The 42,694-nt window shown below is 65.9% G+C and carries 31 protein-coding genes (1 of these 31 running past the window's edge); 13 read left to right on the forward strand and 18 right to left on the reverse strand.

Translation table 11 applies throughout. The features are described 5' to 3' along the window. Together ACIQ7H_RS01025 and ACIQ7H_RS01030 are read right to left on the reverse strand one after the other, a co-directional pair. Positions 1-549 carry the 5' end (the start) of a S46 family peptidase gene (locus ACIQ7H_RS01025; RefSeq protein ID WP_395787451.1) on the reverse strand. The gene continues 1,512 nt to the left of window position 1, outside the view, so the window shows 549 of its 2,061 coding nt (coding positions 1-549); its start codon is at positions 547-549; the stop codon falls past the left edge of the window. A gap of 89 nt (positions 550-638) precedes the next feature. Further along, a complete protein-coding gene (locus tag ACIQ7H_RS01030) occupies positions 639-1,982 on the reverse strand; it encodes an NTP/NDP exchange transporter (RefSeq protein WP_395787453.1) in 1,344 nt (447 codons plus the stop codon). Positions 1,983-2,179: 197 nt separating this feature from the next. Between ACIQ7H_RS01030 and ACIQ7H_RS01035 the strand changes: the two genes are divergently transcribed. Then, positions 2,180-3,760 carry a GMC family oxidoreductase gene (locus tag ACIQ7H_RS01035; protein ID WP_395787455.1) on the forward strand — a complete coding sequence of 527 codons (1,581 nt, stop codon included), beginning with the start codon at positions 2,180-2,182 and terminating at the stop codon, positions 3,758-3,760. 152 nt (positions 3,761-3,912) lie between these two features. On the opposite strand, the gene ACIQ7H_RS01040 is transcribed toward ACIQ7H_RS01035, so the two are convergent. Continuing rightward, positions 3,913-5,847 carry a M48 family metallopeptidase gene (locus tag ACIQ7H_RS01040; protein ID WP_395787457.1) on the reverse strand — a complete coding sequence of 645 codons (1,935 nt, stop codon included), beginning with the start codon at positions 5,845-5,847 and terminating at the stop codon, positions 3,913-3,915. 82 nt (positions 5,848-5,929) lie between these two features. Further along, on the reverse strand, positions 5,930-6,535 hold the full coding sequence (locus tag ACIQ7H_RS01045; RefSeq protein WP_395787459.1) for a LemA family protein: 606 nt from the start codon (positions 6,533-6,535) through the stop codon (positions 5,930-5,932). Between the two features lie 161 nt (positions 6,536-6,696). Here ACIQ7H_RS01045 and ACIQ7H_RS01050 point away from each other — a divergent pair, with 161 nt between their 5' ends. Next, positions 6,697-7,929: a serine hydrolase domain-containing protein gene (locus tag ACIQ7H_RS01050; RefSeq protein ID WP_395787461.1), complete on the forward strand. Its 1,233-nt coding sequence runs from the start codon at positions 6,697-6,699 to the stop codon at positions 7,927-7,929. Between the two features lie 169 nt (positions 7,930-8,098). Here the strand turns inward: ACIQ7H_RS01050 and ACIQ7H_RS01055 are convergent, their stop codons facing one another. From ACIQ7H_RS01055 to gcvT, 3 genes are all read right to left on the reverse strand, one after another. Next, on the reverse strand, positions 8,099-8,605 hold the full coding sequence (locus ACIQ7H_RS01055; protein WP_395787463.1) for a hypothetical protein: 507 nt from the start codon (positions 8,603-8,605) through the stop codon (positions 8,099-8,101). Positions 8,606-9,597: 992 nt separating this feature from the next. Then, positions 9,598-9,984 carry a glycine cleavage system protein GcvH gene (gene gcvH / locus ACIQ7H_RS01060; protein WP_395787464.1) on the reverse strand — a complete coding sequence of 129 codons (387 nt, stop codon included), beginning with the start codon at positions 9,982-9,984 and terminating at the stop codon, positions 9,598-9,600. Between the two features lie 127 nt (positions 9,985-10,111). Then, entirely contained in the window at positions 10,112-11,197 is a 1,086-nt protein-coding gene (gcvT, locus tag ACIQ7H_RS01065; RefSeq protein ID WP_395787466.1) for a glycine cleavage system aminomethyltransferase GcvT, read from the reverse strand. A gap of 104 nt (positions 11,198-11,301) precedes the next feature. Between gcvT and ACIQ7H_RS01070 the strand changes: the two genes are divergently transcribed. The 3 genes from ACIQ7H_RS01070 to ACIQ7H_RS01080 are packed head-to-tail and all read left to right on the forward strand — an operon-like array spanning position 11,302 to position 13,432. After that, complete coding sequence (locus tag ACIQ7H_RS01070) at positions 11,302-11,907, forward strand: RNA polymerase sigma factor (protein WP_395787468.1); 606 nt, start codon at positions 11,302-11,304, stop codon at positions 11,905-11,907. Continuing rightward, positions 11,894-12,469, forward strand: a complete 576-nt coding sequence (locus ACIQ7H_RS01075) for a hypothetical protein (RefSeq protein ID WP_395787470.1) — start codon at positions 11,894-11,896, stop codon at positions 12,467-12,469. Before ACIQ7H_RS01070 ends, ACIQ7H_RS01075 begins: the two co-directional genes overlap by 14 nt. Positions 12,470-12,514: 45 nt before the next feature. Continuing rightward, positions 12,515-13,432 (forward strand): DUF4097 family beta strand repeat-containing protein, encoded by a 918-nt coding sequence (locus tag ACIQ7H_RS01080; RefSeq protein ID WP_395787472.1) that lies wholly within the window; start codon positions 12,515-12,517, stop codon positions 13,430-13,432. A 39-nt stretch (positions 13,433-13,471) separates the two neighbouring features. Here the strand turns inward: ACIQ7H_RS01080 and ACIQ7H_RS01085 are convergent, their stop codons facing one another. The 3 genes from ACIQ7H_RS01085 to ACIQ7H_RS01095 form a co-directional block, all read right to left on the reverse strand. Then, positions 13,472-13,729 (reverse strand): hypothetical protein, encoded by a 258-nt coding sequence (locus ACIQ7H_RS01085; RefSeq protein WP_395787474.1) that lies wholly within the window; start codon positions 13,727-13,729, stop codon positions 13,472-13,474. Positions 13,730-13,809: 80 nt separating this feature from the next. Then, entirely contained in the window at positions 13,810-14,754 is a 945-nt protein-coding gene (locus ACIQ7H_RS01090) for a patatin-like phospholipase family protein (protein WP_395787476.1), read from the reverse strand. Then, positions 14,744-15,715: a helix-turn-helix transcriptional regulator gene (locus ACIQ7H_RS01095; protein ID WP_395787478.1), complete on the reverse strand. Its 972-nt coding sequence runs from the start codon at positions 15,713-15,715 to the stop codon at positions 14,744-14,746. Before ACIQ7H_RS01095 ends, ACIQ7H_RS01090 begins: the two co-directional genes overlap by 11 nt. 125 nt (positions 15,716-15,840) lie before the next feature. Between ACIQ7H_RS01095 and ACIQ7H_RS01100 the strand changes: the two genes are divergently transcribed. Together ACIQ7H_RS01100 and ACIQ7H_RS01105 are read left to right on the forward strand one after the other, a co-directional pair. After that, positions 15,841-17,277: a choice-of-anchor Q domain-containing protein gene (locus ACIQ7H_RS01100; RefSeq protein ID WP_395787480.1), complete on the forward strand. Its 1,437-nt coding sequence runs from the start codon at positions 15,841-15,843 to the stop codon at positions 17,275-17,277. Positions 17,278-17,557: 280 nt separating this feature from the next. Next, on the forward strand, positions 17,558-18,187 hold the full coding sequence (locus tag ACIQ7H_RS01105) for a hypothetical protein (protein WP_395787482.1): 630 nt from the start codon (positions 17,558-17,560) through the stop codon (positions 18,185-18,187). Positions 18,188-18,332: 145 nt separating this feature from the next. Here the strand turns inward: ACIQ7H_RS01105 and ACIQ7H_RS01110 are convergent, their stop codons facing one another. Together ACIQ7H_RS01110 and ACIQ7H_RS01115 are read right to left on the reverse strand one after the other, a co-directional pair. Further along, positions 18,333-22,133, reverse strand: a complete 3,801-nt coding sequence (locus ACIQ7H_RS01110) for a translocation/assembly module TamB domain-containing protein (protein WP_395787484.1) — start codon at positions 22,131-22,133, stop codon at positions 18,333-18,335. Positions 22,134-22,150: 17 nt separating this feature from the next. Further along, positions 22,151-24,280, reverse strand: coding sequence for an autotransporter assembly complex family protein (locus ACIQ7H_RS01115; protein WP_395787486.1), 2,130 nt, complete (start codon positions 24,278-24,280; stop codon positions 22,151-22,153). Between ACIQ7H_RS01115 and kbl the strand changes: the two genes are divergently transcribed. Beyond that, complete coding sequence (gene kbl, locus ACIQ7H_RS01120; RefSeq protein WP_395787524.1) at positions 24,251-25,459, forward strand: glycine C-acetyltransferase; 1,209 nt, start codon at positions 24,251-24,253, stop codon at positions 25,457-25,459. The genes ACIQ7H_RS01115 and kbl overlap by 30 nt on opposite strands. Positions 25,460-25,473: 14 nt before the next feature. Then, positions 25,474-25,848: an HNH endonuclease gene (locus ACIQ7H_RS01125; protein ID WP_395787488.1), complete on the forward strand. Its 375-nt coding sequence runs from the start codon at positions 25,474-25,476 to the stop codon at positions 25,846-25,848. Between the two features lie 60 nt (positions 25,849-25,908). On the opposite strand, the gene ACIQ7H_RS01130 is transcribed toward ACIQ7H_RS01125, so the two are convergent. The 5 genes from ACIQ7H_RS01130 to ACIQ7H_RS01150 form a co-directional block, all read right to left on the reverse strand. After that, entirely contained in the window at positions 25,909-26,226 is a 318-nt protein-coding gene (locus ACIQ7H_RS01130) for a non-heme iron oxygenase ferredoxin subunit (RefSeq protein WP_395787490.1), read from the reverse strand. A gap of 149 nt (positions 26,227-26,375) precedes the next feature. Then, positions 26,376-29,717, reverse strand: a complete 3,342-nt coding sequence (locus ACIQ7H_RS01135) for a TonB-dependent receptor domain-containing protein (RefSeq protein ID WP_395787492.1) — start codon at positions 29,715-29,717, stop codon at positions 26,376-26,378. A 217-nt stretch (positions 29,718-29,934) separates the two neighbouring features. Continuing rightward, positions 29,935-31,698, reverse strand: a complete 1,764-nt coding sequence (locus ACIQ7H_RS01140; protein WP_395787494.1) for a lysophospholipid acyltransferase family protein — start codon at positions 31,696-31,698, stop codon at positions 29,935-29,937. A 99-nt stretch (positions 31,699-31,797) separates the two neighbouring features. Next, the gene (locus tag ACIQ7H_RS01145) at positions 31,798-32,622 is read right to left on the reverse strand and encodes an HDOD domain-containing protein (protein ID WP_395787496.1); all 825 of its coding nucleotides are present in this window, start codon (positions 32,620-32,622) and stop codon (positions 31,798-31,800) included. Positions 32,623-32,751: 129 nt separating this feature from the next. Beyond that, a complete protein-coding gene (locus tag ACIQ7H_RS01150) occupies positions 32,752-33,834 on the reverse strand; it encodes an HD-GYP domain-containing protein (protein WP_395787498.1) in 1,083 nt (360 codons plus the stop codon). A 250-nt stretch (positions 33,835-34,084) separates the two neighbouring features. Here ACIQ7H_RS01150 and ACIQ7H_RS01155 point away from each other — a divergent pair, with 250 nt between their 5' ends. The 3 genes from ACIQ7H_RS01155 to ACIQ7H_RS01165 all read left to right on the forward strand — a co-directional run bounded on the left by ACIQ7H_RS01155 (position 34,085) and on the right by ACIQ7H_RS01165 (position 39,076). Beyond that, a complete protein-coding gene (locus ACIQ7H_RS01155) occupies positions 34,085-35,692 on the forward strand; it encodes a peptide chain release factor 3 (protein ID WP_395787500.1) in 1,608 nt (535 codons plus the stop codon). A 233-nt stretch (positions 35,693-35,925) separates the two neighbouring features. Beyond that, positions 35,926-36,492 (forward strand): ECF-type sigma factor, encoded by a 567-nt coding sequence (locus tag ACIQ7H_RS01160; protein WP_395787502.1) that lies wholly within the window; start codon positions 35,926-35,928, stop codon positions 36,490-36,492. Positions 36,493-36,529: 37 nt separating this feature from the next. Then, the gene (locus tag ACIQ7H_RS01165; RefSeq protein ID WP_395787504.1) at positions 36,530-39,076 is read left to right on the forward strand and encodes a protein kinase; all 2,547 of its coding nucleotides are present in this window, start codon (positions 36,530-36,532) and stop codon (positions 39,074-39,076) included. 702 nt (positions 39,077-39,778) lie between these two features. Here the strand turns inward: ACIQ7H_RS01165 and ACIQ7H_RS01170 are convergent. Then, entirely contained in the window at positions 39,779-39,967 is a 189-nt protein-coding gene (locus tag ACIQ7H_RS01170; RefSeq protein WP_395787506.1) for a hypothetical protein, read from the reverse strand. Between ACIQ7H_RS01170 and ACIQ7H_RS01175 the strand changes: the two genes are divergently transcribed. Next, entirely contained in the window at positions 39,966-42,527 is a 2,562-nt protein-coding gene (locus ACIQ7H_RS01175; protein WP_395787508.1) for a protein kinase, read from the forward strand. The two genes, ACIQ7H_RS01170 and ACIQ7H_RS01175, sit on opposite strands and share 2 nt — an antisense overlap. The last annotated feature ends 167 nt before the right edge of the window (positions 42,528-42,694 follow it).

The following is a 42,694-nucleotide window of genomic DNA, read 5'->3' on the forward strand; positions in this document are numbered from 1 at the left end:
GAAGCGGGTGTACTGGTACAGGTGCTGCACGCCGCCCTGGTACAGGTCGACAACATCGCAGCGGCGCTTGGCGCTGTCTTCGCCCACGCACTCGGCCTCGATCGCCGATTGGGTCGCCCGCTTGGCATCGGCGAATTCCTTGCCTGACAGGCCCTGGGTGGCCTCGCGCACGCGGCCGCTGACATCGCTGATCGACTCCAGCTGGTTCAGCTCGAAGTTCGGGCACTGCCGTTCCTGGCTGCGGTCGGCGGCGAGAAAACCATCGCGCATCAGGTCTTCGTTCTCGGTAGACAGGTCGCCGACGCAGCCGACGATGCAGTGGTGATTGGTCAGCACCAACCCGTCTTTGGAAATGAAACTGCCGGAGCAGCCGCCGGCAAGGCGCACCGAGGAGCGCATGACGTTCTGCACCCAGGCTTCATCGGGCGCGAAGCCGAACTCCGACTGCATGCCGGCCTTGGGCAGGTTATCAAGGGTCCACATGCCTTCGGCGGCGAGCGCCGGGGTGACGGTGGCTAAGGCGAGGCAGATCGCAAGCAGGGGGCGCATTCATGGCTCCGGGAACGGGTGTAGCCACGCAGTGTACGGGCTTCAAATCGCGGCGGATGTGCCGGAAGCTGCGGACGTCCCCGCGCGCCCTAGCTGCGCCCTGGAATCACTCGGGCGGATCCATCAGGCGGCGCTGCGCGTTCTTCAGGCAAAGGCTGACGCTGCAGGCGCACCAGCCAGAAGGCCGCTGCACCCAGCCCGACGGCCAGCGCCGCACCGGTCATGAAGACCGCGGTCGAACCCAGCATGGCTAGGCCCTTGTGCAGCCAGACGAAGGTGAGGTCGCCGGCGCGGTAGACCACAGTGTCAATCACCGCCTTGGCCTTGTAACGCGACTCGCGGTCAACCCGGGTGTAGACGGTCTCGCGCGCCGGCTTGGCCAGCGAGAACTCACCGGCACGAGTGGCCACCTGCACGATCGCCACGAACAGCGGAAGCGGGTTGGCGGCCAACAGGCAGTAGCCGAGGAAGATCGCGCCGGCCGGAATCAGCAGCAGCGGGCCGATGCCGTAGCGCACCAGCAGAAAGCGGGTCAGGAACACCTGCACCAGGATGGTGGTGAGGTTGATCGCGAGGTCCAGGGTCGCGAAATAGCTGGTGCGCGCTTCCGGTGTGGCGAAGAAAGTGCGCGCGATCGCCGCCTGCTCGTTGTACAGCAGGGTGCCGACGCCGACGCCGAAGAACAGCAGGGCCGCCATCGCGCGAAGTACGGGTCGCTCCCAGACCAGACGCAGGCCGGCGAGGATCGAGCCGCCCATGGCCTCCTCGCCCGAGCGCGTACCGTCCTCGATCTCGCGGCGGCGCGCATAGGGCGCGAGTCGCACGATGCAGTAGAGGCAGAGCCCAACAAGTGCGGCGGAAACCAGCAGCAGGTTGGCGACGCCGACGCTCTCGACCAGCGCTTTGGTGATGCTGGGGCCCGAGATCGCGCCCGCGGTACCGCCGACACCGATGTAGCCGTAGAGCCGGCGCGCCTCGATGTTTCGGAACACGTCCGCCATGTAGCTCCAGAACACGCTGACGGCGAACAGGTTGAACACCGCCACCCAGATGAAGAACACCGTGTTCTTCCAGGCGAAGTCCTGGTTGAACACCCACCAGAAACCCACCAGGCAGGCAATGAAAAACAGGTTGACCACGGGCAGGAACACGCGCCGCGCGTAGCGGCTGACGATGGCGCCATAGACTGGCTGCAGCAGCAGCATGCAGATGAAGGTCCCGGTGAACAGCAGCTGCAGGTTCTGGGTGCTGCCCATCGCGTCGCGCACCGGCCGCAGGATGTAGTAGCCGGTCAGCAGGAAGAAGAAGTACAGCGCCGCCCAGACCAGCGGCGGGAAGTCGCGCAGCGCATCGCGAAGGCCCGACAGCTTGCCGATGCTGGCGCCGGCGGCATCGGTGGTATCGCGATCAGTGGAGGGCGTGCGAGGGCTCAAGCGCGATCCGGTTGCAGGGGCGTGCGGCGCGCACGTTACTCCATCGCTTCGAGCACTGCGACAGCGGCCGATCATGACGGCAGCGTGGCGCACGGATCGAGCAAATGCTCTAGCCTCGCGGACTACGGTCCGGCCACACTCGAAAACCCCGCAAACCCGCGCTGCTGCTCGCTGCAGCGCACCAAATAGGTCACCTCGTGTACGACTACATCATCGTCGGCGCCGGTTCTGCCGGCTGCGTGCTGGCCAATCGTCTGAGCACCGATCCCGACTGCAAGGTGCTGCTGCTGGAGGCGGGCCCGCGTGATTGGCATCCCTTCATCCACATGCCCGCCGGCATCGCCAAACTGGTCGGCAAGAAGAACGCCAACTGGGACTATTCGACCGAACCGGAAGCCCAGCTCGGTGGTCGTCGACTGTGGTGGCCACGCGGCAAGGTGCTCGGCGGCAGCAGTTCGATCAATGCGATGTGCTACACCCGCGGCCATCATCGCGACTACGACGAATGGGAACAACAGGGCGCGCGCGGCTGGAACTGGGCCAGCGCCCTGCCCGCCTTTCGCCGCGCCGAAGGCAACGTGCGCGGCGCCAGCGCGTTTCACGGTGGCGACGGTCCGCTGTCGGTGTCCGACCACCTCTATACCAACCCGCTATCGCACGTGTTCGTCGAAGCGGCCCTGCAGGCTGGCCACACCGGCAGCGATGACTTCAACGGCGCGCTGCAGGAAGGCTTCGGCTTCTATCAGGTGACCCAGAAGCGCGGCGCGCGCTGCTCAACCGCCGTGGCCTATCTGAACCCGGCGCGTGATCGTCCCAACCTGACGATCCTTACCGGAGTGCTGGCCGACAAAGTGCTGTTCCAGAACGGCCGTGCGGTCGGCCTGCGCTACAGCCGCGGCGGTCGTCCGGTCGAAGCCCACGCGGCGCGCGAGGTGCTGCTCTGCGGTGGCGCGCTGAACTCACCGCAGCTGCTGATGCTGTCGGGCGTTGGCCCGGCCGATGCGCTGCGTCAGCACGGCATCGGCGTGCAGGTGGATGCGCCGGGCGTCGGTGCCAATCTGCAGGATCATCTCGATATCTGCACCCTGACCCAGGCCAGCAATCGGCTGAGCTACGACACCTTGAGCGACCTCGCCGTGGCCTGGCAGTACTACCTCTTTCGCAAAGGCCCGGGCACCTCCAACGTGGCCGAGGCCGGCGGCTTCCTGCGCTCGCGGCTGGCCGAGGACGAGCGCCCCGATCTGCAGTTCCATTTCGTGCCGGCGATGCTCGATGACCACGGCCGCAATCGCCTGCCCGGCAGCGGCTACACCCTGCATGCGTGTTTTCTGCGGCCGAAGAGCCGCGGCCATCTCGCGCTGGCCTCGACCGATCCGCGCGCCAAGATCCGCATTCATGCGAACTATCTCGGCGATGTCGAAGGCTTCGACCTCAAAGTGATGGTGGAAGCGGTGCGCATCTCACGCGAGATCCTCGCCCAGGCCGCGTTCACGCCCCATCGAAAGCACGAGCTGATGCCCGGCGAAGCGGTTCAGGACGAGGCCGGAATCGTCGATTTCATTCGCCGCAAGGCCGAGACCATCTACCACCCGGTCGGCACCTGCCGGATGGGCGAAGACTCAAGCGCTGTGGTCGACTCCGAACTCCGCGTGCGCGGCGTCGAGGGCCTGCGCGTGGTCGATGCCTCGGTGATGCCGAGCTTGATCGGCGGCAATACCAATGCGCCGACGGTGATGATTGCTGAGCGCGCCTATGAGCTTATCCGCGGCGTGGGTTGAGCTGTCTCATTCGCATCGTTGGAGGCGTGGGTGGCGCGCCGGGAATCGGGAGTGGGTAATCGGGAATCGGAAGAGCAGCAAGCGCCGCGAGATTGCAGTCTCGCGACAGCCCGGCTTCCAACCATTCCCGATTCCCCACTCCCGATTCCCGGCTACTCAAGCACCGGCGGCAATGGGCATCGCAGATACGCACACACTGTGCGCAGCAGTTCGCCTTCTTCAAGGCTGACGCGTTGGTCGTGGGTGATCGCGACCACCATCGCTTCCAGCAGCAGGCGCTTACCGGCGGGGTCGATACGGTCGAGTTTGGGCAGGGCCTGGTCGAGCCGGTGCTGCCAGTTCGCGGGCGTCATGTATGGCCTGGCTTGCTGTGGCAGCGCGGCATGCAGAGCTGACAGGTAGGCGCGACGGGCAGTGGCTTCACTGTCGTGGCCGTACCAGGCCAGCACCGCGAGCAGATCAGCGGCGGCGTCCGCGCAGTCGTTCAACTTCAGCAGACGCGCGCGAGCACGGGCCGAAGGGTGCAGGTTGTCTTCGATCTGGCGCGACAACAGCAGGCCGGTGGCGTACTCGAACAGCTCCAGCCGGCCGTCGACGTGGATCAGGGCCTCCACCGTCTCACCGAGTTTCTGCTGACCCGTACGCCCAAGATGCCGAATCGGCCCCAGCGCCAGCAGCAGCACCGGCAGTCGCAGTGCCGGATGCAGGCCGATCAGCAGCGCGGCCTCGACCGGCACCGTCTGCGCAGCTTCATTCCCCAACAGCTCGCGGACTGCGTGCAGCTGTTGCCCGCGCAGCTGTTCCTCTCGATCGAGCAGCAGCGCGAGCAGCAGAGCCTGCGCGCGTTCCGGCACCTGCAGGGCGGAGTTGATGGCCGCTGGAATCGCCGCGCGCAGGCTGCCGGCACGCTGGAAATCCTCACCGCTCGGAGTCGCCACCTGTTGCACCACCCGCTCGACCTGCAGCGGAATATCGGAGCTGCGCGCAGGCAGTGGCTCATGCGAAGGCGTGCTGAAGCCCAGCGCGATGTCTTCTTCCAGCCCGTGCGGCGGCTTCATCGCCCACTGCGCGCGCAGCCGATCCAGTTCCTGCGGGTTGAAGCCGGGCTCCAGCGCCTGGATACGCGCATGCAGCGGCGGATGGGTGGCGAACAGGCTGGAGAAGCCCATGCCGTCACCGAACAGCATGTGGGCGACTTCTTCGGTGTCGCCGGCCTGCAGCTTGGAGCCCGCCTGCAAGCCGCCGATCTTCTTCAGTGCACCGGCGATGCCTTGAGTCTGCCGGGTGAACTGCACCGCGGAAGCATCGGCCAGAAACTCGCGCTGTCGTGAAACCGCCGCCTTGATCAGGCGACCGAAGAACAGCCCGACATAGCCCACGATCATGAGCACCACCGAGATCGCGATGATCGGCGCTGCGTTCTTGCTGTCGCGACCGCCACGGGTCAGCTCGAGCACGCGCGCGCCGATCACACCCAAGGCGAGGATGCCGAACAGCAGACCCATCAGGCGGATGTTCAGACGCATATCACCGTTCAACACGTGGCTGAACTCGTGGGCGATCACGCCCTGCAGCTCGTCGCGATTCAGATGCAGCAGCGCCCCGCGGCTGACCGCAATAGCAGCATCACCGGGCGCATAGCCGGCGGCGAAGGCATTGATGCCGGGCTCTTCGTCAAGCACAAAGATCGCCGGTACCGGCACGCTGGAGGCGATCGCGATCTCCTCCACCACATTGCGCAGCCGACGCAGCTCCGGATCACGGGTGTCTTCAGAAACCTCGCGCCCACCCATTGAACGCGCCACCGCTGCACCCCCGCCACGCAAACTGGCAATACGGAACAGCGAGGCCGCGGCAATCACCGCCAAGGTGCCCACCGCAGCGACCAGCAGCAGCCCGGCCCGATCAAGCGCAAGCCCGACCGGGCCGCCCACGGCCTGCAGTTCCTCCGGTTTGGCGCCGAACAGCAGCATCAGGTAGATGCCACTGCTGACAGCCAGCACCGTACCTGTCACAGCCGCGGCAAACAGCAGTAGCAGCCGATGCGACTGCACCCGCGCCTGCGCCTGGCGCTCGAAAAAATTCATGCGGGAGATTCCCAGACCAGGGCGATCATCGAACACGGCCCGCGGCTTGAGCTCAAGCCGCGGGCACCGGACATGCTTGAAGTCAGAAGCTGACTTTGGGTGCTTCGCGCTTGTGCGCTTCGTCCGCTGCGATCCCCAGCAGTGCCGCCTGCTGGAAGTTGAAAGCATTGGCGATGAAGCTGCTCGGAAACACCTCGCGCCTGTTGTTGAACGACATCACCGCATCGTTGAACGCCTGCCGCGCGAACGCGACCCGGTTCTCGGTCGAGGCCAGCTCTTCGGTCAGCTGCGCCATGTTGGCGCTGGCCTTCAGATCGGGATACGCCTCCGACAGCGCGAACATCCGCCCCAACGCGTTGCCGAGGCTGCCGTCAGCGCTGGCCAACTGCTGCATCGCGGCCGGGTCGCCCGGGTTGCCCTTGGCAGCACCCAGGCCCGCCATCGCCGAGTTGCGCGCCTGGATGACCGCTTCCAGCGTTTCGCGCTCGTGCTTCATGTAGCCCTTGACCGTCTCGACCAGATTCGGGATCAGGTCAAAACGCCGGGTCATCTGCACGTCGATCTGGGCGAAGGCGTTCTTGTAGCCGTTGCGACCGGTGACCAGACCGTTGTAGATGCCGATGGCCCAAGCCACCGCCCCCAGCGCCACCAGTACGATCAGCAGCAGCAGTCCCAATACGATGCTCATCACGATGCCTCCTCCAATGGGTTCAGCTGTAGTTTCGGGTGCCGGATGCGTGGCGTGCGCCGCTCACCTCCACGCGGAGTGCGCGGGCTAGAATGCGCAATCGAACCCAGCATACGCAGCCCGTGTCGCCCACGAAACCCAGACCCGATGCAAGCACGAGTGTGACCGTCGCGATCCGGCGCACCTTGTGCGTGCTGTTGATGTGCACTGCCAGCGGCGCGTATGCCGATGTGGCGCAGTCGCCGGCGCGTCAGCCCACGATCGAAGTCAGTGCCGCGGCCGCGCGCGCCGAAGCCTCGGCCCGCGAGATCGAGCGGCTGGCCGAGCGGCTGGTTCGCGAGTTTGGCGTGGTCGGCCTTGGGGTCAGCATCGTGTACGCCGACAGCGTGCTGCTCGAACGCGGCTTCGGTGTAGTGCAGGCCGGGCGTACCGAAACGGTTGAAGCCGATACCGCTTTCCGCCTCGCCTCGCTGTCCAAGGCATTTGCCGGAACCTTGGCGGCACAGCTCGTGGACGAAGGCGCGCTCAGCTGGGACACCCGCGTTGCGGATCATCTGCCGGCGTTTCGCCTCGCCAACGCCGATGCGGCGCTCAACACCACCACCGCCGATCTGCTCAGCCACACGGTTGGCCTCGGCTTCCACACCTTCGACCGCGAACTCGAAGGCAACGAGCCCTATCCAGTGCTGGCCTCACGCCTGGGCGAGGCACCCATGCTGTGTCCGGATGGTCGTTGCTATGCATACCAGAACATCGCTTTCAGCCTGATCGGTGATCTGGCTTTTGCGGTCACAGGCGATTTCTACTCGCACCTGGTCGAAAAAAAGATCTTCCATCCACTGGGCATGTATGGCGCGACTTACGGCCGCGAAGGCCTGGAGTCCAGCGCCAGCTGGGCGCGCCCGCATGTGATGAGCGGCGGACGCTTTATCGGGCTGCGTCCGAAAGAGAACTATTACCGCGTACCTCCGGCGGCAGGTGTCAATGCCAGTGCAGCGGACATGTCGCAGTGGCTGCTCGCTCAGATGGGACGGCATCCAGAGGTGCTGTCGCCGGAGCTGCTGGCAACCATCCAGAAGCCGCGAGTGGAAACCCCCAGCGAGATCCGCGCGGTGCCATGGCGCCGCGAGCGCCTGCGCAGCGCGCACTACGCGCTGGGCTGGCGCGTGTACGACTACGCTGGCGAGAAGCTCGTGTTCCATGGTGGCGCGGTGCAAGGCTATCGCGCGGCGATCGGCTTTCTGCCAGAACGCGGCTTCGGCATCGCCATTCTGTCGAACTGCGAATGCCGACTGCCAAGCGCGCTGCTGCCAATGGCGCTGGACAGTGCACTGGGCTTGCCCCGCACTGATTGGCTTGAGCTCGACAAGCAGCCGCGCCGGCGGCGTCGCTGATAGCGCACCCCGTATCAGACCACGCGCGCCCTGTGCTGGCCTGACACACGCGTGCTGCATGCGTGGCGAATACCCAAAAGAAAACCCCGCCGGTCGCAGTGCGACCGTCGGGGTTTGTGTCTACGCATCGCGCAAAACTCTGCGCGACGCACAGCAGCAAGTGCAGGACTCAGGAAGCCGCAGGCGCTGGCGGCGGCACCAGCGGAGCAGCCGGCTTCTTCTTGGCAGCAGCAGGCTTCTTGGCGGGAGCCGCCTTCTTCGCCGGTGCGGCCTTCTTGGCAGCAGCAGCCGGCTTCTTGGCCGGAGCAGGAGCAGCAGCCTTCTTGGCCACAGCGGGCTTCTTGGCAGCAACAGGTTTCTTCGCGGGCGCAGCCTTCTTCTCTGCAACCTTCTTGGCCGGAGCAGCGGCCTTCTTCGCTACGACCTTCTTGGCCGGAGCAGCAGCCTTCTTCGCCACGGCCTTCTTGGCCGGAGCAGCAGCCTTCTTCACTACGGCCTTCTTGGCCGGAGCAGCAGCGTTCTTCGCTACGGCCTTTTTGGCCGGAACAGCGGCCTTCTTCGCGACAGCCTTCTTGGCCGGAGCAGCGGCCTTCTTGGCGGGAGCAGCAGCCTTCTTCGCTACGGCCTTCTTGGCTGGTGCAGCGGCATTCTTAGCAGCGGGTTTCTTGATGGCCATCGTCAGGTTCCTCGTCAGGTTAAATCGCAGTACTTCACAACACGCTTCCTGCGGCGCGGACATCCGATTCCGTCGCCACTCCAATCCCGGACACCGCGTCCGGTTCCGCGCCGGGGCCCACTCCGTGGACACGCAGCCGGGCTCTGCCAGCGACACGATGCCGCTGTTCCAATCCGTATGGGTGGACGACGCGGCAGCAAACCGCGTCAGCGAGATCCGGACCAACTTTCGGCCGCGGCACCGGGAACCTGCGACCTTCCGCATCGTTCCGGGCAAGCGTGTTTTCCAAAGAGAACGCGGCCTCTTCCCCGCGAAGGGAAACGCAGACCGAAGCCTGCTTGATGCCGTTTCGATGGCTAGTCGTGTTCGCCGCCATGTGTTCTGTTCTTGACACGCTGCGCGAAAGCTAATCAGCGCTTTTCGCAGTGTCAACAGAGCACACGCAATCGCAGCCCGAAAACCTCAGGCTGGATGCGGCTATCGCAGTGGATGCCGGCGTCGAAAGCCACATCCGCGCGAGCAAATCTGCTTTGATCCGTATCAGAACGACCATCGCGCAAGCCGCATTTTTGCTGGCTTCGCGCGTTGGTGCATCGTACAAACGAAAACAGCGGGGCAGCCGCGCGCGCGCAACATGAGGTTGCCGCAACGACGCCGCGTTGTTTATCGACAATGCAGGCTCGCAGACGGTGTTGAACGCGAAAATGCGCAGACTTGCGCGGGCTCGCAGCCGATTCGACGCACGCCATCGGGCGTCATCGCGCATCGCTCGCACGGTCGCGCATGTGTTCCGACGCGTAGCGACGCGTGTCGTGGTGTGGTCATGCATCGCCGCCGAATCGAATGCGGAACCTCAGTACACCGAATCCGAAGCCAGCGCATCCGCTCATCGACTTCAGCCGCATCCACCGCAAACGAAGACGGGACGGTCGATTGACCGTCCCGTCCATGTGTCTCGAAGCGCAGAGGGCAAAGCGCCCTGTGCGCGGCGATCACTCTTCGATCAGCTCGGCGTAGTCGTCCGGGCTCAGCAGCTCGTCGAGCTGGGCCGGGTCGGACGGCTGCAGCACGAACAGCCAGCCCTTGCCGAAGGCATCCGCATTGATCGCCTCGGGCGCATCGGCCAGCTCTTCGTTGACCGCAACGACGGTGCCGGACACCGGCGCATACACATCGCTCGCCGCCTTCACCGACTCCACCACTGCGACGCCGTTGCCGGCCTCGAAGGTGTCGCCGATACCGGGCAGCTCGACGTAGACCAGGTCACCCAGTTGGGCCTGTGCGTGCTCGGAAATACCGACGGTGACGCGACCGTCGTCCTCCAGCCGCGCCCACTCGTGGGACTTCAGAAATTTCAGATCGCCGGGAATCTCGCTCATTGAACTGCTCCTTGGCAGACGGAGGCTGCGGGTGTGGGATGGAGGGGCGTGCAGTGGATCGGTGAGGCCGTGTACCGATGCCGCGCGAGTTTATCAGCGTGCGCGGCGCCGGCTCGCCGTGGTCGGCTCAGATGCCTGGGCAAGGTTTGCCCTCGCGCACGAAGGGCGGTGTGACCTGACGCACGGCAACATCGCGGCCGCGGATATCGACCGCAAGCGCACCCGGCTCGCCAGCCGGAACGCGTGCGAACGCGATCGCTTTTCCCAAGGTCGGCGAGAACGTTCCCGACAGGATCTCGCCGTCGCCATTCGCCGTACGCACGATCTGGCCGTGCCGCAGCACGCCCTTGTCGTCGAGCACCAGTCCGATCAGCTGCCGCGGCACACCGGCCGCACGCTGCGCTTCGAGTACAGCACGACCGATAAAGTCGCGACCTTCGTCGAGGCTCACCGTCCAGGCCAGCGCGGCCTCCCACGGCGTGACGGTCTGGTCCATGTCCTGTCCATACAGATTCATGCCGGCCTCCAGCCGCAGCGTGTCGCGCGCGCCGAGGCCTGCGGGTTTGACGCCGGCATCCAGCAAACGGTCCCACAGCGATACTGCGTCGGTCTCGGCAACGATGATCTCGAAGCCGTCTTCGCCGGTGTAGCCGGTGCGCGCGACGAACAAGCCGTCGGCGTCCACGGCAACAAACTTTCCGATCGCCTCGACCGCAGCCCGGCCTTCCGCCGAGAGCAATCCGAGCACACGCTCACGCGCGTTTGGACCCTGCACGGCGATCATCGACAGCTCGGGACGCTCGCGCACTTCGACCTCGAAACCGGTCACCTGCTGCTGAATCCAGGCCATGTCCTGATCGCGCGTGGAGGCGTTGACCACCAGCCGGAAGAAGGTCTCGGACAGGAAGTACACGATCAGGTCGTCGATCACGCCGGCCTCGGCGTTCAACATGCACGAGTACAGCGCCTTGCCGGGCTTCTTGAGCTTGTCGACCGAATTGGCCAGCAGCCGGCGCAGGAACGGGCGCACCTGCGCGCCATGCAGGTCGATCACGGTCATGTGCGAGACGTCGAACATGCCGGCATCGCGTCGCACCTGGTGGTGTTCTTCGATCTGCGAACCGTAGGCAATCGGCATGTCCCAGCCGCCGAAGTCGACCATGCGGGCGCCGAGTTCGCGGTGTCGGGCGTTGAGAACGGTCTGCTTGCTCATGATGTCTCCGGTCGTGGCTGGCGGGGGTCGGCAGCGAGGCCCGGCATTATCGGCCTTCGAACGTGCAGGTAAACCCTTCGCCGCCGTACTGCATCCGAGCTCGTATGCTGACCGCCATCACCCCTGAACTTGGCACCATGTCCCACGCCGCCGCACGGGCCGCCCCCGACCGCGACGACCCGCTGGCCGATCAGGCGCGGCGCGCCGCTGCGGGGGATGTGCTCGCCTTCGAAAGCCTGTATCGCAGCCAGCACCGGCGTCTGTTCGGCGCGATCTGGCGGATCGTCGGCGGGGTCGAGGCGCGTGCCGAGGAACTGACCCAGGACACCTTCATCCGCGCCTGGCGTGCCCTGCCCGGCTTCCGTTTCGAATCCGCGGTCGGCACCTGGCTGCATCGGCTGGCGGTCAACACCGCCCTGATGGACCTGCGCAATCGGCGCGATTGCGAAGACCTGGAGATCGACGACGCTGGCTTGGCCGAACTGGCGGGATCGCATTGCAGCAGCGACCACCGCATCGATCTGCAGGCGGCGATCAATCAGCTGCCGGCGCGCGCGCGCGCTGTTCTGGTACTGCACGATATCGAAGGCCTGACCCACGAAGAAATCGGCAGCGCGCTGTCGATCGCCGCGGGCAGCTGCAAGGCCCATCTGCATCGGGCGCGCCAGCATCTGCGGCGCCTGTTGGGAGACCACCATGAGTACAGCTGACAACAACGATCTCCACGCCGACACCGGCGGCGGCGACAACCGACTCGATGCGCCGCTGCTGCGCGCGCTGCAATCGTTGGCGGTGGAGCGCAGCCCGCAGCGCGAGCTGTGGCCGGGCATCGCTGCGCGCATCGGTGTGCCAGTCGATACCGGCAGCGTCGGCGCAACGGCCGCGCTCGCCCCCAGCCTGCGCCGCGCTAGTCGGCGTCCGCGTCGCGCGCGGATGCTGCAGACCGTGTCCGCCTGCGCCGCACTGGTGCTGGTCGCCGTGCTGGCGCTACCCCAGTCCAGGCTGGCGCCGGCAGGTGACCGGCTCAGTGAGCTGCTGTTACGCAACGCTGAGGCGCTGGATCGCGAGTACGCGGCCGCCTTTGTGCAGCTGGGCGAGGCGGACGTGCCCGCACCGCTGCGACCCGGCCTGCTGGCGCTGGATGCCGAAAGCGCGCGCATCCGCAGCGCGCTGCAGCAGCAGCCGCAGCAAACTCGTTTGCTTGAACAGCTCAAACGCACCCATGAACGCAAACTGCGCCTGCTCAGGCGCGGCTTGGAATTGACGGCCTGAATCGCCGCCCTCGCTACGGCTTATCGCATCGCACCGGAGAACACCATGTCGCATCCGTCCCTGTCGAAACTGCTGAGCGCGCTGACGCTCACTCTCGCCCTGCCCTGCGCGCACGCGCAGACCGCCATCGATGAAACCCGCGCCATCAGTGCCGATGCGCGTGTCGAAGTCCACAACCTCAAAGGCAGCATCCGCATCGTCGGCACCAGCAGCAGCGAGCTGCGTGTCAGCGGCGAGTTGGGCGACCAGGCCGAACTCAAAGCCATCGGCAACGACCCCGACTCGGTCGAGGTCCGGGTGGAGTACCCGAACAGCTCAGGCTGGGGTTGGGGTGGCCGCGGCGGCGATACGAGTCTGGTGGTCGAAGTGCCGCTCGGCGTGCAGTTGGATGTCTCCGCTGTCAGCGCCGATATCGACATCAGTGGCATCTCCGGTGAGCAGCTGGCAGCCGAGTCGGTCAGCGGCAATATCCAGGTGCGCGACAGCGGGCCGGAGCGATTGAATCTGAGCACGGTCAGCGGCAGCCAGACGGTCGAGACCGCCGCCGTCAAACTGCAGCTGGAGTCGGTCAGCGGCGAGGTCAGCGTGCAGGCCAGCCGGGCTGATCAGCTGGGCTTGGAAACCGTGTCGGGTGCGGTCGATATCGTGCTCGCCCAACCGGCGCGCGACATCCGTATCGAGACCGTCTCCGGCAGCACCAGCCTGCGCGGCGGGCCCAGCGACGGCGGCAGCCTGCGCGCGGAAACCCTCAGCGGGCGCCTGCGCATCGAGCTGCCGGCAGCGACTTCAGCGCGGATCACCGCCGAGAGTTTCAGCGGGCGCATTCGCAGCGCCGTTGGCACGGTCGAGAAGGAGGAGTTCGGACCAGGCTCCAGCCTGAGCGGCGAGCTCGGCGATGGCAGCGCACGGATTCAGGTCGAGACCTTTTCCGGCGCACTGGAGATTCTCGTCGACGGCCGCTGAGGCGCTGCGGCCGTCGGACCCGACTTGACGCAGCCTCGCTCAGCAGCGCTGCAAACGCTGGCGCAGCAGCAGTTGCGAGCACAGCGGCCAGACCAGCAGCCAGAACGGCAGCCAGCCGATCAGCGCATGACTGCCGCGCAGCTCGGCGAACAGCAGCAGGGCGATCAGCCCTGACCAGGTCCACAGCCGTAGCGCTGACTGCAGCATGGCCAGCGGCGCCAGCGCGCTCGGCGTGTCGACGGCAGACGCAGACGGGGCGACAGGAGCAAGCAGGGTTCGGTGACGAAGAAGGGACATGGCGGACTCCGCGGTGGCGACTGCGGGCAAGCCTGCTGACCCCGGTTCTCAGCGGCTGAGAATGACCTCTAGCGAAGTTCTCAAACCTCGCGGGCGCGCGCCTCGTATTCGTCGAGCGCGGCCACAGTCGATTCGCGCCCGAGTTCGATCAGCTCCGACGCCCGCCAGAACTCGTAGAAGGCGCAGCGATCGCGCGGCATGCGGATCAGCAGCTCGGGCGGATCCAGGGCCAGCTGCATCCGCGAGATCTGCGCCTGCATGGTGTCGAGCGAGCGCCCCATCAGATCGATCAGGCCGGGCTTTGCCGTCTCCGGCTCCACAGCGGTTTCGCGTGCGTCGGTGAAACTGCTGGCAATCGATTCGATCAGGGCGCTGATGCGCGCGCGATAACCGTCGGACTCAGACGTGACCGTTGGCGCAGGCGGTGCTTTGCGCGGCTCGCGCGCATTCCATGGCCGCGACGGCGGGCCGTTGACGTCCACCGCGATCACCAGGTCCGAACGCACCTGCCGACTGGCGGCAATCGGCACCGGCGCCAGCAGGCCGCCATCGACCAGGTCGCGGCCATCGATACGGTACGGGGTGAAAATCATCGGGATGGCGATCGAGGCGCGGATGGCGTCGAACAGCGGCCCGCGGTTGAGCCAGATTTCGCGCTGCGCGCGGATGTCGGTGGCCACCGCCGTGAACGGAATCGGCAGGTACTCGATGCTGTGATCGCCGACCAGATCACGCAGCGCACCGATGAGCTTGTCGCCACGGATCAGGCCCGGAAAACCGAATGAGAAATCGAGCAGGCGCAGGACATCGGTGCGCTCCAGTGCGCAGGCCCAGTCGCGGTAGAGATTCAAGCGTCCAGCTGCGTGGATGCCGCCAACCAAAGCTCCCATCGATGAACCGGCGATACCGGAGAACCGGTAGCCACGCTCGACCAGAACCTCGACCACCCCGATGTGCGCCAGCCCGCGTGCACCGCCTGCGCCCAGCACCAGCGAAACCCGCGGACCGGCGGGCTCAGTCGCCATACGCCGACGCCGCCAGCTTCAGCAGGATCCGGGCCTCCTGACGCAGCGCCGGTGGCGCCAGCACTTCGGCGTCGGGGCCGTACTTGAGGATGTCCATCAGCAGTTCGCGCGGGTTGCTGTAGGGCAGTTTGAGCTCAAAGCTGCCGTCATCGAGAAAGCGGCCTTCCTGTTTGGAGTGCCAGTGCTCCTCGGCCACCCAGCGCGCGGCGTGCGCCGAGAAGCGAATGGTGGCCACGGCTTTCGGCGCGCCCGAGAAGATCCCGTAACTCGACGACAGCTGTTGGTCAAGTTCGGCTTCGGCCATATCGATCGCCGGCGTGTCGCTGACGCGCGGGCTGCGGATGCGATCCAGCGCGAAGCTGCGCAGGCCTTCGCGCTCGTGGTCGAAGGCATCCAGATACCAGTGATTGCGGTAGTGGCTCATGCGCTGCGGCGACACGGTGCGGCGGGTGGGGGTGTCGGTCGAGCGCGCGCGGTACTCGAACGACAGCCGCTTGCGCTCCAGCACCGCGCTGGCCACCGCGCGAAAACTCTGCTGCTCCAGCGGCCGGGTGCCGTGGCCGAGCACACGGACGCGCTGCAGCGGCCAGCGCTTGCCGCCGCTTTGTTCGGCAAGCAGCGCATCGATGCGCGTTCGCAGCGGCTCGATCGCTTCCGAAAGCACGCCGCCACCGGTGCGTTCCAGCAGCTGCTGTGCCGCCAGCAGCGCGTGCAGTTCATCGGAAGACAACCACAGACCCGGCAGTTCGAAGCGCTCGGCTTCGTCGGCCACGTACCAGAAACCGGCGGGCTCATCGCTGCTTTCGATCGGTGCGCCCAGGCCGTCGCGCAGAAAAGCGATATCGCGATAAAGCGTGGCGCGCGAACAGCGCAGCTCATCCATCAGCCGCTGTGCCGAAACCGGATAGCGCGCGACTTTCAGCACGCGGTGCAGGGTGAGGGTGCGTTCGTGTCGATCCATGGGTCGCTATTCTGCCGCAGCGCCGCAGGCGTTGGGCGAGCGGGCCGCGTATGCTGCGGCGCCTTCCGTCCACCATCAGAACAGCCATGCCCGTGAAGACGCTGCCGCTCTGCCAGAAACCTGAGATGCCCCGCCTCGCACTCGGAGTGATCTCGCTGCTGATGAGCGCTGCTTCCAGCGCCGCTGTCTTCATCGTCGACAGCGCCGAAGACAGCGGCAAGGGCAGCCTGCGACAGGCCCTGCTGAACGCCAATGCAGCCGCCGGTCCGCACACCATCAGCATCGAAGTCCCAGGCACCGGCGTGGTGCTGAGCCTGGCCTCTCCGCTGCCACCGATCAGCGCGGGCGAGCTCAGCATCAGCGCCTTGGCCAGCCCCGGCTTCAGCATCGATGGCGGAAACCTGCACCGGATCTTCGAGGCAACCAACGGCAGCACCCAAGTCAGCCTGAGCGATCTGCGCCTGCTGCGCGGCCGCGCCACCAGCGGCGGCTGCGTATTGGGCCGCAATGCGCTGGGCTTCAGCCTGCGCCTGGAGCGCATGCGCTTCGAGGACTGCAGCGCGCAGAACGGGGCCGGGCTGGCCGCTGGCGGCGCGGTACAGAGCTTCGGCCAGAGTCTGGAGGTGATCGACAGCCGCTTTCTGCGCAACAGCGCGGTCGGCCAAAGCAGCCGCGGCGGCGCGATCAACAGTGATGCAGTCAGTCTCGATCTGCGCGACAGCCGCTTCGAAGACAACAGTGCAGGCATCAGCAGCGGCAGCCTGACCCGCGAGGGCGGAGCCATCGCCCTGGTGGGCAGCCGGGTCGACGTGGCCTTCGTGCGCGGCGCCCGCTTCACCGGCAACACCGCAGGCAGCGGCACCGGCGCCAGCGGCGGCGGCCTGTTGGTCAGCTGCGAAACCTGTTCGGTGCAGCTCGAAGCCAACTACTTCGGTGCGAACACGGCGGGAACGGGCGGCGCTGTGCGAGTGCTGCAGGGCTTCTCCGGCGGCAACGGCGTCGAGCTGCGGATCGTCAACAGCAGCTTCGAGCGCAATGTGGCCAGCGCCAGCGGCGGCGCCCTGCAGCTGTCGAACACCCTGCTCGACATGCGCCACGTCAGCCTGCAGCGCAACCGCGCCGCCAACGGCGCGCACTTGGCGACCAGCACAGCGTTCGAGCTCAGCCGACTCAGCAATGCGCTGTTCGCGGCAATCGACAGCAGCCTCGGCACCACCGCCTGCCAGCTGCTGGCGGCGCCCGCCGCACCGGGCCCGCGCAGCGGCAATCTGTTTGCTGACATCAGCTGCGGCGCCTTGAGCGCCAGCGGCTCGACCAGCCTGCCGATCGGCACCCTGGGTGTGCTGGATGTCGCCGATGACGCGCTGCCGGTGCTGGTGTTCGACGCCGGCAGCGCGGTGATCGACGGCGGCGCCAGCGCCGGCTGCCTGACCGACGACGCGCGCGGCAACGAGCGCCCGATCGATGGCAATGGCGATGGCGATGCGGTGTGCGACCCCGGTGCTTTCGAGCACGCCGATCTGAGGATCTTCAGCAATGGCTTCGAGGCGGGGCTGCGCTGAAGCACGTCGGCTGCGGTCAGGGCGCGAGCTGTTGTCGAGTCGAACGGACAGCCCGAGACTGGAGAGTAAGCTCACGCATGGCCTCCCCGGCTGTAGTTGGCGATGAATCCTCGGCGACAGCTCGAATGGAAGCGCCGAACATCGGCTTGCCGAATCTGTAACTTCGATTTAATGCGGAGCGCCACAGCATGCGCGCACTTCGTCTGCCGCCGATGCCACCGTGCCAGCTCCAGTTCGCCCAAACGCCCTCCGGCCAGCCCCGTCCCGATTGACTGCCGCCGTGCGCGACGGCCGTGGTCTGGCCATCGTCATCACCTTCGTCGTGCATGTGATGATCCTGGCCTGGCTGCTGCAGGCCGGCCAGGTGCGCCCGCGAACAGAGATTGAGGACCACACTCTGCTGGTCGAATGGCTGCCGGCAGATCCCGCACCGCCGGCGTTGCCACCACCGCTGGCAATCGCCCCGACCAGTACGCGCAGCAGCCCGCCACAGCGACCGCCACCGCGCCCCGAGCTGATCGAACCCGCGCTCGGAAATCCCGATGCCGGCCCGGACATCGAGCCCTGGTCGGCAACTCCACAGTGGCAAGGTCGCAGTCTGAGCAGCCAGATCGAAGGCTGGGCCCGCGATGGCCAGGATGCTCAGCTGGCGCCCTCGGACCCGCTGAACCCGCGCTTCCGCATTCCGGGCCGCGAAGAAGCCTTTGTCGAAGGCTTCCATGTGCGCGAAGAGCTGAGTGCAGCGGACGTGGTCAACATCGTCGGCAGATTCCTTGGCGGCGGTGAAGGACTGACCTGCGAGGACTTGCGTCGCAAGATGCGCTCGGACATCAGTGACGCCGAACGCCGCAAGTTGATCCACGACGAGCGCCAGATCTGCCGGCGAGGGCAGGCGGGGACGTATCGGTGAGCTTGGGATTCGGGATTCGGGATTCGGGATTCGGGATTCGCAGCCGGCGAGATTGACTGCCCTGGAACTTCGGGGGCTGCTGGCAGGCGAAACGCGCCCAGCCCGCCGGCTCTGAATCCCGAATCCCGAATCCCCGATCCCCCAACTACCGCTCCAACCGATAGTTCACCGACGCCCGGTTCTCGCGCTCGCTGGTGTCCAGCTGAACGTTCCAGATCTCGCTCAGCAGATACTTGACGCTGAACACCTGGCCTTCGCCAAACAGTGCCACGCCGTAGCTGATGTAGAGCCGTGGCGACAGGTACTTGCCGACGGTGAGCGCCGCGCCGCCGAGCGCGGCGGATTCCTCCACACCCGCCTGGTCAAGGCCCAGTCGTGCACCCAGCCGCTCGGCCAGCAGATTGCCGCCCGCGCCCAGCGCCGCAGCGGCCGCATTCAGCTGCTCGCCCTCGCCTCCACGTGCCGCGCGCATCGGCCGCCCGAGCACCAGGTAGGACAGCACATCGGCCTGGTCCAGCGCCGGTTCGGACCACAGCCCCAGCTGCGGCGCGGCGCCGGTGCCAGTCACGCGGATTCCGACCTTGACCTGTTCCAGCTGCCGCTCAGCGCGGATATCCAAGGCCGGGTTATCGAGCGGCGACTGCGCGAAGGCCAGCCGGCCGCGGGTGATGTCGAGATCCTGCCCGTAGGCTTTGTAACGCCCACTGACGTTCAGGCTGCCGCTGCCGCTGGTGGCGCGGCCCGGTCGATCGCGCACCCGCAGTTCGCCGGTGACTGTGCCAGTCAAACCGAATCCCTGCAGGCGCACGTTGTCGCCCAGCACGAGCCGAAGATCGGTGTCGAGCAATTGCGCGGCAGCGTTCTCGGCTCGGGTTTCGGCGGGATCGAGCACCACGACATCGGCGCTGACCTGGGCACTGCCCTCGAAGCGGTCGAGGCGCACTTCGGCGCGCGGAACCTCAACCCGACCGCGCAAACGCAGCAGGTCGCCGCGCTGCTCGATCGTGAGTTCCGGCGAGGCCTCCAGTTGCAGCTGCGGGGTGTCGGACACCAATACATCGCGGCCGTCGATACTGAGCTGCAGCAGCGACTCGGCCTGCGCCGACCAATCCAGACGTCCGCTGCCGCGCAGCTCGCCGCCCGAGATCAAGCCGAAACTCAAGGCCGCGGTCTGCGCGCTGAGCAGATCCAGCTGCAGAAAGCCGGCGCTCGGGCTGATGCCCAGCGCCGGCAGCTCGGCGGCGAAATCGGCGACGCGCAGGCCGCCGCTCAGCTGCGGTGAATCGCGCGTGCCGGCGATCTGGAAATCAGCGTTCAGCCGGCCCGAAGGCGCCAGCAGTGCGCCGGCAGAGATGAGTTCCAACGCACGCAGACTGTCAAGATCCAGAACCAGTTGCCCGGCCAGCGCGCCGTCCGCCTGCAGGGGCCGCTCCAGCGACAGCTGGCCATCGATGCGGCCGGCCTCGCCCAGGCTCCCGGCCATGAGCAGTTCGAGGCGCTCGGGGCTGCCGTCGATATCCACCCGCAGCTCGCGCCAAGCCAACAGCGTGCGCAGATCCGGGTCCGTCACCGTGAGCGCGCCGGCAGGTGCCTGCAGACTGCCGCTCAACTGCCAGCGCTCGCGATCGCCGCTGGCCTCGATGCGCCCCTGCAGGCCGCCCTGCCAGCGCCACGGCATCGCCTCATCGCTGGCATTGCCAAGCAGTGCACCGGGCAACGCGAGCGGCAGGCCGTCCAGCTCGATCGCGATGCGGCCGGCGCGATCCTGGCCCCAGTCGGCTTCGACACATAAACGGCCGAGCAGATCGATCTCGCCCGCCACGCCGCGCCGCGTGCGCTGGCCCTGCAGGCAGAGTGGATCCAGCCGCAGGCGTGCCGGGTCGACTGACAGTGCCACCGGCTCCACCAACGCCCAGTCGCCGGTGGGGCTGCGCGGTCGCGAGGAGATGAACTGCAGCTGCTGCAGGCGGCCCAACCAACGCGAATCGTCCGCGCGCCAGCCGCCGCTGAGCTCGATGCTGAGACTGCCTTCTGGGGTCTGCAAGGCGATGTTGAGCGCATGGGCTTGGACGTCGCCGCGCAGATCGAGGCCGACATCGCCGAGGGCCGCGCCGGTATTGCGCACGCCGCTGCCGCGCAGCTGCATGCGCAGCGGGGCATTGGCGCCGCGGCCCAGGGCGCCGCTCATGATCAGCGTGTCCAGGCTCAGCTCTGCATAGGTCAGCGGCCCGCCTTCGAGCGCGATCTGCAGCTCGGGTGCATCGAGGCTGCCGGCCAGATCGAGCCGACCACGCACATGGCCGGAGGCCTGTGCGTCGAGGCTGGCCAGATCCAGCGGCCGCAGATCGATATAGCCGCCGAGCGCTCTCTCCAGACGCAGATCCGCGCGCAGATCGCTCGCGCCCCAGCGCAGGGTGGACTGCAGCTGGCCGCGGTCCAGCGCAGTCCACGCCAGCGCGATCTCGCCCTGCAGCGGCTTGCCCTGCAGTTCGCCCTGCAAGCCCTGCACATCCAGACTGCCTTCGGTGGCAGTTTCAGAATAGCGGCCACGGCTGTCGAGCTCAGCCGACAGCGTGCCCGGCCAGGCCGGTGCCAGCAGGCCCGGATCGAACGCCTGCAGCTGGGCACGAATGTCCCAGCTCAGAACATCGGCCCATTCGATCCGGCCGTTGGCGAGCAGGCGTCCAACGCCGCTGCTCACGCTCAGCTCGGTCAGTTCGGCCGCGGTGGCCGACAGCAGCACCTTGCCCTCCACGCGGCCGGCAAGCTCAGCGCGCTGCAGGGAGAGATGGGGCTGCAGCTGCAGCGCCGATAGCGGTCCCTGTGCCTGCAGCGCACCGTCGATGCGCAGCGGCGCGCCCTCGGCTGAGGGCAGCTCAAGCGCATCGAAACGCGCAGCCAGCGCAAGCGCGGGCTCGTCGCCGGCCAGTTCCAGCCAGCCGCTGAGCTCGGCCTTGCCTGCGCCTTGGCTGATGCGCAGGCTATCGACCTTCAGGCGCGACCCGGCATAGCCCATCTGCGCTTCGTCGAGCTTCCAATCGACGCCGTTGATAGACACCTGCCCGCTCAACGCGGCCTGGCCTAGATCACCCTGCCCTTCCAGGCTGAGCGCGCCCACACCCGCCGGCCACAGCGGCTGCAGCGCCGAGGGCACCTTCGGCAGCGCCAGCCGCAGCGTCCAGTCCGGCCGCGGCAGGCCACCGGCCAGGTCGATATCCAGCTGAACATCCTCGGCATCGGGCAGACGCAGGCGCAGCTGCGCAGCGCTCAAGCTGCCGTCGACGCGAACAGTGAAGGCCTGCGCGTTTTCAAGCCCGGCCCGCCACTGGCCATCGAGACTGAGATCGCTGCGCCAGTCGGCAGCGGTATCGATGCTGCCGCGAGCGCTCAGCTGAAGCATCGGACTGTCGAGAGCGAATGCCGCCAGCTCGATCCGCCCGGCCTCGATCGCGCCCGCCATGTTCAGCGACTGCGCCTCGAACAGCAGCGCATCGGCGGCGCCCACCACGCGCAGATCGCGCAACTGCAGCGCGGCGATGTCGATCGGCAGGGGCAGCTCGATGACCGGCAATGCATCGGGCAGCTGCAGATCGAACACGCCGCGCTCGGGCTCGACTTCAGCGGCAGCCGGCAGCTGCAGACGCAGGCCCTGCGCGTCCACCCGCTGCAGCTGCAGTCGCCCGCCGACCAGGGGCCGCAGCCCCAGATCGAGTTCGAGCCGATCGATGTCCAGCGCCAGCCCATCAGCGCGGTACTGCAAGCCTTCGACCACCAATCCATCGGCAATGCTGCCCTGCACGCGCTGCCAGCTCAGCGCCTCAGCCGGCAGCATCGCAACCACGCGATTGAGCAACAGCGTGCTGCCACGCTCGCTGCCGAGCAGACCTGCCAGCACCAGAACAACAGCCAGCAGTGCGGCTGCGCTCAGACCGAGTGCCCAAAGCAAAAGGCGCCGCCGGCGGCTCACAGCTCGGGACCCAAGGTCAGGTGGAGCTGCAGGCCATCGCGCGGATCGTCCAGGCCGCGCGCGATATCGATGCTCACCGGACCCACCGGCGAGCGCCAGCGCAGGCCCAGGCCCACGCCCTTGCGCACGCCCGCGCTGCGGTCGTTGAAGGCGCTGCCGGCGTCGACAAAGACCGCCGCCCCCCAGCTGTCGGTGAACATGCGCTCGTATTCGACATTGGCGACCAGCAGGCTGCTGCCGCCGATCGGATCACCGGCATCATTGACCGGGCTGATCTCCTGATAGCCGTAGCCGCGCACGCTGCGATCGCCGCCGGCGAAGAAGCGCAGGCTCGACGGCAGTCCGAAGAAGTTGTCGGACTCGGTATGCGCCAATTGACCGCGCAGCAGCACTCGATTGCGCTGGCCGAAAGCGCGGACCCAACGCGCTTCCACCAACAGCTGGGCGAAGTCGACATCGGAACCGATCGCCTGCGCACCGGCGCGCAGCTCGGTGCTGAAGGTCAGGCCCCGCCGCGAATACAGCGGATCGTCGTAGCGGTGATAGCGGGCGCGAAAGGATGGATAGACCACGGTCGACAGGCCAAAACTGCCTTCGGTCCGGGCGATGCCGATCGCGAAGCGCTCCCGCCGCGCCTGCATCGCCGTGGTCAACGTCCAGTCGCCCAGACGCCCGCTGCGGCTGGCGACCAGTTCAGCCAGCTCGCTGTCCACCGTATCGCTCTGGTCCTCGCGATAGCTGGCGCCGAACTGGTACCAGCCCTCGACCGGCGCGAAGGCGGGAATCCGGTACACCGCCGACAGCGTGTTCCGACGCTGCGCCAGATCAAGCTCGGTCGCGAACTTGTGGCCGCGCGCGTTTACCCAGCGACGATCCAGGCCGAACTTCAGGCCGACGCCGGAATCGGTGCCGAAGCTGACGCCCGCGGTGTAGACATTGCGCTTGGCCGGCACCACGTCGATCGCCACCGGCGCGATGTGATCTTCTGGCTGCGGCTCCGGACGGATATCGATGAAGCCGAAGTAGTCGAGGTCGGTCAGGCGCTGGTGCAGACGCAGCAAGCGGTCCTGCTCGAAGGGCTCGCCGGGCTTGAGATCGACCCAGCGCTCGACCAGGCCGGGCTCAAGCTGGCTGCCGCTGACGGTGATCTCGCCCAGCCGGTAGCGCGGGCCGCTGTCCCAGCGCAGGCGGATATCGGCGCGGCTGTCGGCACGCAGTACTTCGACCGTGTGCTCGACCAGGCTGGCATCGAAGAATCCGCGCGCCGCAAGGCTGCGGGTGATGGAGGCTTTCAAGATCTCGTAGCGCGCGTGGTTCATGATCGCGCCGGGCAACAGCGCCGGCGCCGCCAGCGCCTCGGCCACCAGTTCATCGACCTTGCCTTCGCCGTCGATCTGGATATCGGCGCTACGCACCCGCACCGGCGGGCCGCGTTCAACCTGCAGCAGCACGCGTGCGCCTGCGGCGACATCCTCGACCTGTACGTCGACGCTGGAGGTGTAGTAGCCGAACGGTTCGAGCGCGCGCCTGACTTCATCCGGTGCCCGCCGCAGCAGCAAGGCCAGCCGTCCGGAAGACAGCCGCGCGCGCGCAGCATCATCGAGCAGGAACAATCCGACCTGGGCACGCACATTGTCTGCCTGGACACGCGAGAGCCCCTTCACGCTCACCCCGGCCAAGGGGCGCGCTTGCTGCCAGCCGCCGCCGCGCTCTGACGACGCCTGCTGCGCGACCCGCGACGGCTGCTCGGTCCGCGCTTGCTGTGCGGCCTTTTGCACCGAGGCGGCAGCTACAGGGATCGATGCGGCAGCATCCGTCGGCCGCTCGGTCGCTTGCACCGGCGCCCGCTGAGCCAATGCGGACGGGAACAACGCGATCGCAGCGACAAGGGCAGTGGAGGCAACAGCCAGCAGCAGTGTTCGCACCCAGGCTCCAGACAACACAACGGGACCAGCAGGATAGCCCGCAGCCCCACTGACCAAGTCAATTGCCCGTTCAGCGAATGCCCGCGGCGGTGCCCACAGCCGATCGACACGGTTCCGCCGCCAGCGCGGCTGGGGGACAATTGCGGCCCCCGCGCTGACGCGCCGCCATCGATCACGAGCCCCCGCATGAGCCTGGACCACCGCCTCGCCACTGAGCTGGACGACATCCGCAGCGCTGGACTGTTCAAGTCCGAACGCATCATCGTCTCGCCGCAGTCGGCCGAGATCGAACTGGCCGATGGGCGCCGTGTGCTGAACTTCTGCGCCAACAACTACCTCGGCCTGGCCGACGACAAGAACGTGATCGAGGCGGCCAAGCACGCGCTGGACACCCACGGCCACGGCATGGCCAGCGTGCGTTTCATCTGCGGCACCCAGGATTTGCACAAGCAGCTCGAAGCAAAGATCGCGGAGTTCTTCGGCAAGCAGGATTCAATCCTCTACGCCGCCTGTTTCGACGCCAACGGCGGCCTGTACGAACCCCTGCTCGGCGAGCAGGACGCAATCATCTCCGACGCACTGAACCATGCCTCGATCATCGACGGCGTGCGCCTGTGCAAGGCCAAGCGCTATCGCTACGCCAACTGCGATATGGCCGATCTGGAGAAGCAGCTGCAGCAGGCACGCGCGGACGGCGCGCGCGACATCCTGATCACCACCGACGGCGTGTTCTCGATGGACGGCTTCATCGCCCCGCTCGATCAGATCACCGCGCTGGCAGCGAAGTACGACGCTGCATTGCACATCGACGAATGCCATGCCACCGGATTTCTCGGTGAACGTGGCCGCGGCTCGGCCGAAGTGAAGGGCGTGCTCGACAAGATCGACATCATCACCGGCACCCTGGGCAAGGCACTTGGCGGCGCACTGGGCGGCTTTACCTGCGGCTCGCGCGAGGTCATCGAGATGCTGCGCCAGCGCTCGCGCCCGTATCTGTTCTCGAATGCGCTGCCGCCCTCGGTGGTGGCCTCGGGCCTCGCGGTGTTCGAGCGCATCGACGAAGCCCACGATCTGCGCGAACGCCTGCGCAGCAACACCGCGCGCTTTCGCGCAAGGCTCGCCGCCGCAGGCTTCGATCTCAAGCCCGGCGAGCATCCGATCGTGCCGGTGATGCTGTACGAGGCACCGCTGGCCCAGGCCTTCGCCGCCGAGCTGCTGAACGAGGGCGTGTACGCGATCGGGTTCTTCTTCCCGGTGGTGCCCAAGGGCCAGGCCCGCATCCGCACCCAGATGAGCGCCGCGCATACGCCGGAACAGATCGAGCGTGCCGCCGATGCATTCATCGCGGTCGGCAAACGGCTCGGCGTAATTCCGGCCTAAAGGCCAGCACGCGCATGCGCCCCGTGCTGAAGCGCCTGTTCGTGCTTGCGCTGCAGCACGATGCGCAGGCCGAGCTGAGCTGGAACGGCTACTGGCAGACCCGCTGCCTGCACTGCCGCGCGCGGCTGGAATTTAACGAAGACGGTGCGCCCCGCGGTGCGGGCTCGCTGGAGCACGTGGTGCCGCAGGCGTGGTTCGGCAAACGCGCCGCCGCAGCACTTTGCGCGCGGGTGGGAGGTGACGCCAACGACCCTCGCAACCTCGCCGCCGCGTGCGCAACCTGCAACCAGAGCAAGGGCAAAGGCCCCGACGCCCGCGGCCCCGCCGATGCCCGCGCGCTGGAAGTCATCGGCGAACTGCTGGATCGACGGCTGGCGCGGTGGCGGTGAGGCCGGGAATCGGGAGTGGGGAATCGGGAATCGTATGGGCACCGAACGTGGCCCCTGCGCCTACTCCCGGTCGTCTCGGGTATAGACCACCCCACCCTCCAGCCTGACCGGAAACACCGCGATCGGCGTGTAGGCCGGTGCACACAGGGCCTCGCCGGTGCGCAGGTCGAAGCGCGCACCGTGGCGCGGGCATTCGACCACGCAGCCGTGCACCGGCCCACCCGCAAGTTCGGCGCCGTCATGTGTGCAGACATCCTCCACCGCGAACCAGCCTTCGGCGGTTCGATACACCGCGATTGAAGTATCGCCATCCCAGACCACCTGGAACTCGCCTTCCGCCAGCTGTAGCTCACCACACACCGCGATCCAACCCTGCATGTTTTCGCCCTTTCGTGATTGAAGCGTTCACCACAACGATAGCCCGCCAAGCCAACAAAAAACGGCCGACGCATCGCTGCGCCGGCCGTGATTTTGAAGCTCCGCGGAGCCACCCGGGCTGCACGTGGCAGCCCGGGCGGGAAGACGGATCAGAAGCGGTAACGCAGGGTCAGCTGGGCAGCCCACTGCGACTCGCCGCGGTTCTGGCGGGTCACAAAGTCTTCGAGGTTGCCCAAGCTGTAGACGTAGCGGCCCTGTGCGTCGATACCGTTGTAGTTGACGAAGCTGCGCGCCTGACCGCCATTGGCCTGGAAGCCGACTTCATCAATGCGACCCCAATCCTTGTTGATCAGGTTGCCGACATTGAGGATGTCCAGCACGACCTCGGTCTTGTGACCTTCCATGAAGCCCGGCAGCTGCTGGCTGACGCGGAAGTCAAAGGTGTTGGTCCAAGGGGCGTACTCGCTGAAACGGTCCACGACCTGACCTGCGTAGCGGTCCAAGCCTTCGGCGCGTACGAAGTCCCAGAAGCGAGCCTCTTCAGCCGCACCGCCGCGGAAGACCACATCGTTCGAGCCCGGAGCGCGGGGGATGTACATCAGGTCGTTGCCGCCGAGCGCATCACCGTTGGCGTCATTGATGAAGGTCCAGCTGTAGGGCTTGCCCTTACGGCCTTCGTAAACCAAGCCGAAGTCGGTAGCGTTGTCGCTGAACAGGAAGGCACGGAAACCGAGGGTGGCGACGAAGCGGTCACGCACCACGTAGGGCGAACGGGAAGCCAGCTCTTCGTTCGGGTTGAACACCGAACGACCGGCCCAGCTCGAGTTCGCCACTGATGACGTCAGCGGGCTGACCTCGCGTGCGTCCGAGTAGTTGTAGGCCACCGACCACGACCACGGATCGTCCTGACGCGCACGCGACAGCGACAGGGTCAGGTTTTCGCCGCTGCCCTTGGTGGTGTTGTCCGCGATCAGCACATTGTTGAACGCCGTGTTGCTTTGCGCACGTGCACGCGGCCCGTTGGTTCCAGCACAGGCACCGGTGGTGATGGTGGTGCCGTTGGCGTTCCAGCAGGCCGGGTTGTAACCGCCTGCCGTCCAGAACAGTGCGCGGCCATCCGGTCCGATACGGGTCGCCTCACCCAGGTTCAGGTGGCGATAGAAGATGCCGCTCTTGGTCTGGGTGAACAGCACTTCCGCGCTGAACACAGCACCCCAGAACGGGGTTTCGTGGTCAAACGCCAGATTGGCCTTCCACACCGACGGCATCCGCAGATCGTTGGACAGGAAATCGACGTTCGCGGCCGGCGGCGCGCCCAGGTTGCTGACCTGCTGAGCCGGGTTCGGGTTGAACAGCGAGGTCCCCGCCGGGCAGGGGGCAAACTGCGATCCGAGCTGAGCGTTGCCACAACCCACCACCTGAGTGGCGCGACCGGTGTTCGAGTACGGGTTGGACAGCCAGACATTGGCGGCCGAACCCTCATACAGGCCCAAACCGGCACGCAGCTGCGTGGCGCGCTCGGTGTCGAAGGTGTAGTTCAGGCCGAGGCGCGGCTGGAACAGGCCTTTGCCATCAATGGTCGTGCTGTTATCCAGACCGAAACCGCCGGTCGCGCGGCCGTTGACGAGTGCGCCCGGGGCCGCCGCAGCGGCGGCGTTGAACAGCGGGCTGTCGGGCATGCTGGTGCGGTCGTAGCGAACGCCGAACACCAGGCTCAGGTTGTAGTTGACCGCCCAGGTGTCCTGCAGGAACAGGCCCCAGTTTTCCAGCTCCCATTCAGCCACGCCGTTGGCCAGCGTCTGGCCGGCCTGCGGCCCCTGCACCTGATAGCCGAGCGGGTTGCCCGACTCGAAGCTGGTCGCACAGTCAGCGGCCGAGATGCACCCGAACAGGTAGCTGCCGTTGGTGTCCTGCAGGAAGGCGTTGTAGACGTCGTTGTTGGCCCAGTCGAAACCGGCCTTCACTTCGTGGTCGCCCACGTACCAGTTGCCGGCGAAGAAGATGTCGTCGGTGACCGTGGACAACACATTGAAGTGGCGCGAACGCTCGGTGCCGAAGCGCAGATTGCGGGTGCCGCCCTGCACACCGGCCGGCGGGGTGCCGCCAGTCACCTGGATCGCGACCTGCGGCAGATTGCTGAAGTTGATCGGCTGGCTGTCGTACTCGCGGCGGCTGGCGCGGAACTCGGTGGAGAAAGTGTCGGTCCAGTCGGCATACCACTGTGCCACCACCGATTCGACAGTCTTGTCCTGGTTGTACCAGTGCGAGCTGAAGCTCAGATTGCCGCCGTTGTTGTTCGGAAGCAGCGGGTTCGACTCTTCCGTCTTGGTGTAGCGGATGTTGGCGCGCTGGGTGTCGCTGATGTTCCAGTCGACCTTCAGCAGGATGTCTTCGACGGTCAGCGCGGCGGTGGTCGGCGCTTCGATACCGCCGATGTTGACGCCGTAGCGGCTCTGCGCAAGCGAGGCGACCTGCGCGACCTGCGCCGGAGTGATGAACACCTGGCTGCCGTTGCCGCCCAGCGGAACGAAGTCGGAACCGACGCGGGTCGACTTGAGATCTTCGTAGGCCAAGAAGAAAAACAGCTTGTCCTTGATCAGCGGGCCGCCGAAGGTGACGCCGGCAGTCTCGTCTTCCGAGGCAGGCGGCGCGAAGAAGCTGTCGCCGACTCGGTTGTAGCGGTCGCCGGCCAGGCCGTCATCGCGCCAAACGTAGTAAACGCTGCCCTTGAACTCGTTGGTACCGGACTTGGTGACGGCGTTTATGTTGGCGCCGGTGTAGCCCTTCTGGGTCACGTCGACGTTGGAGATGTTGACCTGCACGGCGTCGATCGCGTCGATCGAGATCGGCTGCTTCTGGGTCGGCAGGTTGTTCGCTTCCAGGCCGAAGGTGTCGGAGATGCTGACGCCGTCAACGGTGATGCTGTTGTAGCGGCTGTTCTGGCCGGCCACCGAAATTTCGCCACGGTCTTTGTCGGTCTGCGAGACGCGCGGATCAAGGCGGGCATAGTCCTGCAGATTGCGCTGGATCGAGGCGAAGCTGTCGAGCTGCTCACGGCTGATCTGGGTGCTTGCGCCCATGCGCTCGGGCGAGAACACGCTGCCGGCGCTGCCGACCACGGTCACGGTGTCGAGCTCGGTAGCCTCGGCGGCCAGGTCGACGTTGACGGCGGTGACTTCGTTCAGCTGCAGAAACACGTTCTCGGTGGTCTCGGGCTCGAAGCCCGGGCGCAGCACGGTGACGGTGTAGGGGCCGCCGACGCGCAGACCGCGCGCGGAGTAGCGACCGTCGCCATCAGTCGTCGAGCGCACGGTGGTGCCGGACGGGGCGTGAACGATCACGACTTCGGCGCCGACCAGTGCTTCACCCTGCTCGGAGGTGACGCGGCCAGCCATCTGGGCGGAGGTGGTCTGGGCGAACACCGGGGTGGAAGTCGCAAGCACCAGCGCCAGGGCGCCAGCGAGGCGAGTGACCCGCATCTGCTTATTCATCGTGATCTGTTCCTGCGTTTGGAGGGAGAACTCTTGGAGTGGCATCCAGCCGGGCCGCCTCGGGCACGGCGAGAGGCCGCCTGCGGGCGACCTCTTCCACTCGTGAATTGGCTGGCAAACGCCTCGGGGCGAGAATGCACGCATACGTATGCGTGTGGCTTGCCTAAGGCATTAACCGAAGTTTAACCGGACTATATGACAGTTTTGTATCCCCGTCTCAGCCCTGACACGCCAGCAGCGGCTCGGGGGAGGTCTTCGTCTGGGCGCTCTGGCGATCGATGTAGCGGGCGCGCTTGTGTGGCCTGATTCGCTGCAGGTCCACGCGAATCAGGCCGTCCACGCAGTGCCCGAAGTCGGGGTCGGCGCCAAAGGCCAGGAAGCGCACGCCTTCGGGTTCGCACAGGTCGACGTACTGTCGATACAGGGTGGGGACACTGGCCCCGGCCAGCTCGACCTCGGCTTTCAGCGCGGCCAGGGCTTCGCTGACCGAACGTCCGTCCCAGCGCGCCGCGGCCGCCGCGGCGACCCGCGGATCCAGCCGATGCGGGTTGCGCGCCTGCGCCAAGCCCTCGCGGTCGCCGAAGAAATGCTGGTGACAGTGGATGATCCAGTCGCGCGCTTCCGGCGGCAGGCTGGCCGACAGGCTGACCGGGCCGATCAGATAACGCAGTTCCGGGTGCTTCGCCAGGTAGGCGCCGATCCCCTGCCAGAGATAGTCGAGGCTGCGGCTGCCCCAGAAGCGCGGCTGCACAAAGCTGCGCCCCAGTTCGACTGACTGCGCCAGCTGCGGCAGCGCCTGCGCTGCGTAGTCGAACAGGCTGGCGGAGTACAGACCGCTCAGGCCATGGCGCTGCAGGATCGCCCCGATCTCGCCCAGCCGATACGCGCCAACGATCTCCAGCCGGGCCTCGTCCCACAGCACGATGTGCCGATAGTGGGCATCGAACCGATCCAGATCGCGCTTGCAGCCGGTGCCCTCGCCCACCGCGCGGAACGACAGCTCGCGCAGCCGACCGATTTCTTTCAGCGCCGGGTTCGACAGCTCGGCATCCAGCAACAGGATCTGCTTGCCATCGGCCGTGGCGCCCAGCCGTTCTGCCTGGCGCAGTGCATCCCGCACCGCCAGCGGCGGCTGCGGATGCGCGATCGCGCTGGAGGTCACGAACATCGGCGGCTTGCGGCGTGCCAAGCGGTAGGTGTGCGTGCGCATGCGCTGGGCCAGCTGGGACTCGTTCAAGCTCGGCGACTGCAGTGCTGACGAGGGCACCGGCGCGCCCACGGTCAGGGTGATGCGCTGGGCGCGCGCAGCGAAAATTTCGCGCGGCAGCATCAGGGTCGCCAATGGCTTGGCCAACATCGATACGCCGTAGAACATGGCCGAGTTCTGCGCATCGATATGCACCGGCACAACGCCAGCGCCGGTCTTGCGGGCAAAGCGCAGAAATCCGTCGGACCAGCGACCGTCACGCACGCCCTGCGGCCGGATCCGGCTGACTTCGCCGGCGGGGAACACGATCACTGCCTCTTCGTTCTCAAGCGCCCGGTAGGCCGCACGCAAGCCGCCCCGCGCTTCGCCGCCAAACACATCGAGCCCGATCAACAGCGGCCGCAGCGGCTCCAGCTGATTGAGCACTTCATTGGCGAGGATGCGCACATCGCGCCGTACCGAGCCCACCAGATGCAGCAGCGAAAGCGCATCCAGCGCGCCCAGCGGGTGGTTGGCGACGATCAGCACGCGGCCTTCGCTGGGGATGTTCTCGCGGTCGCTGGGCGCAACCCGATAGCTGAACTGCAGATGCTCGAGCGCGCCTTCGACAAACTCCAGGCCCTGCACATCGCGCAGCGCCGCCAGGGTGCCATTGACCTGGGCCTCGCAGGTGACCCGTCGCAGCAGCTCCACCACCGGCCGCGCGAACGCGCGCGCAGCGCCTTGTGCCAGCCACGGGAACGCGACATACAGGCGCTGCTCGACATCAATCATGGGAATGGCCGGCGGTGGAGGAGCTCCCACCCTATCTGCGCAGGTTTGCGCAGCCATGACAGCCGAGAGGGACAGTTCCCCCAGGCGGGCTTGAGCGCATCAGGCCAACAGCGATTCCAGCCCTTCCGCCAGTTTTGACGGCGGTTCCAGTGCGAGCACCGATTCGGCGCTCAGCCCGATCGCGGCGGCAGTCGCAGCCGGCATCGAGCTGGCCAACTGCTCGTCAGAGTCGCCGTTCTGTTCACCGCGTGCGCGCCAGATCGCCAGCTGCAGCAGTGCGGCCATCGGTTCGAAGGCCGGGCTCGCCAACGGCGCCGGGAAGCCCGCGATCGCGGTGACAAACAGCGGAGGAAAGCGCCAGCGCGAGGCCAGCATCGCGCCGACATCGGCATGGGTATAGCCCAGGGCACGACGCTCGACCTCAAGCCGCAGCGGATCAAAAGTCGAGGCGACGCGGGCGATGTGCTGCATCTCGTCAGGCATGCGGGTGTACATCACCAGTTGCCCGATCGCATGCATCAAGCCGACCGTGAACGCCACTTCGCCGTTCAGACGCGCCGGCCGCGACAGCGCCCGGGCGGCCACCGCCGCCAGCAGACTGAAGCGCCAGAACTCCGGCAGATCCAAACCCTTGAGCTCGCGAAAGCTGCCGGCCAGGCCGCTGCTGATCACCAGGGTCCGCACCGCGCCGAAGCCCAGCATGGTCAGCGCATCATCGACCGTTCCAATCGGCCGCGAGCAGTGGTAGTAGGCCGAATTGGCCAGGCGCAGAACGCGCGCCGAAAGCACCGGGTCGGTCGACAACTTGTCGCCCATACGGCGGAAATCGATCTCATCGGCATCGAAGCTTGAGATCAGCTCCTGAACAATGCGCGGCATGCTCGGCAAGGGCTGGGGGTGGTCGAACAGTTCCTCGATACGCATGCTCGCTCCGTACGATGAGTTGGGTACACGGGCTCGGATGCAAGACTGGCGCCGACGATGTGCCAACGTTTGGCCGGCGGGTGACGCACCGCGGGCCGCCGCCGGGCGAGCGGCCACCACCCGGCGCGCTCAGGCCCTCGCGCCCCCCAGATAGCGCTGCCGCGCCCAATCGTTGAACACCCGCACCCATTGCGGATCGAACTGGCTGCCGGCGCCGGCATTGATCTCGGTCAGGGCGCGCAGCACCGGCCGTCGCTGCGATTTGTGGCTGCGGTCCTGGGTGATGGCCTCAAAGGTGTCGACCATTGCCAGCAAGCGCGCCCCAGGATGAATCGCATCACCGGGTACGGCTGCCGGGTAACCACTGCCGTCGTGACGCTCATGATGCTGCAGGATGATCTGCCGGACGGCCGCCCATTCGGGTCGATGATCGAGCAAGGCGGCGGATCGGGCGGGATGCGCCTGCAGCAGGGCGACATGCGCCGATGAGAGCGGCGCCGCCGATTTCAGCAGCTCCAAAGGCAGCAGGGACATGCCGAAATCGTGCAGCAGCACCGCCGCGGACAGCTGGATCGGCGGGATCGGCAGGCCGGCGCGCAGGTTCACTTCGGCAGCGATCTGCTCCATCCGCAGCGTCGAGCCTTCTTCCAGCCCGGCGCGTCGCTCCGACACTTGGGCGAGCGCGCGGAAGTGCGACAGATCCAGCTCGGGGCTGGACTGGGATTCGCTGGTTCTGGGCGCGTACCAGGGGTCAAGCAGGGTCAGCGCATGGTTCACCAGCACCGAACGTCGCTGCGGCTCGTCCGCCATCCGCGCCACCAGTCGCTCGACGGGTCCCAGAACGGACGTGGCGTGGGCCTCGTCGCCGCGGTGCCTGGTGAAGCAGATGCGTACCCGCTCGACGCTGAGCAGCACCAGGTCGCCAAACGTGGGCTCGAATGCCATTCGGCCTTCGCGCATCGCATGCAGCACGTCCTCAATCGCGTGCAGCAGACGGGCCGCGGCATCGAGGTGCAGCATCTTGAGGTTGCTCTTCATCGAATGCACCGCGCGGAACAGCCCATGCAGGTGTTCGATGGATGACGGCGCACCCTCCAGCTCGATCAGCAGGCGTTCGGTGACCTGGGTCGCGTCTGCCCATTCCGACAGAAAGTCGGCCAGCAGTCCCGCGCTGATGGTCGAATCACCTGCGCCCTCTGCGGTCGCGCTCACGCCATCGCGCTCCGGCCACGCCACACCCGGCCAAGGCGAACCGGCCGCAGTACCACATCGACATTCGTCGCAGCATCGTTCTGCATGGGTGCCCCGCGCGTGGAGTAAGTGGATTAGGGGTTGGCGCAGTGCCGCAAAGCCGGAGAGGGCTTGCAAGATGCTTGCCGACGCTCGCCCGCCGCCCGCAGAGAATGCAGGCGCAGCCCTTCCCGGCTACCATGCCCGGCTTTGTATTCGACTGCCTGCGAACATGATCACTGAAGCCGCACGCGAAGCGCTGAAACGCCGCACCTTCGCCATCATCTCCCACCCCGACGCTGGCAAGACCACGCTGACCGAGAAGCTGCTGCTGTTCGGCGGCGCGATCCAGATGGCCGGCTCGGTGAAGGGTCGCAAGGCTGCGCGCCATGCGACCTCGGACTGGATGGCGCTGGAAAAGGAACGCGGCATCTCGGTCACCAGCTCGGTGATGCAGTTTCCGTACGAAGGCAGCGTGGTCAACCTGCTCGACACCCCCGGCCACGCCGATTTCGGCGAAGACACCTATCGCGTGCTGACCGCGGTCGATTCGGCCCTGATGGTGATCGATGTCGCCAAGGGTGTCGAAGAACGCACCATCAAACTGATGGAGGTGTGCCGCCTGCGCGACACGCCGATCATGAGCTTCATCAACAAGCTCGATCGCGAAGGCAAGAACCCGATCGAGCTGCTGGATGAGATCGAACAGGTGCTGGGCATCGCCTGCGCACCGATCACCTGGCCGATCGGCATGGGCAAGCGTCTCAAGGGCGTGGTGCATCTGGTCTCGGGCGAAGTGCATCTGTTTGAACAGGGCCGCAACTTCACCCGCCAGGACTCCACCATCTTCGCCAGCCTCGACGACCCGGCACTGGCCAAAGCGGTTGGCCAGGAGCTGCTGAACGAAGTGCGCGAGGAGCTTGAGCTGGTGCAGGGAGCCGCCCAGCCCTTCATCCTGGATGACTACTTGGCCGGCAAGCAGACGCCGGTGTTCTTTGGTTCGGCGGTGAACAACTTCGGCGTGCAGCTGCTGCTCGACTTTTTCGTCGAACACGCGCCTTCGCCGCGGCCGCGCGCCACCAATGGCCGCGAGGTTGATCCGTCAGAACAAGCACTGACCGGCTTCGTGTTCAAGATCCAGGCCAATATGGACCCGCAGCACCGCGACCGCGTCGCCTTCATGCGGATCTGCTCGGGCCATTTCAGCGCCGGCATGAAGACCCTGCATGTGCGCACCCGCAAGGACATGAAGCTCGCCAACGCGCTGACCTTCATGGCGTCGGATCGCGAGATCGCGGTGGAAGCCTGGCCGGGCGATGTCATCGGCATCCACAACCACGGCACCATCTCGATCGGCGACACCTTCACCGAAGGCGAGGCGCTGAGCTTCACCGGCATCCCCAACTTCGCCCCCGAGCTGTTCCGCCGCGCTCGCCTGCGCGATCCGCTCAAACTGAAGCAGCTGCAGAAGGGCCTGGCCCAGCTCAGCGAAGAAGGCGCCACCCAGTTCTTCCGCCCGCTGATGAGCAACGACCTGATCCTCGGCGCGGTCGGCACCCTGCAGTTCGATGTGGTCGCCTACCGGCTGAAGGACGAGTACAGCGTCGACGCCAGCTTCGAGCAGGTCGCAGTCGCCACCACCCGCTGGATCCGCTGCGAGGACCCGAAGAAGCTGGAGGAGTTCCGCGACCGCAACGCCAACAACCTGGCCCTGGATGCCGCCGGGCACTTGGTTTACCTCGCCCCCACCCGCGTCAACCTTCAGCTTGCGCAAGAGCGCTGGCCCGGCGTGCATTTCGATGCGACGCGTGAGCACGCCCAAGCAGTGGCGGTGGACTAGACCCGGCGCATCGCATCGAGGCGGGCGCGGCAGGACCACTCGCACAACGACTCCACGGCAGGCACTTAAGCGGAATCAAGTTGACTGCTACGATCCCTCGGTCGCGCGCGGCGGCCCCGCTCCACAGAGCCTGGATCGGTGGTTTGCCCCTTGCACGACATCGCCCCGGTCGACCCGCACCGCCTGAGCTCCAGCGGCGCCTTCGGCTGATGGAGTCCACAGGGAAGTGCTTTATGTCGGACAGCGCTGTGACCGATCTGCTGCGCGCCTGGAAGGGCGGGGACAGTGCGGCTGAGGCTGCCTTGGTGACGGCGCTCTACCCGATGCTGCGCGAGCTGGCTCGCGGGCAGCTCAGTCGCTTTCCGGGCGCCCGCACGCTGCAGGCCACCGAGCTCGTTCACGAAGCCTATGAGCGCCTGCAGCGGCAGCACGAGGTGGATTGGAAGGACCGCGGCCACTTCTTCGCCACCGCCGCCACCGCCATCCGCTGCGTGCTGGTCGACCACCTGCGCCAGAAATCCAGCCAGAAGCGTGGCGGCGACGTGATCAGGATCGAGCTCGACGCCCTGCCCGCCACCGACTTCGCCGCTCAGACCGCAGCCGTCGACTGGCTGGAGCTGGATGCAGCGCTGAACGCGCTAGCGCGGATCAATCGCGACTGTGTGCGGGTGGTCGAAATGCGCGTGTTTTCCGGCATGAGCATCGAGGAAGTCGCCGAAGTGACGGAGAGCTCGACCGCGACCGTGGTGCGCCGCTGGCGCTTTGCGCGCGCCTGGCTTGCAGAGCAGCTGAGCGCATGAACCCGACCCCGCGACCGACACACCGCGACTGCAGCCCATGACCACCGACACCCACTCCGACGCCTTCGGTCAGCGGCTGATGGCGCTGTTCGAGGCCGTGATTGAACTCGATGCCGCCGCGCGCGAAGCGCGAATCGCCGAGGTCGCCGACACCGAACCCGCCTTGGCCGATGCGGTACGTGCTCTGCTCGCCCGCGATGCCGAAACCGGTGCGCTGCGTGCCCATCTGTCGGCCGAGGTCGAGCCCTTGCTGCGCGAAGCGCTGCCGAGCCTGGCCAGCGATCCGCAGACGATCGGGCCCTACGCCGTGCTGCGTCGGCTCGGCGAAGGCGGCATGGGCCGGGTGTATCTGGCGCGGCGCAGCGACAGCCCGGTCGCCCAGAACGTCGCGATCAAGCTGATCCGCTCGGACCGCGTCTCGCCAGGCCTGCTCGATCGTTTCGAGGCCGAGCGCCGCCACCTTGCCGCCCTCGATCACCCCGGCATCTGCCGCTTTATCGACGCCGCCAGCCTCGCTGACGGCACGCCGTATGTGGTGATGGAAGCGGTCGAGGGCGTGCCGATCATCGAGTACTGCGCGCAGCGCGAACTCGGTGTCGATGCTCGCCTGAAACTGCTGCGCAAGCTGCTGGCCGCGGTCGCCCACGCGCACGACCGCCTGCTGGTGCATCGCGACATCAAGCCGCACAACGTGCTGGTGACCAACGACGGCGAGCCCAAACTGCTCGACTTCGGCATCGCCAAATCGATCGAAGCCGAACACGCCAGCCAGACCCGCACCGCCGAACGCTTCTTCACCCCAAACGCCAGCGCGCCGGAACAGCTGCTGGGCGGCGCCTTCGGGGTCGGCTGCGACGTCTACGCGCTCGGCGCGCTCGCCTACGAACTGCTGTCCGGCCATCTGCCCTTCGACTTCGACGGCCTGCGCGCGGCCGAGATCGAGCGCCTGATCCTGCAGGTCGCCCCACCGCTGATGAGCGAACGCGCACCGACCGCGAGAGCACGCGAACTGCGCGGCGACCTCGACGCCATCGTCGCCACCTGCCTGCGCAAATCGCCCGCGGAACGCTATGCCAACGTCAGCGCCCTCGACAACGACCTGGCCCGCTATCTGGAAGGCCGGCCCGTAGAGGCCCGCGCGCCCAGCTGGATCTATCGCGCCACGCTGTTCGTGCGACGTCATCGCGTTTCGGTAGCGCTGTCGGGTGCGTTGACGCTGGCAATTCTGGGCTCCGCAGCAACGCTGGCTGTTCAGGCATTCGAGCTGCGCGAGCAGCGCAACCTCGCGGTGATCGAGCGCGACCGTGCACTGCAGGTGGTCGAGATTCTCGAGAACGCATTTCGCAATGCCGATCCCGGCCAAAGCGAAGGCGACACCATCACCGCTCGCCAGATTCTGGACGCCGCCAAGCCTGGTATTGAGGAGCTTGAATCCACCCAACCGCAGGTATTTGCGCGCATGGCGGCGACGCTGGCCAATGTGGAGTTGGAATTGGGGCAGTGGACGAGGGCTGCGGATTGGGTGGATCGCGGAGCAACCGCGATTGAGGGAGATGAAGCTTCATCGACGATCCTGCACTCACTGTTGCTCACAGGAGCAATTGCGCATGCCCGAAACGCGAACGCCCCCCGCGCCCGGGCGATCATCGAACAGCTCGAAAGTAGCGGATTCTCCGAAGAACCCCTGTTTTTGTTCGCCAAAGCTCGCGTAATGACACTCCACCCCGAACAGAGGCGAGAAGGGATCGCACTTCTGGAGAGACTGATCCCAATGGCTGCAGCAAATGATCCGCAAGATCTCCTCGCTAATCGAACCCGCTGGCTTCTCATCCAGAGTCTTTTGGACAGCAAACAGCTCACCCGCGCAGCAGAAGTCGCCGATGCGACGCTTGACTGGCAAAATGATGGCCTCAAGCAGGGCCACCCATGGATACTCGAGACGAGAATCAGGAGGCTGGCCGTGGCCAGCGCGAGTGGCGAATCTGACGCTGCAGTTGACCAGTATCCCAGCTTGATCAGCAGCGTTGAATCAACCTTCGGACCGAGAAGCCCCAAAGCGGCAATGGTTCGAAACAGCTTCAGCCTTGCGTTGTCCCGGGCAAATCGACCTGACGCCGCAATGCAACAAGCCAGAGTTGCACTTGAGCTTTTCAGGGAAAGCCGTGGAGCCAAACACATTAGCTCGATCCGAGCTGGGCTGAGCCTAGGCATCTTGCTTCTGTACACAGGCAGCAGCAAGGATCTCCCCGAGGCCGAGGAAATGTTTCGAACCACATCGCTTGATTCTATTGAGCTACTCGGGCTATCCGCCCCTCTTAGCATGAACATCCACAATGGCCTAATCGAATCGCTTACCAGGCAGGAGAAATGGCAAGATGCGCTTACTGAGCTTGCTCAATCGCCTCAGTTTTCCGGGAACGCCCTGCGCGCAGCTCTGAACAGAAAAGCTCGACTAGGGTACATCGACCAGATTCTGCGAAGCTCGGCGTGCGCTGAGAGCAAGAATGAAGAACAATCGCTTTGTCGCAGTATCGAGAGGATGAAGACTTTACTGGAGCTATCCAATCACTCACCTTCACAGTAGAACACCGCTGATTTAGCCCTCGAATCACAACCCCAGAAAGAATTCAATCCAAGGAAGCCAGAAATGAAATTAATAGGCATTTCACTGATGCTTGTAGTCTTCCCAGCCCTCACATGGGCCCAAGTTGAAAACTGTGACGGCGGCAATGATGAACGATGTCCAGTTACTCAGTACTTCCAAGTCGGTGGCCATTCGGCAACTGACGACGAAGGAGGGGAAGGGGCAGAAGGAATAGGTCGATGCGACACTACAGGTGAGTGTCGCAGCGACATACTCCCCCCTTCCCCGCCGACATTGACCTGCACTCCCTTGAACTCTTGGCATGAATGCGAAGTCTGGCCACAAGGTCCTGGGTTCAGCTACGTGTGGTCAGCAACCAGCCCGGCAATGCTTACGTCGGCAGTATTCGGTTTCCCGCCTAGCGGATCAGGCACCGCGCTCACGCCCTACCAAGCCTTCACCTGCATGCACACGGAAGCTCAAGGCAGCGTCACTGTGACCGTCATTTCCCCCACGGGAACGCGCTCGCAGGGCACCTTCTCCCTCAATTGCATCGCCGATCTTCCGCTTCCGACTGACCCAGTAATCACCCAATAGCCGGAGTTTTTCGCCGCTCCGGGGCGATGGAGTGACCGCCCCGGAGCACTTCGGATGGCGTGCGGCGTTAACGAGGGACGCGATTGGCGTACAGCCCTACCCCACTCACCGCGGCAGCGGCCCGCTGAAGTTCCGATCCAGCAGCTCCACGCCCCACAGCTCTTTGCCGGTGCCGAGTTCAATCGCGCTCAGGCGCCGGCCGTGGCCGCTCCATTCGCCGGCTGTATCGGCGCTGACGCCGATGGGCTTATCAACGTATGAATCCGAACCCGACACACCGCGACTGCAGCCCATGACCACCGACACCCACTCCGACGCCTTCGGTCAGCGGCTGATGGCGCTGTTCGAGGCCGTGATTGAACTCGATGCCGCCGCGCGCGAAGCGCGAATCGCCGAGGTCGCCGACACCGAACCCGCCTTGGCCGATGCGGTACGTGCTCTGCTCGCCCGCGATGCCGAAACCGGTGCGCTGCGTGCCCATCTGTCGGCCGAGGTCGAGCCCTTGCTGCGCGAAGCGCTGCCGAGCCTGGCCAGCGATCCGCAGACGATCGGGCCCTACGCCGTGCTGCGTCGGCTCGGCGAAGGCGGCATGGGCCGGGTGTATCTGGCGCGGCGCAGCGACAGCCCGGTCGCCCAGAACGTCGCGATCAAGCTGATCCGCTCGGACCGCGTCTCGCCAGGCCTGCTCGATCGTTTCGAGGCCGAGCGCCGCCACCTTGCCGCCCTCGATCACCCCGGCATCTGCCGCTTTATCGACGCCGCCAGCCTCGCTGACGGCACGCCGTATGTGGTGATGGAAGCGGTCGAGGGCGTGCCGATCATCGAGTACTGCGCGCAGCGCGAACTCGGTGTCGATGCTCGCCTGAAACTGCTGCGCAAGCTGCTGGCCGCGGTCGCCCACGCGCACGACCGCCTGCTGGTGCATCGCGACATCAAGCCGCACAACGTGCTGGTGACCAACGACGGCGAGCCCAAACTGCTCGACTTCGGCATCGCCAAATCGATCGAAGCCGAACACGCCAGCCAGACCCGCACCGCCGAACGCTTCTTCACCCCAAACGCCAGCGCGCCGGAACAGCTGCTGGGCGGCGCCTTCGGGGTCGGCTGCGACGTCTACGCGCTCGGCGCGCTCGCCTACGAACTGCTGTCCGGCCATCTGCCCTTCGACTTCGACGGCCTGCGCGCGGCCGAGATCGAGCGCCTGATCCTGCAGGTCGCCCCACCCCTGATGAGTGAGCGCGCACCGACCGCGAGAGCACGCGAACTGCGCGGCGACCTGGACGCCATCGTCGCCACCTGCCTGCGCAAATCGCCCGCAGAACGCTACGCCAACGTCAGCGCCCTCGACAACGACCTGGCCCGCTATCTGGAAGGCCGGCCCGTAGAGGCCCGCGCGCCCAGCTGGATCTATCGCGCAACGCTGTTCGTGCGACGTCATCGCGTTTCGGTCGCCTTGTCGGGTGCGTTGACGCTGGCGATTCTGGGCTCGGCGGCGACGCTGGCGGTGCAGGCATTTGAGCTGCGGGAGCAGAGAAATCTGGCGTTGGTGGAGCGGGATCGGGCGCTGCGGGTGGTGGAGATTCTCGAAAGCGCATTTCGCAATGCGGACCCTGCGCGCACATCTGGTGACACGGTCACTGCCCGCCAAATCCTCGATGCCGCGGTACCGAGCATCAACGCGCTTGAAGCCGACCAACCCGAGCTCTTTGTGCGCTTGGCGGCGACTTTGGCGCGCGTCGAGCTGGACCTGACTGAGAGCCTGCGTGCTGCCGACTGGACCGAGCGTGGCCTCAAAGCAAGCAATGCAGCGCGGCAGGTTCCTGACGAAGTAATGATTCCACTACTACTGAGTGGCGCGATAGGGATGGCGAGGGAGGGAAATGCGGCTGTTGCGGAATCGTATCTGGCGAGGTTACGGGACTTGGGCGCCGATAAAGCGCCTGAATTCGCACTGGCGCATGCGCGGACACTCGCAACAAGATCGCGACACGAAGAAGCTGTTTCTCTGATGAGGAACACCGTTGAAGAACTTGATTCGCGGGGTTTTGGCCCTGATTCATCGATTGCAAATGAGACTCGTTGGCTGATATCCCATTGCCTGGGCACTCTATCAAGGTACCAAGAGTCCATAGACAACCTAAAAACAACACTGCGCTGGCAGCTGCAAAGCCTGGCTGAAGATCACCCCTGGGTTCTGAGATCAAGAGTTCAGATGCTTAATCACATGAGCTCACTTGCTGCAAGCCCCGAAATCGCAGAGCAGCTGAGAGAGCTGATCGCGCTAACACGTGAGAAGCAAGGAGAACGCAACATGGACGTAGCGTTGGCCCGAGGCATCCTTGGCGGCACGCTGCATAGACTCGATCGCATTGAGCAGAGCATTGTGGAGTATCGAGCTGCAACCGAGGTCTCAGACGAGATCCGTGGCGCTGAACATGTTGGCTCAATTACGCTTTCATTGTCTTATGCCACAGTGCTGTTGCAGGAAGGATCGAAGCCAAGCCTCGAGGAGGCAAGATCGCTGCTGGAGCTCAGGTATGAAATCCTGCGGCGAAGATTTAAGCCACTCGCCCCTATCACGCTATATGCCCAAAGCCTACTGGCCAAAGTCCTATTGAAACTGAACCGGTCAGATCGAACCTTGGAATTGCTCGCAGATCCGACGTATACCGAAGCTCACACATTGAGAAGCGCTTGGAATCTTCGAGCCCAGCTCTCTGCCCTCGATGCGGCGCTAGCTGTCCCTGCGTGCAGCGAGGAAACAAGATCGCGCTCAATGACCTGCCAGAGAATCCGTCAACGGCAGCTCAATATAGAACGAGCCCTGGCAACTGCCGGCCTAAGAGTGAGGTGAATGATTGTAAGCGTCCGCCCACCTCACCTTCCTTCCTGATCTGATTCTCCCGACCGTCTCCGGTTTCCCCAACGGAGGACCGGTCGATGGCGTGTTCGGAGGCGTGGCGGTGGCGGGCGCATGTGCGCTCGCAGGTGCGGAGTGGGTTGAGCCAGGCGGACTACTGC

This window comes from Aquimonas sp., from assembly GCF_044377145.1.
Classification (GTDB): Bacteria; Pseudomonadota; Gammaproteobacteria; order Xanthomonadales; family Xanthomonadaceae; genus Aquimonas.

Excerpts from the sequence above, each read along its gene's own strand:
- ACIQ7H_RS01040 (WP_395787457.1), bottom strand. The coding sequence starts at position 5,847 with ATGAATTTTTTCGAGCGCCAGGCGCAGGCGCGGGTGCAGTCGCATCGG.
- ACIQ7H_RS01045 (WP_395787459.1), bottom strand. The coding sequence starts at position 6,535 with ATGAGCATCGTATTGGGACTGCTGCTGCTGATCGTACTGGTGGCGCTG.
- ACIQ7H_RS01055 (WP_395787463.1), bottom strand. The coding sequence starts at position 8,605 with ATGGCCATCAAGAAACCCGCTGCTAAGAATGCCGCTGCACCAGCCAAG.
- gcvH (WP_395787464.1), bottom strand. The coding sequence starts at position 9,984 with ATGAGCGAGATTCCCGGCGATCTGAAATTTCTGAAGTCCCACGAGTGG.
- gcvT (WP_395787466.1), bottom strand. The coding sequence starts at position 11,197 with ATGAGCAAGCAGACCGTTCTCAACGCCCGACACCGCGAACTCGGCGCC.
- ACIQ7H_RS01070 (WP_395787468.1), top strand. The coding sequence starts at position 11,302 with ATGCTGACCGCCATCACCCCTGAACTTGGCACCATGTCCCACGCCGCC.
- ACIQ7H_RS01075 (WP_395787470.1), top strand. The coding sequence starts at position 11,894 with ATGAGTACAGCTGACAACAACGATCTCCACGCCGACACCGGCGGCGGC.
- ACIQ7H_RS01080 (WP_395787472.1), top strand. The coding sequence starts at position 12,515 with ATGTCGCATCCGTCCCTGTCGAAACTGCTGAGCGCGCTGACGCTCACT.
- ACIQ7H_RS01085 (WP_395787474.1), bottom strand. The coding sequence starts at position 13,729 with ATGTCCCTTCTTCGTCACCGAACCCTGCTTGCTCCTGTCGCCCCGTCT.
- ACIQ7H_RS01090 (WP_395787476.1), bottom strand. The coding sequence starts at position 14,754 with ATGGCGACTGAGCCCGCCGGTCCGCGGGTTTCGCTGGTGCTGGGCGCA.
- ACIQ7H_RS01095 (WP_395787478.1), bottom strand. The coding sequence starts at position 15,715 with ATGGATCGACACGAACGCACCCTCACCCTGCACCGCGTGCTGAAAGTC.
- ACIQ7H_RS01100 (WP_395787480.1), top strand. The coding sequence starts at position 15,841 with ATGCCCCGCCTCGCACTCGGAGTGATCTCGCTGCTGATGAGCGCTGCT.
- ACIQ7H_RS01125 (WP_395787488.1), top strand. The coding sequence starts at position 25,474 with ATGCGCCCCGTGCTGAAGCGCCTGTTCGTGCTTGCGCTGCAGCACGAT.
- ACIQ7H_RS01130 (WP_395787490.1), bottom strand. The coding sequence starts at position 26,226 with ATGCAGGGTTGGATCGCGGTGTGTGGTGAGCTACAGCTGGCGGAAGGC.
- ACIQ7H_RS01135 (WP_395787492.1), bottom strand. The coding sequence starts at position 29,717 with ATGAATAAGCAGATGCGGGTCACTCGCCTCGCTGGCGCCCTGGCGCTG.
- ACIQ7H_RS01140 (WP_395787494.1), bottom strand. The coding sequence starts at position 31,698 with ATGATTGATGTCGAGCAGCGCCTGTATGTCGCGTTCCCGTGGCTGGCA.
- ACIQ7H_RS01145 (WP_395787496.1), bottom strand. The coding sequence starts at position 32,622 with ATGCGTATCGAGGAACTGTTCGACCACCCCCAGCCCTTGCCGAGCATG.
- ACIQ7H_RS01155 (WP_395787500.1), top strand. The coding sequence starts at position 34,085 with ATGATCACTGAAGCCGCACGCGAAGCGCTGAAACGCCGCACCTTCGCC.
- ACIQ7H_RS01160 (WP_395787502.1), top strand. The coding sequence starts at position 35,926 with ATGTCGGACAGCGCTGTGACCGATCTGCTGCGCGCCTGGAAGGGCGGG.
- ACIQ7H_RS01165 (WP_395787504.1), top strand. The coding sequence starts at position 36,530 with ATGACCACCGACACCCACTCCGACGCCTTCGGTCAGCGGCTGATGGCG.
- ACIQ7H_RS01175 (WP_395787508.1), top strand. The coding sequence starts at position 39,966 with ATGACCACCGACACCCACTCCGACGCCTTCGGTCAGCGGCTGATGGCG.
- ACIQ7H_RS01170 (WP_395787506.1), bottom strand. The coding sequence starts at position 39,967 with ATGGGCTGCAGTCGCGGTGTGTCGGGTTCGGATTCATACGTTGATAAG.